This is a genomic window from Bradyrhizobium sp. USDA 241 (genome assembly GCF_049739505.1).
GTDB classification, from domain to species: Bacteria; Pseudomonadota; Alphaproteobacteria; order Rhizobiales; family Xanthobacteraceae; genus Bradyrhizobium; species Bradyrhizobium liaoningense.
Genome location: NZ_JBMGPZ010000002.1, coordinates 744,020 through 797,914, shown reverse-complemented (window position 1 = coordinate 797,914; position 53,895 = coordinate 744,020). Strand labels below are relative to the sequence as shown.

Genomic DNA, 53,895 nt, shown 5'->3' with positions numbered 1-53,895 from the left:
GACCTTATCACACGTGGGAACTCTTTGGGGCACAAGGTTCCATACTTCGCTTGAATGATCAATGAACGGCCCTTTGCCGGAGACGACCAACCGGCATGGGCCCCACTTTCATCAGGAGACGCTGATGGGGAACGCGATGGTCAATGCATTGATTGCTGCTGGGGTCGTCTTCGCGATCGGCTACGGCTGGATCGCTCACCTCCAGAACCGGGGCCGGCGGCGCACGCGTGCCGGGGCCGGCGGTGGTAGTGGTGCCGACACCTACATGGGGACAAGCGACGGCCTCTCGTTGGGAAGCTGGTTCTCCAGCGACCGTTCGGGGAGCTCGACCGACGGCGGCAGCTGTTCCAGCAGCGACGGCGGCAGCAATGGCGGGGACTGCGGAGGTGGCGATGGTGGTGGAGGCGGTGGCGGCGACTAGCTCCGCCACAAGCTTGATCAACCGCAACACCTGATTTTAGAGCCGTTCTAGGCTGATTGCCGGGCCAGTTTGGAATAACTTCAAATACCGCTTTTTCCTTTTGCATCCGGCCGGCCCGTTAAATATCGATGATGGCGCATCACCGAAGGGCCTGCCGCTTCCATGATCGTTTGTTCCTGTAACGTGCTGAGTGATGAGGACATCCGCGCCGCCGTCGCCGAGTCTGACGACGCCGTGCGCCATGCCAAGCAGGTCTATGGGTGTCTCGGCTGTAGCGCCGAATGCGGCCGCTGTGCCCGGACCATCAAGACCATCATCGACGAAGCGCTTGGCCCCTGCGCCCAGTCTTGCTGCGCGGGCTGTCCCCATGGCCATACCGTTGCCGCCAATGACGAGACGGCCGAACCCGCCCAGTTCGCCCTCGCGGCCTGCTGAAAACTTCCGCATCCTCAGCTGAGCTTTTCCCCGGCTGCGTCCGCATAGCCGGTTGCCGGCCTGCGCAAACTCATTTAGAAGAATTCTAAATTCGGTTAGGGCCGATTTGGACTGCAAAGCTGGAGTGAACCATGCAGGGCGACGCGAAGGTCATCGACTATCTCAACAAGGCACTGCGTCACGAGCTGACTGCGATCAATCAGTACTGGCTGCACTACCGCTTCCTCGACAATTGGGGCCTGCTGGACATGGCCAAGGTCTGGCGCAAGGAGTCCATCGAGGAGATGGAGCATGCCGACAAGCTCACCGCGCGCATCCTGTTCCTCGACGGCTTTCCGAACATGCAGGTGCTGGATCCCCTGCGCATCGGCCAGAACGTCAAGGAGATCATCGAATGCGATCTCGCCGCCGAGATGAGCGCGCGTGCGCTCTACCAGGAAGCGGCGACCTACTGCCACGGCGCCAAGGACTACGTCACGCGTGACCTGTTCGAGAAGCTGATGAGCGACGAGGAGCACCACATCGACTTCCTGGAAACCCAGCTCGACCTGATTGGTCGCATCGGCCTCGAGCTCTACACCCAGAAGCACGTCGGCGGGCTCGAGGGCGAGGGGCATTAAGCTCCCTCCGCCTCTCTCCATTCGTCATGGCCGGGCCTGACCCGGCCATCCACGTGTTGCTGCCACGAGAAAGACGTGGATGTCCGGGACAAGCCCGGACATGGCAGCGTGTGGCGAACGCATCACCTACAGCTGCGTCTTGTAGCGCTCTTCCACGATCTCCTGGCTCTCCGGTTCTCCCAAGCCCGTCTGGTCGTGAATGACCTCGATGATGCTCGGCATCACCGATCGCTGTACCTTCTCGGATGACCACAGCTTCGAGCGCATCAGCGCCTTGCCGCAGTGGAAATAGACCTCGCTGACCGCAACGTTCAGCGCCGCGCGGGGCGGCTTGCCGAACTCCACCATTGCGGCGAGCAGATCCGGATCGGCCGAGAGCGTGCCGCGTCCGCCGACGCGCAGCGTCTCGTCGATCCCCGGCACGAAGAACAGCAGCTGCACGAAGCCCGAGCCCTCGACGACGTTGCGAAAACTGTCGATGCGGTTGTTGCCGGAGCGGTCGGGCATCAACAGCTGGTTGGGACCGGCGACGTGGACGAAGCCGATGCCGCCGCCGCGCGGCGAGGCGTCGACACTGCCGTCCGCGCCCGAAGTCGCGAGCACGCAGAACGGCGACATCTCAATGAACTTCCTCGCATGCGCATCAATCGCCGGCCGCGCCTTCGCGATCACGCGCGGGGTCGGCTTGGCGTAGATGGCGACGAGGTCTTCGGCGCTAAGATCGGTCAACGGCGTGCCTCCGTATCAGCTTGTCCTGAAGCTAGCCGATCAGGCGCCCCCAGCCAACGAAATCCGGCGCGCTAGTACCCGGAATCAGAGCTGAGTGATACGGCGGCCTTTGAAACGGCGTTGACGGACCTTTTTCTTGGTCCAGACGAAGGGCTCGGCTCTGTCGTTGTATGCGTTGACGTAGGCATCGATGTGTTCCTGAAGCTGCTTGAGGCTCGTGAAGGAGGTGCCGCTGAGCGACTGCCCCTGCAAGATGGAAAACCATACTTCGACCTGATTGAGCCATGACGCACTTGTCGGCGTGAAATGAAATTGCACGTTGGGGTGGGCCTTGAGCCAGTCCTCGTTCTTTTTATGGGTGTTGAGGTTGTCGAGGATGACGTGAAGCTTGCGGTTCGGAAAAGTCGCGGTGACGCTGTTCATGAAATCGAGAAACTCGACGCGGCGCCGGCGTTTTGAATGGGTCGCGATGATCTTTCCGGTGGCGACTTCGAGCGCCGCAAACAATGTTGTGGTGCCATGCCGCTTGTAATCGTGGCTTTGGCCGGTTAAGGCGCGGCCATTGGGCAACTTCAGATAACCCTGCGCTCGCTCCAAAGCCTGGATCGAGGGCTTCTCGTCCACGCACAGCACAATGGCCTTCGCCGGCGGCGCGACATAGAGGCCGACAACATCGGCGGCGGGAGTGTCAGAAGTTTTGTGTAAGAGCGTCTCTGTGAGGGGTTTGCGGGGTCAGCGGACTGACCCCATGGGGTCAGTCCGCTGAGCCTGCAAAGCGCTCGCCGAACTGGATGGCAAACTGGCCCATTGCGGCCGTCCATGCAACCGGTCGTCGCCAATGGATGCCGGCATTTCTGATGGCGAGGTAAAGCAGCTTCATCGCCGCCTCGTCGTTGGGGAAGCTGCCGCGTGTTTTGATGATCTTGCGCAGCGAACGGTTCAGCGCCTCGACCGCGTTGGTGGTATAGATCATTTTGCGTATCTCCGGCGCGAAGGCGAAGAACGGAATGACGTGCTCCCACGCCCGGCGCCAGGCCGCCCCGATCGCGGGATAGCGCTTGCCCCACTCGGCTTCGAAGTCCTCGAGCCTGAGCAGAGCGGCGTCGGCATTCTCGGCATGATAGATCGCCTTGATCGAGGGAAGGATCGCCTTGCGATCCTTCCAGGACACGAAGGATAGGCTGTTGCGGATCAAATGCACGATGCAGGTCTGGACCATCGCCTTGGGAAAGACGCTGTTGATCGCCTCGGGAAAGCCCTTCAGACCGTCGACGACGGCGATCAGGATGTCGGCGACGCCGCGGTTCCTCAGATCGTTCATGACCTTGAGCCAGAATTTGGCGCCTTCGGTTTGCTCGATCCAAAGCCCGAGCACGTCTTTCTCGCCCGATGCAGTGATGCCCAGCACGACGTAGACTGCCTTGTTCTTGACCATCCCCTCATCGCGAATCTTGACCCTGAGCGCGTCGAAGAAGACCACCGGATAGATCGCTTCCAGCGGCCGGCTCTGCCATTCGCGGACCTCGTCGAGAATCGCGTCGGTGACCTTGCTGATCAGATCGGGGGACACCTCGGTGCCGTAGAGCTCGGCCAGATGGCCCTGGATCTCCCGTACCGTCATGCCCCGCCCGTAGAGACTGATGATCTTCTCGTCGAAGCCGTCGAAGCGGGTCTGGCCCTTCGCGACGATCACCGGTTCGAACGTGCCGGCGCGGTCGCGCGGCACCTCGATCTCGATCTCGCCGTCGTCCGTCAACAGCGCTTTGCTGCTTGTGCCGTTGCGGCTGTTGCCCGACCCGCGGCCCGCCGGGTCGCCCTTCTCATAGCCAAGGTGGTGGGTCAGCTCCGCACCCAGTGCGCGCTCCAGAAGCGCCTTCTTCAGTCGTCTGAAAAGCCCGTCTTCGCCGGCTAAGTCTTCTGGCTTGAGGCTGCCCCCGGCAAGAAGCTGGTCCAAAATCTCAGGTGAAAAATCCGTAGCCATGTGAGTCTCCTGTCAAAGGTAAACTCACAGAAACCATCTTACACCGAGTTACTGACACCCTCTCGGCGGCTTTGGCCGTAAAGTTCGGGTCGTTGCTCTCGCACCAGGACTTGCGAGCCACCAGGTCAATCTTGTGGCTGCGCAGGAACCGCCAGACATATTGGACATCGACATCGCCCAGCGCCTCGGCCAGCAGGGGGCCGGTCCAGCGCGCAAACCCTTGCGGTGGCGGCTTATCCAGCAGCTTCAGAATCCGCTTGTCGGTCGTCTTCGTATAGATCGGCTGCTTGCCAGGCCGCGGCTTGTCTTGCAGCCCTTCAAGGCCATGGTCGGCATAGCGATGCCGCCAAAGGCTGACAATCCGCGGCTGGACCCCAACTTCCTTGGCGATCGACCGGGTGCTGCGCCCATCCGCCGCCAACAGAACTATCCGCGCCCGCTTCAAATCGCGCTGCAACGTCACCGGTGAGCGACAGCACGCCTCAAGCACCTTGCGATCTTTCCTCGAAAGGTGGACTTCTCTTGCTTCGGGTATCATCCCGACCTTGAATCACGACTCACGTTCCAAGAAAAGTGGGTACTAGACTGCATCCGCCGGCACGAAGCAACTGATGATGATGGTGCCGCGATGGTGGACGTACCACACCACGGCCTGGCCGACCGGATTGCCGCGGTCGCGGATGATGGCGCGCGCGGGCACCTCCATCCATTGTCCGTCGATCGGCACCCAATAGGCGCCGCCGCGCACGTCATATTCGGTGCGATGGCCATCGGAGATGTCGCAACAGGGCACGCCGTTCGGCGCGATCACGCTCTTGAACCAGGCGCGGATATCGGGCGGGACGTGGTCGTATTGGCCGTTGTCGAACGCGAACGCCGCGCTCGTCAGCGCTGTCGTTGCAGCCAGCCAGACGCACAGTACCAGCCTGTGCATGCGATCCTCCTCATCGCGTATCGTGCCATTGGCGCGCGATTGTCCCGCGCGCCGATTCGTATCGTCGGCGCAATTAAGCCCGAGCTGTCGGCGCAATGCATGCTCAAATAATACGCTGCGCGGGGCGCCGCACATGATGCGTTGCGAGATGAGACAGCTTGTGGCGGTGCGCAGCCACGGAGTTGATCGGCATGGCGCGATGGAACTTCGCAGAAGCGCGAAGGCGGATGTAGGATTTCGGCCCGGACCTTCGTCTTCGAGAAAACGTCGGGAGAGAGTGCATGTGCCGCAACATCAAGACGCTGTTCAACTTCGAGCCGCCGGCGACGGAGGACGAGATCCACGCCAGTGCGCTGCAGTTCGTGCGAAAACTGTCCGGTTTCAACAGGCCGTCGCAGGCGAACGAGGCGGCGTTCGAGCGTGCGGTGGCGGAGGTCGCGGAGGCCGCACGAAAACTCCTGACGTCGCTGCATACCCATGCGCCGGCGCGCGACCGCGAGGTCGAGGCGGAAAAGGCGAAAGAGCGCTCGCGATTGCGCTTCGGTTCGTGAGCCTGAACAGCGCACTCCGTGACCTGGCTCACGGTATCTGCTGCGTCAGCTTGCGATGGTGTCGGCCGGGGTTTTGACCGCCCGGAGCACGACCATGAGCCGCCCCCTTCTTCCCCTGAAAGCAGGTGCCATCGCCTTCACGCTGCTGTGGACTGCGTGGATGATGTGGTGGAGCGGCTCGTTCTCGAGCGCGAACATGGTCATCCTCGCCCTGTGTGGCGCGGCGGTCGGCTACCTCTGGTATCGTGCGATGCGCTGGCAGTTCGAGCGCATGGGCATGTTGCCGCGAGACGAGGATCGGCCGAAATAGATGCGTCTGCTAGGCCTTGTCGCCGTGCTTCTTCTTTTTCTTTTTCTTCTTGTGGTCGTCGCCGTCATCGCTCTCGTCATCGACGATTGTCTCGTCTGGCTCCTGGACAGCAGCCTCGAGCGCTTCGCGCTCAGCGGCTTCGCGCTCGCGCTGGCGGCGGCGTTCGTCCCAGGCGTCGAAGAGCTGGTCGAGCCACGGCAGCACTTGCTCGATCGACGGCAATTGGCCGGGCGGACCCGGTTCGCCGCGCGGGCCTTGCGGCCCCGTCGGTCCCTGCGGCCCGGCAGGTCCCGGCGCGCCGGCTGCGCCGCGCGGGCCGGCTTCGCCCTGCTTGCCTTGCGGACCGGGTTTGCCGGGCGGGCCAGCCTTTCCGAGCGGCCCCGGCTTGCCCTGCGGTCCGGGCTTGCCGCGCGCCCCGTCCGGGCCGCGCCGGCCCGGATGGCCCTGCGGCCCCGGCCGCCCCGGCTCGCCTTGCCGCCCGCGCGGACCCTGAGGCCCCTGCCGTGAGCTATGGCGGAATCTGGGTGATGACGGTGTGAGGAAGGCGGCGTATCGAGGCGGGTGACGAGCCTGCCAGAACCTCTCGAGGAGAGCGATACGCCATGACCGAGACTACCAATGTTCTTGCTTTCCGTCAGCCGTCCGCGGTTGATGATCCACTGACCGATATCGTTCGTGCCGGCGCGCGGGACCTGCTTGCCAGGGCGATCGAGATCGAGGTTGGCGCGTTTCTGGCCAGCACGGCCAATCTGACGCTGCCCGACGGTCGAGCGCGCCTGGTCCGACATGGGCACGGTCCGGTGCGCGAGATTGCGACCGGCATCGGTCCGGTGGAGGTCGCTCGTCCCAAGGTCCGCGACCGCGGAGCGAGCGGGCCAGGCGACCGCCTCCGCTTCAGTTCGGCAATCCTGCCGCTATGGGCGCGGCGGACGAAGAGCCTGGATGCCTTGATCCCGGTCCTCTATTTACGCGGCATCTCGACCGGCGACTTCCAGGAGGCGCTCTCGGCGCTGCTCGGCAAGGATGCGCCGAACCTGTCGCCTTCGGTGATCGCCGGCCTGAAGGCCGATTGGCAGGTCGAGTACGAACGCTGGCAGAGACGCGATCTGTCGGCGCGTCGCTATGTCTACATCTGGGCCGATGGCGTGTACCTGCAGGCCCGCATGGAAGATCACAGCGAATGCATGCTGGTGCTGATTGGCACCACGCCGGAAGGCAAGAAGGAGCTGATCGGCTTCCAGGTCGGTGTGCGCGAGAGCGCGCAGAGCTGGCGCGAACTCCTGATCGACCTGCGGCAACGCGGGTTACGGATTGCCCCGCAACTCGCCATCGGCGACGGCGCCCTCGGCTTCTGGAAGGCACTGGACGAGGCCTTTCCCGGCACGCGGCACCAACGATGCTGGTGCCATAAAGTGAGCAACGTACTCGACAAGGTCGCCAAATCCGTGCAGGGCCCCATGAAGAACGACCTGCGGAACATCTATCTGGCCCCACACCGGGCCGAAGCTGAAACCGCGATCGACGTCTTCGTCGAGAAATACCACGTCAAATACGGACGTGCGGTGGAGTGCCTGATCAAGGATCGCCATGCGCTGCTCGCCTTCTTCGACTTCCCTGCTGAGCACTGGATCCACCTACGCAGCTCGAACCCGATCGAGAGCGTCTTCGCCACGGTGCGCCACCGAACGGTGCGGACCAAGGGATCGCTGTCGCAACAAACTGCGAAGCTGATGGTGTTCAAGCTCATCGACGCCGCATCGAAGACCTGGCGGCGATTGAAGAGCACGAACCAGTTGCCGAAAGTCATCGCCGGTGTAAAGTTCATCGACGGAATCGAAGTCATTCCGAACACTGAAAGCCACGCCGCCTGATCAGGCCGCGTCACCCAAAATCAGCCATAGCTCCCCTGCCGTCGTCCCTGATCGTCTGCCACGCCACTGCTCCCTTGACCGGAAGCAAGCTACTTAGCGGCCTTTGACGACAGCAGCAATTCTGCCCGCGCACCGTGTCAGGCTTGATCAACATCAATCGTCGGGGCGAGCCGCCATGTCATCGATCGCGCACGGCCACACCGCTTGCGAGGAGCGACCGATGCGTGCAGCGTGGAAAGTCCTTTGCCTGTTCGCTGTCGTTCTCGTCGTCTCGCTCGGCCTCGCTCAGCTGCTGGTGCCCGATATCGTGCCGGTCGGATTCGCCGAGGAGCCGCAACCGTTATGGGCCGTCATGACGGCGTTCCTGCTCCGCGCGGTCGAGCTGATTGCCGCCTCGGTCGCGATGATCGCGCTTGCGGTCATCGCCGGCGTGTATCTGCGGCACGAGCTGCGCCGCTTGTGGCGCGGGCGGACTGATGTCACCCGCTAGTCCTGATAGGCAGGCACGTCGATGCCGGAGGCGGCGTAGATCCTGATCTTGTTGCGCAGCGTGCGCACCGACAGGCCGAGCACGCGCGCTGCGCGCGTGCGGTTGCCGTCGCAGCGTGCGAGCGTCTGGAGCACGAGCTCACGCTCGACCTCGTCGACCGTGGCGCCGATCAGCATCGGAACGATCTGGTTAGGGGCTAGGAATTGCGCGCCCGATTCGGACGCAGCGACATGAACAGTGGTCATCAACACACTCCCCGATCAACGCCCGCTTCCATCATTGGAAGCGGATCGAGAACAACGACCCCAAGCCGTAATTCCACGGTGGTCCTGTTTGGTTAATGAATGGTTAATCGGGAGCGAGCCCACCAATTGACCCCAGGAATGCCGCGAAGCCGCCGCGATTGGCGCAGGATGCATCGCGATGCGGACCTATCTCGCGCGACAAACTCACTGTCATCCCCCACTTCGCCGGCGATGACACATCGTGTGCCGAGAGGCCGTGCGTCCCTCACACCGTGCGGTACCCGCCGTCCACCATCACGATCGTTCCGGTGACATAGGCCGACAGGTCCGATGCCAGGAAGATCGCGGGGCCGACGATGTCCTCGGGCTTGCCGGTGCGCGCCAGCGGGGTGTGATCGAGGAAGGCCTGCACCAGCGCCGGATTGGTTGCGCGCACATTGGCGTTGATGTTGGTCTCGATGAAGCCGGGACCGATCGCGTTGACGCGCACGCCTTCCTTGCCGAGCTCGGCGGCGAGCGCCTTGGTGAAGCCGAGCACGCCGTGCTTCGAAGTCGTGTAGGCCGCCGAACTCGGCGTGCGCAGATGCACGAAGGACTGGATCGAGCCGATGTTGACGATGCGGCCCTTGCTCGCGCGCAAGGGTGCGAGGAATGCCTGCGTCATGTTGAAGACGCCGTTGAGGTTGAGCGAGATGATGTCGTTCCAGTCCTTCGCCACCGTCTCGGTCTCGGCGGTGAAGGCGTTGCGGCGGGTGATGCCGGCATTGTTGACGAGGATCGAGACCTGTCCGACCTTGCCCTCGACCTGCTTGGCCAGCGCGAAGCAGTCCTCGCGCCGGGTGACGTCGAGCGGAAAGCTCTCGGCCCTGCCGCCCGCCTGCCGGATCTCCCCAGCCGCTTCCGCGACCGTCTCGGCGTTGACGTCGAGCAGCACGACCTGCGCGCCCTCGCGCGCGTAGCCGGCGGCAATCGCCCGGCCGATGCCGGAGCCGGCACCCGTGACGACGGCGATGTGGTTTGCGAGCAATGCCATGACATATTCCTCCCGGTTTCTTTTCGAAGTTTCACGAAAAGCTAACCCGTCTTATTCGCGAGAGGGCGCCTGAGAGGCTGGCGAGCGTGGTGTAAAGCGCTGATGCGGCGTAGGATTCGGTTGCGAAGCCACCCCATCACCTTCAACCGCGAACGCCACGCCCGCCATGACCGATGATACGATTTCAGACCACTATCGAGAAGCAAGAATTCAACACAAATAAAACCTCTGCCTCGCGCTCGATCTCTTCATGCTTGATAGTCTCGTTTCGGAGGCTGAGCACCTACCGCGTCTAATAGGCCGCTCGCGCCGGTTTCTTTGGACGCGGCACGACCGCGACTCCACGTTTCGGCACAGAAATGATCGGGAGTCACTCAATCTTTCTTCAACTTAACCCGTCTTATTCGTAAGAGTGCGCCTGAGGGGTAAAGCGCTGATGCGGCGTAGGATTCGGTTGCGAAGCCAACCCCATCACCTCCAACCGCGAACGCCACGCCCGCCATGACCGACGATACGATTCCGCCCTTCTCGTTTCCAGCCGTTCACGCCAAGAAAGTCACAGCTGCCTTCGATGGTGGGCGCCTAACCTCGAACGGGGGCGTGATGCTTCTGGCGATGGCCGAGCGGCGTCTCGGTTTGGCCAACAATCTGGCCCGGGTGTTCCCGGATCGGCGCGATCCGACGCGGGTCGTGCACAGCCTGGTCGATATGTTCCGCGCTCGCATGTTCGCGATCTGCTGCGGCTACGAGGACGCCGACGACCTCGATCATCTGAGGTCCGATCCGGCATTCAAGCTGGCCTGCGGTCGCCTACCGGACACGGGCCGGGATTTGTGTTCCCAGCCGACGCTGTCGCGGCTGGAGAATGCTCCGCGCCTGCGCGACGTGATCCGGCTGACCTACACTTTGGTCGACGCATGGATGGATAGCTACCCGCGCGAGCCGGCATCCGTCACGCTCGACATCGATGATACCTGCGACGTCGTCCACGGCCATCAGCAGCTCTCGCTGTTCAACGCTCATTATGACGAACGCTGCTTCCTGCCGATCCACGTCTACGACACGGAGAAGAGCCGGCCCGTGGCCGTCGTGCTGCGGCCCGGCAAGACGCCGGGCGGCGTCGAGGTGCGTGCCCATCTGCGCCGCCTGGTACGGCATATCCGGACGCGATGGCACAACACGCAAATTACGTTCCGTGGCGACGGGCACTATGCCCGGCCGGAGGCAATGGCGTGGTGCGAGACCAACGGCATCGACTACATCTTCGGTCTGTCCGGCACCAAGCCTCTCGCCAGAAAAGTCGACGAGGTCGCCGACGACATCCGCACGCGACGCGCCATCGAGAACCTGCCGGTTCTGCGTGGCTATACCGAGACGCGCCACAAGGCAAAGTCCTGGGATCGCGAACGGCGCACTGTCGCCCGTATTGAGGCGACGATGCTCGGCCTCGACATCCGCTTCGTCGTCACCAGCCTCGATGTCGGCTCGGCCGAGTGGATCTACGACAGCCTGTATTGCGCGCGCGGCCAAGCCGAGAATCTGATCAAGCTGCATAAGACGCAGCTCGCCTCCGATCGCACCAGCTGCCGTTCGGCGCTCGCCAACCAGGTCCGTCTCGTGCTCCATACGGCCGCTTATTGGCTGATGCTGACCGTGCGCGACGCCATTCCCAAAGCCCGGGAATTGGCCGCTGCCGAGTTCGCGACGCTGCGTCTTCGGCTCTTGAAAATCGCCGCCCGTGTCGTCGAGACCACGAGCCGCATTCGCCTTGCGTTTGCCGCGGCATGTCCCGAAGCCGACCTGATCTGCGGCTTGCCCGGCGCGCTGCTGCCGCTCGGTCCTTGACCGGCGGGGCGTCCGCCCCCGTTCGCCCAACCCATCCCTCAAGCGCGTTGCAAAGTACCGGTCGTCAGGCGGCGAAAAGCCGAAGGCAATCCTGTGCGCCTCGTCAGACAAGATGTGCGGCCGCATCAATCGGACCCAAAAGCCGCACTCTCACGAATAGGACGGGCTAACTCGAAATTAAGAGGGCGGAAACGGCGGCCTTGGCATACTGATCCTGATTGCTAAACGTTGCGCGCATGATGGAGAGCTATGGCTGATTTTGGGTGACGCGGCCTGATCAGGCGGCGTGGCTTTCAGTGTTCGGAATGACTTCGATTCCGTCGATGAACTTTACACCGGCGATGACTTTCGGCAACTGGTTCGTGCTCTTCAATCGCCGCCAGATCTTCGATGCGGCGTCGATGAGCTTGAACACCATCAGCTTCGCAGTTTGTTGCGACAGCGATCCCTTGGTCCGCACTGTTCGGTGGCGCACCGTGGCGAAGACGCTCTCGATCGGGTTCGAGCTGCGTAGGTGGATCCAGTGCTCAGCAGGGAAGTCGAAGAAGGCGAGCAGCGCATGGCGATCCTTGATCAGGCACTCCACCGCACGTCCGTATTTGACGTGGTATTTCTCGACGAAGACGTCGATCGCGGTTTCAGCTTCGGCCCGGTGTGGGGCCAGATAGATGTTCCGCAGGTCGTTCTTCATGGGGCCCTGCACGGATTTGGCGACCTTGTCGAGTACGTTGCTCACTTTATGGCACCAGCATCGTTGGTGCCGCGTGCCGGGAAAGGCCTCGTCCAGTGCCTTCCAGAAGCCGAGGGCGCCGTCGCCGATGGCGAGTTGCGGGGCAATCCGTAACCCGCGTTGCCGCAGGTCGATCAGGAGTTCGCGCCAGCTCTGCGCGCTCTCGCGCACGCCGACCTGGAAGCCGATCAGCTCCTTCTTGCCTTCCGGCGTGGTGCCAATCAGCACCAGCATGCATTCGCTGTGATCTTCCATGCGGGCCTGCAGGTACACGCCATCGGCCCAGATGTAGACATAGCGACGCGCCGACAGATCGCGTCTCTGCCAGCGTTCGTACTCGACCTGCCAATCGGCCTTCAGGCCGGCGATCACCGAAGGCGACAGGTTCGGCGCATCCTTGCCGAGCAGCGCCGAGAGCGCCTCCTGGAAGTCGCCGGTCGAGATGCCGCGCAAATAGAGGACCGGGATCAAGGCATCCAGGCTCTTCGTCCGCCGCGCCCATAGCGGCAGGATTGCCGAACTGAAGCGGAGGCGGTCGCCTGGCCCGCTCGCTCCGCGGTCGCGGACCTTGGGACGAGCGACCTCCACCGGACCGATGCCGGTCGCAATCTCGCGCACCGGACCGTGCCCATGTCGGACCAGGCGCGCTCGACCGTCGGGCAGCGTCAGATTGGCCGTGCTGGCCAGAAACGCGCCAACCTCGATCTCGATCGCCCTGGCAAGCAGGTCCCGCGCGCCGGCACGAACGATATCGGTCAGTGGATCATCAACCGCGGACGGCTGACGGAAAGCAAGAACATTGGTAGTCTCGGTCATGGCGTATCGCTCTCCTCGAGAGGTTCTGGCAGGCTCGTCACCCGCCTCGATACGCCGCCTTCCTCACACCGTCATCACCCAGATTCCGCCATAGCTCCATGATGGAACGGCTGGACTCCTGCCCCGTGGGTCGGTCAAAATCCCCCGGGTATGGTCACTTGAAACTCCCCCACCTGATGATCGCCGTCAGCGCCGCTGAACAGCAGTAGCCGGTCAGGCAGGACGTTTATGTTCGACCCCTTTAGCCAGCAAGGGGCCGGGGAGTTGAACGTCTTGAAGCGACATCTGCAAAGCACCGTACTTACATTACTTGATCGCAACACCAGCCAGCGCGAGATTCACCGGCTGACGGGTGTCGATCGCAAGACGATCCGGCGTTATCAGGCGCTGCGGGCCGGTGCGGAGGCAAATTCCCCCGGGGAAGTGACCACCGGCTCGGTGAGCGCGGACGGCCAAATTCCTCCACCCCGACCACCGGCTTTTGGGACATCGGAAGCGACGGTCACCAGCAGCCTGGCCCGTTCGGCTTGCGAAGCGCATCGGACGTGGATCGAAGAACAGGTCCGGCTGAAGCGGAACGCGCAGGCGATTTACCAGGACCTGGTTGATCAATTTGGCTTTCCGTCCAGCTACCAGAGTGTCAAGCGGTTTGTGCGCCGGTTGCGGCACGCTGATCCTGAGCAGTTTGATCGTCTTGAGTTCCTCCCCGGCGAGGAAGCTCAGGTCGACTATGGCGAGGGCGCGCCGACGGTTGATCCGAAGAGCGGGCGGTACCGTCGTCCCCGCCTGTTCGTGATGACGCTACGCTACTCGCGGCGCAGCTTCCGGCGGGTAGTCTGGAAGTCCAGCCAACAAGTCTGGGCGCAGCTCCACGAAGAGGCGTTCCGGTATTTTGGCGGGGTCCCCAGCTATGTCGTGCTCGACAACCTGAAGGAAGGCGTCCTCAAGCCGGATTTGTACGAGCCCCAGCTCAACCCGATTTACAGCGCGATGCTGGCTCATTACGCCGTGGTCGCCGATCCCGCGCGCGTGGCCGATCCAAATCGGAAAGGATGCGTCGAGAATGCGATTCAACATACCCAGGGCACTGCGCTGGCCGGACGGCGCTTCGAGACGCTGGAGGCGCAAAACGAGTTCTTGAGGCACTGGGAGGAGAACTGGGCTTCCAAACGCATCCACGGCAGCACGCGCCGTCAGGTCGAGGCGATGTTCCAGGAAGAGAAGCCGCACCTGCGGCCGCTGCCTGTCGCTCCCTTCCGCATCTTCACCGAAGTCGTCCGGACTGTCTGCGACGACACCACCGTACGCGTCGACAACAGCTATTACGCCGCGCGGCCCGCGCCGATCGGCAGCCAGGTCGTCGTGCGCATCTACACCACCACGATCGAGATCCGTGATCGCCACACCCGTGCGCTGCTGCGTGTTCATTCCCGGATGGCGCACCCCGGTTCTGTCGTCCTGCCGACCAGCGAACGGCCGTTCAACCCGTCGCGGCAAACCGCCGTGCTGCTGGCGAGCGCCGAGCGCATCGGACCGCAGACCAGGGCCTTGTGCCAGCAGGTGTTCGACACCGAAGGGCGCCCCGGACAGCGCGCGATGTGGGGCATTGTCGGGCTGGGCCGGAAGTATCCGGCGCGGCTGGTCGAGCAGGCCTGCGCGCACGCCATCGACAACCGCATCTACCGCTACAAGCACGTGCGTGCGACCGTCGAGCGGTTGTTCGAACAGGCGATCGAGCAGGTTGGAGTGACGCCACAGCCGGCATCGCCGCTCACCCAGGATCATCCGCTGATCCGTACCCCCGCGGAATACGGCGACCTCTTCAGCCGCGCTGTGCGGCGCGACGCCGACGACAATGGTCGGCAGGCCGAGGCTCACGACGATCACGCCACGGCAATCCGCGCTCGTGTCGCCTGCGCAACCCCGGCCAACTCCGGCGCCACGAGCGCTCCCGCTGCACCTTCTCACCTTAAACTGGAGACCTAGCCACATGATGACCATGCCGGAAATTGAGCGTTGCCTACGACAGCTGCGCCTGTCGGGTGTCCGCGACACGCTGCAGACGCGCGTGCTCCAGGCGCAGGGCGCCAACCAGCCCTTCCTCGAGACCTTCTCCCTTATCCTGCAGGATGAACTGGACCGTCGTCAGTCCCGTCTTATCGAGCGGCGATACCAGCAATCCGGGCTCGACGAAAAGCTGACGCTCGCCGAGTTCGACTGGTCCTTCAATCCCAAACTGCCACGTCAGACCTGCTTCCAGCTCCACACCCTGGCGTTCATTGCCGCTGGCGAGAACGCTCTGCTTGTTGGCAAACCTGGCACCGGGAAGTCGCACATCGCCAAGGCGATTGCCTATCAGGCGATCCTGCAAAGCCACAAGGTCCAGTATCTTGAGACCGACGACTTCTTCCACCGCTACGCCCTGAACTCTCCGGCACAACGCGAGGTCCGGCTGCGAACCATCATCGACTGCGATCTCCTCGTGCTGGACGATCTATTCCTCGCACGCGCCATCCCCGACGACGCCGGCACTTTGCTGCAGACCCTGATCCATCAGCGTTACAAACTGCGCCGCAGCGTCATCGTCACCTCCAATCGCGTCGTGCAGGATTGGGGGGCATACCTTGGGGACAACACTATGAGCACGACGATCCTCGATCGCCTTATGCATCATTGCCATCTGCTTGAGTTCGACGGACGCAGCTATCGGCTCAAAGAAGCCGCTGAAGCTCTTGCCCGGGAAACAAACTCAAACTAACAGTCCCTTGTCCTGCCTCGCGGGTGGAGGAATTTGACTGACCACACCCGGAGGAATTTGAAGTGACCCGCGGGGGACTCCTGGAAACTCGCTCTCGAACGGCTGCGGTCGGCGCACGCGCCCGATTGGGCCGAGGCGGGCCGGCTCGTCGCCGAGATCGTGCGGATGAGCAGCGACGTCACGCTGCGCCAGGCCGCCGAGCAGGCGCTGCCGGTGCTGCGCCAGGCCGCGGACAATGACGATCATGGCGTGACGCTGGCGGCGCAGCGCCGTCTCGGCGTCGTGCTCGAGGTCGTCCACGATCTCTCCGCCCCGCGCTTCGGCCGCCGCAACGCCATGCCGAAGCAGATGTCCAGGGAGGACCGCGCGCGCAAGGTGCTCGGCCTGCCGCTCGCGGTGCAGCTCACCTGCGAGGACATCAACCAGGCCTATCGCCGCGCCGCCAAGGGCATGCATCCCGACCGGGGCGGCAGCGCGGAAGCCTTCATCGACCTCGCCGCCGCGCGCGATCTCCTGATCCATCCCGGCGCGCACAAGGACGCGTGAGGGCGCCTCGGCTCTCGTTCACGCCGCACAAAAAAACGGGCAGGGACGCTGGCGTCCTGCCCGGCTGTTCGTCCGCCGATCGAATTGTTACCAGGTGCACTGGCCGTTCTTGAGCGCGGCGTCCTTCATGGCGAGGGCGTCGATGAAGGTCGGCACGCTCGCGCTGGCGCGGTGGTAGCCCGCCGGCCACGGCGTGGTCGGGATGCTCTCGTCCCAGATCTGGCAGAAGCCGCTGTCCTGCCAGCGGATCAGATGATAGCTGGCTTCGGCAGGGCTCGCGGCGGCGAAGGCGGTGACGGCAAGACCGACGGCAGCGCACAGCACGGAAATACGACGCATGATCAGCTCCTCAAAATGAAAGACGTGATGCGCCTCCCGACAATGACGGGAGGGGGTGGCGCGGGACGCATTTGGGAATGCGCCCCGGACAAGATGTGAGTAGTTCCGCCGGCCGGTCAGGTTCAAAAGAGCCGCTGCGGGAAATGCGCAATTTGAACAGCTTCTGCAAAAGAGAAGGGCGGACCGTTCGCGCGGTCCGCCCCGTGAAAACTCATCCGTATACGCGACCCGTCGCGTCGGGGCTCAGAGCGTGCAGCGGCGCTCGGCGCGCAACTTGATCTGGAGGTCAGACGCCTGCTGGAAGGTCGGAAGCGGCTTGCTGACGACCTTGTAGGTCGACGCGCCGATTTGGAACGGCTTGTACTTGAGGTCCTCGTTCCAGACCTGGCAGATGCCGGTGTTGTCCCAGCGGATCACGTAATAGCCGACCGCCGCCGAGGCCGGCACGGCGAACGCGGACGAAGCGATGCCGGCAACGGCACAGAGCGCGAGAGCGCGACGCATGAAATATCTCCTTGTGGGGGAAGTGGATCGGAAAATTCGTGCGGTAAAAGCAGGTCCTTTGCAAGCCGAGGAGCGGCCGCTCACGGACATGTCAGACGCAACCGCGCATTTGGTTTGGCCGCGTGCCCGGCAAGTCACACGCTCACTTCGAAAGCGACGCCACCGCCTCGATCTCGATCAGCATCTTCGGATCGGGCAGGGCCTGCACCACGCAGGTCGTGCGCGCAGGATAGGGCGGCGGGCCGAAGGCGCCGGCATAGAGCGCGTTCATGGCGGCGACGTCGGCGGCGCGGGTCAGGAGCACGTTGACCTTGACGAGGTCGCGCATGCTGGCGCCGGCCTCGCCCAGCACGCGCTTGATGTTGACCACGACGTTGGCGAACTGGGCCTCGAAGCCGTCGGGCAGCGCGCCATTGGCATCGAAGCCGGGAATGCCCGAGACGAACAGGAGATCGCCGACGCGCGTCGCAAAGGACAGCGGCGGCGCCTTGACGTGCGGCGGGGGCGCGAAATGCTGGATCGGCATGGGGTCACCTCGGGAGGGTCGCTGAGGCATCAGCGTAGCGGCAGGCGCGGCGCGGTCAAAACAAAAAGTGCGAAAACAACCCCATGCACAGTAGACGCCGCACGGAAATCATTGATGTTTTCCAGAATTCGCGAAAGGCGAAACCCCCGCTTGCTCCGTCGGGCAAAACAGGGGCATTATGGCATCCTGGAAGTTGGTGTGCTGTAGCCCCAAACTCCGTCGTCATGCCCCGGCTCGACCGGGGCATCCAGTACGCCGCGGCCCCGCGGTTCAATCATGATCGCCTCTGGGATACTGGATCGCCCGGTCAAGCCGGGCGATGACAGTTGAATGCGCTGCTACGTCTCGCGTATCAGGCCCGCGCCCCATCATGTTGCCGCCGCGATCGATCGGATACATTCGCCGCGTCTGATTCGATTCCTCTCTTGAAGAATAGCCCCCGGAGACACCCATGAAGCTCGCATCCACCTTCCGCGCCGCGCTGGTCGCCATTGTCGCCCTGGCCGGCCTCTCGACCGCCGCGCGGGCCGACAGCGGCTTCGTGACGCTGACGATCTACAAGGCGGGCTGGATCATCGGCGGCTCCGGCGGCTCGGGCGTGCTGAACTTCCGCGGCCGCTCCTATGCGCTCTCCACCGGCGGCCTCGACTACGGCCTCGTGTTCGGCGGCTCCAAGACCGTGCTGCGCGGGCGCGTTTCCAACATCAACCGCCCCTCGGACGTCGCCGGCGTCTACGGCGCCGCCGGTGCCGGCCTTGCGGTCGGCCGCGGCGCCCGCGCCATCGTGCTGACCAACCAGAAGGGCGCAGTGCTGGAGCTGACGGGTCACCAGGTCGGGTTGATGGCGAACGCGGATCTCAGCGGGCTTGCGATCACGATGCGGTAGAAGACGGTGCCGTAGGGTGGGCAAAGGCGCGAGAAGCGCCGTGCCCACCATCTCTCGGCGGTCGCCGGCGGCCATCCTTCGAGACGGCTGCTTCGCAGCCTCCTCTGGATGAGGTCTTTGGTCGCGGTGACGGCGCTTGTGGGCACGCTTTCGCTTTGCCTGCCCTACGAGACTGCGGACTTCGCGCTCACCATCTCATGAATCCGCTCGCAATGCGCGACGAGATTTTCGTGCGTATCGACGAAGGCCTTCAGCGGCGTCGGGATCGGAAAATAGTAGATGTTGGCGATGAAGCCGTAGATGCCGGCATCGACGCTGGTCGGCGCCGCGCCGTGGACGAAGCCCGCGGCCGGCACGATCTGCGCCAGCACCTGCAGATCGGCAAGCCCCCGCGCGTAGGCCTGCTCGGGCGTGTAGCGGCCGATGCCCTGGTAGTGATAGCGCTGCGCGTTGTACGCCTTCGCCTTCTCGAAGCCATCAGCGTTGATCTGCGGATGCTGCGCGATGAAGGCATCGCGGAACGCGGGATAGAAGCGCTCGTCCTTCCAGCGCGAATACGACATCACCCAGTAGAGATCGTCCAGCATGCGCGTGACCAGGTGATCGGTGCGGCGCTGCGCCGGCGACAGCGCGGCATCGATGCCGAGCCGATATTTCGCGATCACGTGCGCGATGATCGTCTCGCTGTCGCCGATGGTCTCGCCGTCGTCGACGACGTAAGGCAGCTGGCCGCGCGGCGCGGCGGAGGCATCGAAGACATGCTCCTGCACGAACGGCACGCCCGCGAGCTTCAGGAAGGCGTAGACTTTGAGGCCGTAGCCGTTGTTGTCGGCGACGCCGAACAGTTCGGGATAGGAGTAGAGGGTCAGCATGGGACACTCCTGGCGGCCGAGCCAGCATGCAGGGGCACCGCGCAGGACGCAATACCAGGTGAATGCATCTGACGTCGTGGGATGGCCGTAGCGGACTGCCTGGTTGCGCAATAGAATAACCTCAATCCGCTCTCCGGGAGGTCAAGATGGCCATCAACAAGGACAAGATCGACGACGCGGCGCTGGCCTTGCTCTATCTGACCCTGCACGACGGCTATCGGGCCTGGAAGGGTTTTGATTGGGACGTGCTCGGTCGCCTCCACGACAAGGGAATGATTGACAATCCCGTCGACAAGGTGAAGTCGGTCGTGTTCACGGAAGCGGGACTCGCGCGCGCGAAGATGCTGTTCAAGGAATTGTTCGAGGAATGATGCCCTAGGGTCTGTACCTAAATAGCGCCACGTGATTCTCTTGCCTACGTGTTGATTCGGGGGCGAGAGAATGCGCGCTGGTTTGTTTTGGCTGAACGACAGGCAATGGGCGCGTATCGAACCGCATCTGCCGAGGGGACTGACGGGGCCGGATCGGGACGACGACCGACGCATCGTCAGCGGCATCATTCACATGCTGCAATCGGGTGCACGATGGCGTGATTGTCCACGTGAATACGGCCCTTACACGACGATCTACAATCGCTTCAATCGCTGGGCCAAGCGAGGACGATGGTGCGCAATCTTCGAAGCGCTGGCCAAGCCTGGCGAAGACGGCGTCGTACTGTCGCTCGACTCGACCTCGATTAAAGCTCACCGGTGTGCCTCCGGCGGAAAAGGGGGGAGCACAATCAAGCAATCGGCCGCTCGCGCGGAGGCCGCACGACAAAAATCCATGCGCTGAGCGATCCGCTCTGCCGGCCGGTCGTCCTGCATCTGACTCCAGGCCAGGATGCCGATATCGCTGCGGCTCCCGATGTCCTGGCGCTCGCGCCACCCATGAGCGTGCTCCTCGCCGACAAAGGGTATGATGGCGACAAGCTTCGCGGCGAAATCATTCGTCGTGGCGCCAAGCCCGTAATCCCCAATAAATCTAACCGTGTCGTCATCCATCGCTTCAACAAACGCGCCTACAAAGGACGAAATGTCATCGAACGCTGCTTTTGCAGGCTCAAGGACTTCCGGCGCATCGCCACGCGATATGACAAGCTCGCCCGTAATTTTTTGGCCGCTGTTCATCTCGCCGCTCTCGTCGCATATTGGCTCAATTGAGTCTGGACCCTAGCTGTAGGGTGGGTTAGCCGCTCACGAATGCGGTCGTGCATCACGCAACGACGCAAGGCGTAACCCACCACTCCCCGCCCGCGACGATAGAAGCGGTGGGTTACGCCGCGCGGATTGCGCTTCGCGCCGCCGCGCGGCTAACCCACCCTACGAACACGATCCGGCCTTGAGCACCGCCAGCTGCGCATCGAACGCGCGCCTGAACGCCGGCCGCGCCTCGCCGCGGGCGACATAGGCGGCGATGTCAGGGTATTCGTCGAGCAGGCCTGACGTGTTCAAGCGCCGCAGTACCGTCACCATCATGAGATCGCCGGCGCTGAAGGCGCCGTCGAGCCAATCGGCTTTGCCGAGGCGGCGGGACAATTCGCCGAGCCCGATGCGCACGCGCTCCTGCAAGCTGGGCAGGCGCTCGGCGTACCAGCTCCTGTCGCGTTCGAACAGCATCGCCATGCCGAGCTCGACGATCGGCGGCTCCACCGTGCTCAACGCAGCGAACATCCACGCGATGGCGCGGCTCCTGGCGTTCGCCTCGGGCGGCAGCAGCCCGCCATGGTGCTCGGCGATGTGAAGCACGATCGCGCCGGACTCGAACAGCGCGAGATCGCCATCCTCATAGGTCGGGATCTGCCCGAACGGATGCAGCGCAAGATGCGCGGGCTGTTTCATTGCGGAGAACGAGACGAGGCGAACGTCGTAGGGCTGGCCGACCTCCTCCAGCGCCCAGCGCACCCGCATGTCGCGCGCGTGGCCCTTGCCGCGGTCGGGCGAGGATTCGAAGGCGGTGATGGTGGGAGGCATCTGGGGGGCTCCATGTGGTCGCGCCTGGTCCAGAGGACGAATGGGCTGCGCGGATTCCGACAACGTTCCTTTTTTATACGCGTGCCGCCAAACCAACGGTGTCGTCCCGGCGAACGCCGGGACCCATACCGCGAGATCTATCTGTTGCGGTTGGTGGCAGTACCGAAACGCCGAGTCTCCGCCAAACTACTCCCTGGGGTTATGGGTCCCCGCGTTCGCGGGGACGACAGCGGAATGTGACGCGCTATTGTTCGCGAACCTACGCGGCGATCCACGCCGCAAGCTCGCGCCACGGCTCCAGCGTCCAATGCCCGGACGCCGCACCTGACGGCGAGGGCAGCACGAACGTCTCCGGCAGGCTTGCATCGCGCTCCTGTCGCCCCAGCGCAATCGCGCTCGACGGCCTGCCGTAAAACAGGCTCGCCGCCTTCTTGCTTGTGAACGCAATCGTCCGCGGCCGGTACTTGTCCATCTTCGCCCTGAACCCCGGCACGTCGATCGCCTCCGCCGCGATCTGGTGATCCATCCCGGCGCCCGTCTTGGAGAGATCGGTGAAGCCGATCCCGAGCGCGATCAGCTCTGCGAACTCGCCCGGCTGATAGCGCCGCGGCGTGATCCCGGCCTCATGGATCGCTCGCCAGAAGCGGTTGCCGGGATGGGCATAGTAGTGCCCGAGCTCGGCCGAGCGCGTCGAGGCGGCGGTGCCGACGAAGACGAGGCGAAGGTTGGGGCGGAGCTGGTCGGGGAGGCGGTGAGGGGTGCTATCAAACAAGTTGCGGGTCCGTGGCGTGGAACTGGCAGTAAAAGCTGTCGTGCGTCTCGTTTGCTCTGCAAGTGTTCTACCTATCCTTCACGCTATTGCTGTAGATTCAGCAAGATGCGTGAGGCATGCCCGCCAGCCTCATCGGGGTAAAGGATGCAAGATCAATTCGATTGGCCCGAGCCAGAGCACGAAGCAGATAAGGTCATTCTTCGCAACGTCCGCGATTTTGGTTGTCACATCGTTGGCATCCCCGACGCCAATCCACCATTTGCATTTTCAATTGGCCTGTATCTGAACTATGGCCACCCCGAGCTCATCATGTTCGGCCAGAGTTCCGAAAATGCGTCGGCCATCATCAATCTCATTCGCGATCGCGTGTCGTCTGGTCAGAAATTCACCGACGGCGACATTTCTGACGACATGCTGGAGAACGACTACAAGCTCGGCTTCTGGCAGGTGCCTTTCGCGGCCTATCCCGAGTACCTCGGCACGGCGATCTGGTTTTACTGGAAATCCCGGCTCGCATTCCCCTGTCTCCAGGTCATCTGGCAGGACGTCGATCGGCGTTTCCCCTGGGAAGCGGAGTGCTCGTCCGCTGTCAAAGGGCAGCAGCCATTGTTGAAGAACAAGGTTCTTTGAAGCGACGTCTCGCAAAAAAAGCCGGGCTGTCCGCCCGGCCTTTGGCTTTTAGATGGATGCCCGGGTCAAGCCCTGGCACGACGAACGGAGGGCCTCACAACACCCGATTGCTCTCCTTCACCTTCTCCGCGTCCAGATAAACGCTTGAGCCCATCTCCTTGAACTTCGCGCTCATCCTGGCCATGCCGTCCTCGGCGGTGCCGCTCATCGACATCCCCACGCTGTTCGGATCGTTCAGCGTCGCCGCATAGTCCCGCACGTCCTGCGTGATCTTCATCGAGCAGAATTTCGGGCCGCACATCGAGCAGAAATGCGCGACCTTGTGGGCTTCCTTCGGCAGGGTCTCGTCGTGGAAGCTCTTCGCGGTATCAGGATCGAGGCCGAGGTTGAACTGGTCGGTCCAGCGGAATTCGAACCGCGCGCGGGAGAGGGCGTCGTCGCGCAGTTGCGCGGCGGGGTGGCCCTTGGCGAGGTCGGCGGCGTGGGCGGCGATCTTGTAGGTGATGACGCCAGTCTTGACGTCGTTGCGGTCGGGCAGGCCGAGATGCTCCTTTGGCGTGACGTAGCAGAGCATGGCGCAGCCGAACCAGCCGATCATGGCAGCGCCGATGCCTGACGTGATGTGGTCATAGCCCGGCGCGATGTCGGTGGTCAGCGGTCCCAGCGTGTAGAACGGCGCCTCGCCGCACTCCTTCAGCTGCTTGTCCATGTTGATCTTGATCTTGTGCATCGGCACGTGGCCGGGGCCTTCGATCATGACCTGGCAGCCCTTGTCCCACGCGATCTTGGTCAGCTCACCGAGCGTCTCCAGCTCCGCGAACTGTGCGCGGTCGTTGGCATCCGCGATCGAGCCGGGACGCAGGCCGTCGCCGAGCGAGAACGAGACGTCATACTTGCGCATGAGGTCGCAGATCTCGTCGAAATGCGTGTAGAGGAAGCTCTCCTTATGATGCGCCAGGCACCACTTCGCCATGATCGAGCCGCCTCTGGAGACGATGCCGGTGACGCGGCTGGCGGTGAGGTGGATGTATTGCAGGCGCACGCCGGCGTGGATGGTGAAATAGTCGACGCCCTGCTCGCACTGCTCGATCAGGGTGTCCTTGTAGAGCTCCCAGGTCAGCTGCACCGGATCGCCGTTGCACTTCTCCAGCGCCTGGTAGATCGGCACGGTGCCGATCGGCACCGGGGAGTTGCGCAGGATCCATTCGCGCGTGGTGTGGATGTTGCGGCCGGTGGAGAGGTCCATCACGGTGTCGGCGCCCCAGCGGATCGCCCACACCATCTTCTCGACCTCTTCCTCGACCGAGGAGGTCACCGCCGAGTTGCCGATATTGGCGTTGATCTTGGTCAGGAAGTTGCGGCCGATGATCATCGGCTCGAGCTCGCTGTGGTTGATGTTGGAGGGGATGATGGCGCGGCCGCGCGCGATCTCGTCGCGGACGAACTCCGGAGTGATGAAGGCGGGCACGGAGGCGCCGAAGCTCTCGCCGTCGGCGAGAGCTGCTTCCGCACGTTCTAGCTGCTGCTTGCGGCCAAGGTTCTCGCGCGCGGCGACGTAGATCATCTCCTTGGTGATGATGCCGGCGCGAGCGAATTCGAGCTGGGTGATCTTGTGGCCGTCGAGGCCGCGCAGCGGCTTGTGATAGGCCGAGAAGGCGCGCGCGGCCTTGTCGGCGGAGACGCTGCCATTGTCCTCCGGCTTGATCTGCTGGCCCTCATATTCCTCGACGCCGCCGCGCTCCAGCACCCATTGCTTGCGGTTGCGGGGCAGGCCGGCGTTGACGTCGATGGTGACGGACGGGTCGGTGTAGGGGCCCGAGGTGTCGTAGACCGGCAGGTTGGGCTCGCCCGCGCCCTCGGAGAGGATGATCTCGCGCAGGGGCACGCGCAGGTCGGGCGCGGCGTCCGGCGTCGCGAAGATCTTGCGCGAGGAGGGAAGGGGGCCGGTGGTGACGGCGGGCACGGTCTTGTCGGGGTTGGAGCGGATGTTCATGGGGATCCTCCTTAACTCAGTTCGTTGCCCTAGCCGAACCGCCTCTGGAATACTGGATCCCCGCCTTCGCGGGGCCGAGAAGGCGCGGCGTACTGGATCGCCCGGTCAAGCCGGGCGATGACAGCGTGGGTGAGGTGAGAGCGAGGCGCATCACTCTGCCTCCTTCGACAGGCCGAGCCATTGCTGCACGCGGGCATCGGGATCGGGGTTCTGGGTGACGTCCGAGACAACGGCAATCGAATCCGCGCCGGCCGCAAAGATCTCCGCGGCGTGCTCGAACTTGATGCCGCCGATGGCGACCAGCGGGATGTTGCCGATGCGCTTCTTCCATTCCGTGATTTTGGGAATGCCCTGCGGTTCGAAGCGCATCGACTTCAGCGTGGTGAAGAAGATCGGGCCGAGCGCGACGTAGTCGGGCTGGGCTTCGAGCGCGGTGGCAAGCTCGGTATCGTCGTGAGTGGAGATGCCGAGCTTGAGGCCGGCCTCGCGGATCGCCTTGAGGTCGGCCTCAGTGAGATCCTCCTGGCCGAGATGCAGATATTCCGCGCCGGCGACGACCGCCGCGCGCCAATAGTCGTTCACGACCAGCTTGGCCTGCGTGCCCCTGGTGATCGCCAGCGCGTCGCTGACGATCTGCAGCGCCTGGGAGTCGTCGAGCTCCTTGGCACGCAGCTGGATGGTGCCGACGCCGAGTTTCGTCAGGCGCTCGACCCATTGAAGGCTGTCGACGACGGGATAGAAACGATCAGGATACGGCATGCCAGAACGGGGTCCCAACGACAGGGGTTGAAGGAGAGGCGAAGTCGCGGGCGTTCATCAGCCCGGCTTCATAAGCGGTGCGGCCGGCATCGCAGCCGAGGCGGAAGGCGTTGGCCATCGCGACGGGATCGGCGGCTTTGGCGATGGCGGTGTTGAGCAGCACGGCGTCATAGCCGAGCTCCAGCGCCTGCGCCGCGTGGCTGGGCGCGCCCAGGCCGGCGTCGACCACCAGCGTGATGTCGGGCAGGCGCTCGCGCAGCAGCTTCAGCGCATCGCGGTTGGTGATGCCCTTCGCGCTGCCGATCGGCGCGGCCCACGGCATCACGACCCTGCAGCCGGCATCGACCAGCCGGTTGGCGACCGAGAGATCCTCGGTGCAATAGGGGAACACCTCGAAACCGTCCTTGATCAGGATGCTTGCGGCTTCGACCAGGCCGACGACGTCGGGCTGCAGCGTGTCGTTGTCGGCGATGACCTCGAGCTTGATCCAGTTCGTGCCGAACAATTCGCGCGCGAGCTTGGCGGTCGTCACCGCCTCGCGCACGGTGCGGCATCCCGCGGTGTTCGGCAGCACCGACACGTCGAGCTCGCGGATCAGCTTCCAGAACGCGTCGCCGGTCTTGCCGCCGGCGGATTCGCGCCGCAGCGACACCGTGACGATGTTGGCGCCGGACGCGCGGATCGCGTCCTGCATGATCGCGGGCGAGGGGTAGAGCGCGCTGCCGATCAGGAGGCGCGAGGCGAAGGTCTTGCCGTAGAAGGTCACCATGGCTCAGGTGTCTCCTTGAAGGACGGTGTCAGCCCCGATGTCGCTGTCATCCCCGCGAAAGCGGGGATCCAGTACTCCGCGGCAGCGCGGCTGGAAACGTGAAGCCGCGGCGTACTGGATCGCCCGGTCAAGCCGGGCGATGACAGCGGAGTGTGCGACCGGCGTCGGGGCAACGAACGAAGAGTCATCCCATCACCCTCCCTGCCGCGGCGTGATGATCTCGATCTCGTCGCCGGCCTTCAGTGCGGTCTCGGCCCAGCGGCTTTTCGGCACGACGTCGTAGTTGAGCGCGATGGCGAAATGGGTGCCCTCGTAGTCGAGCTCGGTGAGCAGCGCATCGACGCTGGCGGAAGTCACCTCGCGCTGCTCGCCGTTGACGATCACAAGCACTGCATCACCTCGTTGTCGATCTGGCCGCGCTGGACATAGGCCAGCGTCAGCTCGGCGAGCGCTGGCGCGATCAGGAAGCCGTGGCGGTAGAGCCCGTTGACGCTGATCTTGCCGTCGCGAATGCCGATGCGCGGCAGGTTGTCGGGATAAGCGGGCCGCAGGCCCGAGCCGAATTCGAGGATGCGGGCCTCGCCGAAGGCCGGATGCACGGTATAGGCCGCACCCAAAAGCTCCAGCGCCGAGCGCACGCTGACGCCGGTGTCTTCCGCTTCGATCGAGGTCGCGCCCAGCATGAACAGGCCATCCTCGCGCGGGATCACGTAGAGCGGCCAGCGCGGATGGATCAGCCGCACCGGACGTGCCAGCTGCACCTCACTGGTCTCGATCAGGATCATCTCGCCCTTGACGCCGCGAAGCTCCGGCTGCTCGTCGCGGGCACTGATGCCGCGGCAGTCGATCACGATGCCTTTAGGGTTCAGGTTTGCGAGATCTTTCGCGGTGGCGCCGCTGCAAAACCTGATGGTGCCGCCGGCGGCGCGGATGCGCTCGTGTAGCTTCGGCAGCACGCGGCGCGGCTCGACATGGCCCTCGGCCGGGAAGAACAGCGCGTCGCGGAAGCGGCCCTCCAGCGAAGGCTCCAGCGCGGCGAGCCCTGCGGCGTCGAGCCGCTGATGGCCCTCGGTCATGCGCGCAAAGCGCTCGAAATCGTTGCGCTCGCGCGGATGGGCGACGACGAGCGAGCCGTTGAAAGGCGTATCGGGCAGCTCGCGCCGCCAGATGTCGAGCGAGCGCAGCCCCAGGCGGCTGATGATGGGCTCTGCGACCTCGGCCTCGCAATAGGGCGCGAGCATGCCCCCGGCCCAATGGCTGGTGGCGTCCGTCATCGCCTCGTCACCGCGCTCGTGCAAGGTGACGGCGTGACCGGCCTGTGCGAACAGCAAGGCCTGCCAGGCTCCCGCAATGCCTGCGCCGATGATGGATCCCGGGGAATCCGGTCGCTTGGTGGTCTGCAACATCCCTGTCCCTTCGCCGGCATGACCCGGATCAGGTTCAAAGGGTCACCGCGGTCCTGGGCGGTATTGCCCATTTAGCGGTATCTCAGCTCCTCCCTCGGAGCACCCCTCGGAACGGGTCTAATGTATGCCAGTGACGGGCAGTGTCAACGCGTGTTGGCCCGGAACCTCACCGTTCGTGCCCCGGACGCAGCGCATTACGAAGTGGCGCGCTGCTGAGCCGGGGCCCATGCTGATGCCGGGATGCAGGGTCCCGGCTCTGCGCAGCAGCGTTGCACGCTGCGGCGCGCCCGGGACACGAGAGCCTACTTCGAGGCCTGCGCCCGCGCGTTGCGGAAGCCTTGTGCGAGCTTGCGGCGCGGCTCGGTTCCGAACATCGGCTGCGGATTGCCGTTCGGCTCCAGCCAGCTCTCGTTGCTGGCCTGCTGCACGATCGTCTGTTGCTGCTCCTGGCGCTGGCGCTTTGCAGCGTAGTAATAGCCGCCCGCGAAATAACGCACGGCTCGGGCATGATCGCCATTGGCGGCCCGATAGGCGCCGGCGAGATATTTGACCGCATAAGTGAGATTGGTGTTGGGATCGCGCAGGCCGGCGGCATCGCCGGTGTAGCCGACCCCGCGGGCGGTCGCGAGCTTGATCTGCATCAGCCCGATGGTGCCGCCACGGCCGACGAGGTGCGGCTGGTAGCGGCTCTCGCGCATGATCACGCGGTGCACCAGCGCCTCCGGCACGCCGTTGGCGCGGGCATGGGCCGCGACCATCTCGGCATATTCGGCTTCGCCGGCGAATGCAGCTTGCGGCAAAATCAATCCGGCCGCGAGCAGCGCGGCAACGCGTAAAATTTTCATCATTTATCCCCGACTTGCCTGCGCCCGGCTGCTCTATTGTTTGAGCATGATCTGCTCGGAAAACCGCGGTGCACTTTTCCGGATCATGCTGTTAGGCAACCCGAACGCGGCGATGATGTGACCAAACGACGCCGTTAACGTTTTTGCGGTGCCGTGCCGCCGTTACGACTCAAAGCTGGCGTAATCGGGAAAGCTGGCGTAATCGGGCTTCCGGGGCGGATGACCCCCGCGCGACAGCACGCCTGTCTATTCGTGCCGGCTCGCGAAAGCGAGCCCGCAAGCGCTGCAAATCGGGAGAGGTGCCATGACAAAAGCCAGCCTGGTCAGTGCACACACCGGTGACATCCCCAGACACAACCCTTGTGCCCAGTGCGGCACGCCGATCGCGCAGCCCGACTGGATCGAGCCGGGCGAGGGACGCGTCTCCTACCTCTGGACCTGCCGCGCCTGCAATTATCGGTTCGAGGCGGTGGCCATCTTCCCGCATGAGGCTGTCGAGCACCCGCCGCTCGCGGCGTGAGGTGTCGTCTCAAGAGGGCATGATCTCCACGCAAACGCGTTCCGCGTTTGTCGCGAGGGAAAACCGCTGCACACTTTGCGCTAACGCGGCCCTCCGGATCCAGATCATGCCCTAAGCCGCGAGCCGCGGCTCCTGCCAGATCGGCAATCGCATCCGCACGATCAGGCCATGTGGCTCGCGGTCGTGCAGCGACAGCTCGCCGCCATGGGTGATCGCGATCGCGCGCGCGATCGAGAGGCCGAGCCCGAAGCCGGTGGACTCGTCCATGGTGCGCGCGTCGTCGCCGCGCACGAACGGCTCCAGCATCTCCTGCTTGCGCGCATCCGAAATGCCGGGGCCGTCGTCCTCGACGTCGATGACGAGTGTCGTGCCCGAGACCACGAGGCGGACCGTCACCTCGGCGCCGAAGCGCACCGCGTTCTCGACGAGGTTGGTGACGCCGCGATGCAGATCGTCGGGTCGCGCGGCGGCGGTCGCGGACGCCGGCCCGTCGTATCGCACGACATGACCCATGTCGCCGAACTGGTCGGCGATGAGCTGGAGCGTGCTGGCGATGTCGACCAGCGTCAAGGCCTCGATCTTGCGATCGTTGCGCAGCAGCGACAGCACCGATTCCAGCATCGAGCGCATCTGGTCGAGATCGATCAGCATGCGCCTGCGGGTGCCCTCGTCCTCGATGAACTCGGCACGCAGGCGCAGCCGCGTGATCGGCGTGCGCAGATCGTGGCTGATCGCCGCCAGCATCCGCGTGCGATCCGCCATCAGCCGCGCGATCCGCTCCTGCATGCGGTTGAGCGCGCGCGCGACCTGGCGGATCTCTTCCGGGCCGCGCTCGGGCAGCGGCTCGGCGGTGCGGTCGAGACTGAAATTCTCGGCGGCCTTGGCGAAGGACGACAGCGGCCTCGTCAGCGTACGCGCCGCCCACAGGCCAAGCACGGTGACACAGATGAAGGCGGTCATCAGCGCCGTAAGCCAGGGCGCGCCCCAGAACATCGGCCCCGGGCCGCCATCGGCACGAGCTGCGATCACCGTGCCGTCGGGCAATTCGATGCCGACGCGGCGCGCGTTCCCGTCCGGGGTGAGCTGCACTGCCTTGAAGCCCGGGGGGAGGTGGCGGCGCATCCCGCGCAGATGCGGATTGTCGCTCGTCTCGACAGTCGCGGTGCCGGGCGCCAGCATTTCGATGCCGAGCCTGGGAAAGGCGCGCGCCAGATCGGTGACGAGGCGCGGCCGCTCGCCGGGCTCGGCCGCGCCGAGCAGCAGTGCAGCATCGGTCAGTTGATGGGCGCCGTCCGGCGGCATCTCCTGGCGGTCGGGCCGGCCGATCAGGAAAGCGGTGGTGACGACGAGATGGAGCGCGACAGTCGACGCCAGCACCAGCGCGGCGATCTGCCCGCCGATGCCGTTGAGGTGGAAGAACCCGGGCGGCTTCATCTTCGGCGCGCTCAGCCGCTCAGAGGCGCTGCGACCGCTTCCGTCCTCGGCGTGAACAGGTAGCCGCCGGAGCGCACCGTCTTGATGAGGGTGGGGTCGGCCGGATTGGGCTCGATCTTGCGGCGGATGCGGCTGACCAGCACGTCGATGGAGCGCTCGAACGAGCCGGCGTTGCGCCCCTGCGTGAGATCGAGCAGGCTGTCGCGCGACAGCACGCGGCCCGGCCGCTCGCAGAACGTCCTGAGCAGATCGAACTCGGCGCTGGTCACCGCAACGCGCGCGCCGTCGGGATTGCGCAATTCGCGCAGGCGCAGATCGATGCGCCAGCCTTCGAAGGCGAGCGTGCTCGCGCCGTCGACCGCGCTCGCCGCCTGCGCCACGGCCTGGCGGCGCAGCACCGCGTTGATGCGGGCGAGCAGCTCGCGCGGGTTGAACGGCTTCGGCAGATAGTCGTCCGCGCCCATCTCGAGGCCGACGATGCGATCGACGTCCTCGCCGCGCGCGGTCAGCATGATGATCGGCGTCTGCGATTCGGCGCGCACCTTGCGGCACAGGCTGAGGCCGTCTTCGCCGGGCAGCATGACGTCGAGAATGATGAGGTCGACGCGATGATCGGCCATCGCGCGCGACATCTCGCGGCCATCGCTCACGGCGGTGACGTTGCAGGCGTTGCTGCGCAGATATTTCGCAATCAACGCCCGGGTTTCGCGGTCGTCCTCGACGACCAGGATGTTGGGATTGGGGATGGCCATGCGATTTGTTTGACCAAGATTCGGGCCAAATGGCGGATATTTTTGTTTCAATTTGTTTCCGTTCGGCTGCCTGCAACGAACGGCAATAGATGGGTGGGGAGCGGCAAGACTGCGTTAAGGCCGTTAACCATACCGTGGCGTGGTCCGCGACGAAACCCCGCAACAACCACGGAGCCATCATGACCTCGATCTCGGCGGCCTCCGCCGGCAGCTATCAATCGCCGCTCCAGCGGCTTCAGCAGGAATTGCAATCGCAGGTCTCCGCCGGCGCGATCTCGTCGTCGGACCAGTCCGCACTCTCGACGGCGCTGACCGATATCGACACGGCGCTCCAGCAGAGCCGATCGAGCGACCAGTCGAGCGGCGCGCCTCCCTCCAGGGATGAGATGCAGTCGAAGATCGACGACCTCATCTCGAACGAAGTGTCGAACGGGACGCTGACCTCCGACCAGGCCGAGGAGCTGAAAAGCGTGTTTCAATCCGCCTTCGCGGGCGGCCCGGGTGGCGCAGGCGGCCCGCCGCCCGGTCCGCCGCCGGACGACGACTCTTCGGATTCGACGACGACGGACTCGACGAGCAGCAGTTCGACGGACCAGACCACGGCCGAGATCCTCCAGCAGTTCCTGCAGGCGCTGCAACAGTCGCAATCGTCGGCATCGTCCTACGGCGCCAACGGCAGCTCATCGAGCAGCTCGGATTTCTCCGCGCTCCTGATCGACTTCAAGAGCTGACCTGAGCGAAGTAAGGGTCGGCGCGGTCCTCGCCGCGGTCATGCGTCGCCCAGGGCGCATGATTGTCGGCGGGGAACCGTGCATCGCAAAATGTTCCTGAGTGACGCAGGAACAAAAGTCGTGCTTCCTCCGCTCGCGCATTGCGCGACGAAATTGCGGCGCGCAAGGAACTGCAAGTGATCAGCGCTGTTCTTCCCGCACGAGTTTTCTGTGAAGGAGAGGACAAACATGCTGACGAAATCGATCGCCGCCGGCCTTGCCGGCACCGCACTTCTTGCAACCGTCGCGTTCGCGCAATCGCCGACCGCCACCTCCGACAAGGCGCCGACCGCGGCCGCCACCACGATATCCACGACCGCGACGGGCCAGTGGCGTACGTCCAAGATGGACGGCCTGAAGGTCTACAACGAAGCCAACGAGAACATCGGCACGATCAATGATCTCCTGATGGACAAGAGCGGCGCCATCAAGATCGCCGTGATCGGCGTCGGCGGCTTCCTCGGCGTGGGCGAGCATCTGGTCGCCGTGCCCTATGAGAAGCTGAAGTTCGTCAACGAGGCCGTCGCCTATACCGGCACGAGCGCCAAGCCGGGCGCGACCACCACCACCACCACTGGCGCTGCGACCGGCACCGACAGGCCCGCTGCGACCACGACGTCGTCCACGTCGAAATGGTATCCGGACCACGCCGTGTTCAACGCCAGCAAGGACGAGCTGAAGAACATGCCCGAGTTCAAGTACGCGGATTGATGCGGCTCGCGTAACTGCCTGATCGAAGCGCGCCCGGTTCTCACTGGGCGCGCTGTCGTGTCCTTTCGCCATCGCGGGGAACTCGCGACGAAATCGCGACGCCGCCGGTCAGGCGCCGCTGCCCCTGAGCCGTTCGTTGCGCCGGCGCAGGCCTTCCAGGGTGGCGAGGAGGATGACCGAGACCGTCGTCAGAATCACCGCCGCCGCCGTGATGGTCGGGCTGATGTTCTCGCGGATGCCGCTGAACATCTCGCGCGGCAGGGTGCGCTGCTCGGGGCCTGCCATGAACAGCACGATCACGACCTCGTCGAAGCTGGTCGCGAATGCGAACAGCGCACCCGACGCCAGGCCCGGCAGGATCAGCGGCAGGATCACGCGGCGGAACGCCTGAAGCGGCGAGGCGCCGAGCGAGGCGGCGGCGCGTGCCAGATTGGTGTCGAAGCTCTGCAGCGTCGCACCGACCGTGATCACCACGAAGGGCGTCGCCAGCGCGGTATGGGCCAGGATCAGGCCGAGATAGCTGCCGGTCAGCCCGATCGGCGCGAAGAAGAAGTAGAGGCCGACCGCGGTGATGACCCCCGGCACGACCACCGGCGACAGCACGAAAGCCAGCACGAGCGGCTTGAACCGGCTCTTCCACTGCGACAGCCCCAGCGCGGCCGTCGTGCCAAGGACCATGGACAGCGCCGTCGAGGCGACGCTGTTCTTCAGCGAGTTCATCCAGCGCGGCGAACTGATGAAATCGTCGTACCAGCGCAAGGAGAGGCCCGGCAGCGGATAGGTGAGGTACGAGCCCGAGCTGAAGGACAGCGGCATGATCGCCAGGATCGGCGCGATCAGGAAGACGAACACCAGCGTGGAGACGATGATCGTCGCGGTCCACGCGATGCGCTGGCTGGGCGTGCGGAGGGAGGGGCTATCGCTCAATTCTTCATGCCTCCCGTGACCTGCTGTCCCTGTACCAGCTTGCCGTAAAGGAGGGCGAGCAGAACGGTGGCCAGCAGCAGCACCGCACCCAGAGCCGAAGCAAGGCCCCAATTGGCCGTCTCGGTCGTGTAGAGCGCAATGAAGTAGCTGATCATCTGGTCGGCGGCACCGCCGACGAGCGCCGGCGTGATGTAGTAGCCGAGCGCCAGGATGAAGACGAGCAGGCTTCCCGCGCCGATACCGGGCAGGGTCTGAGGCAGGTAGATGCGCAGGAAGGCCGTGGCCGGCGGCGCACCGAGCGAGGCCGCGGCACGCATGTAGGCAGGCGAGATCGCCTTCATGCTGCTGTACAGCGGCAGGATCATGAACGGCAACAGAACGTGGGTCATAGCCACGCAGACGCCGAAGCGGTTGTAGATCAGGCGCAGCGGCTCGTCGACGATGCCGAGCCACAGCAGGCTGTCGTTCACGACTCCCTTGCTCTGCAACAGGACGATCCAGGCGCAGGTGCGGACCAGAAGGGACGTCCAGAACGGCAGCAGGACGAAGATCATCAGCAGATTCGACCGGGCCGGCGGTAGCGTCGCCAGGAGGTAAGCGACCGGGAAACCGAGGACCAGGCAGAGTACCGTGACGCTGAGGCTGATGATGAAGGTGCGGGCAAACAGGCTGCGATAGATGGCCTGGTCCGGCGGGGCCGCGACGATTGCGCCGTCCACGCTCCGCGTCAGGTCGAGCGCCGCCAGCAGGTGGAAGCTGGTCAGTGGACCGCCGGCGCCCTTGATCGTCGTCCAGGTGGTGCGTTCGCGCCAGGCGGGGTTGATCCTGCCCAGCGTCTCCTTGGCCGTCCCCCGCTCCGGCTCCGCCTTCAGATTGCGGGCCGTGCCGGTCAGGATCGTGCGGAAGCCGTTCAGCGCGTAGTTCAGCCGCTTGGCTGCGATGGCGATGGTGCCGGAGGCGCGCGCCGCCAGGATGTCGCTTGCCAGCGCAGCGTAGGCGTTTTCGTCCGGCAGGTCCTTGCCGTCCCAGTCGGCGAGAGCGGCGATCGTTTGCGGCAGAACCTGACGGACCTCGCGGTCGTCGACCGCACGCCACAGCATGCCGGCGATCGGGCCTGCGAAGGTGAAGAGCAGGAAGACGAGAAGCGGTGCTACCAGCGCCAACGCCTTGACCTGGTGTGTCCGCTCGGCGCGCTTCAATCGGCGCCTGAGCGGCACCCCGGTCGACGCATCGGCGCCGGTCAGAAGCGCATCCGTCATTGATCGAGCCTCTTTCGCCGGCATTTCCTCGGCCTTTCAGGCAGGCCAACCGCATATCGCCCTTTGCAGCGGACTGAGCACGCGCCTCGTCCTTCGAGACGACCGCTGAGCCTGTCATCGGGCCGCGCTTCGCGCGGACCCGGTGGCGGTCTCCTCAGGATGAGGCTCCTCGACATCGGTGCCTGTAGAGTCGCTGCCACAGACTCAGACCTCATCCTGAGGGCCCGCCGTAGGCGGGCGTCTCGAAGGATGCGCCGCGGGCGAGCTATCCACCACGCTTTTCCCTCTGCGTGCCCTCACGCCAGTTAGGTCGCGCTACTTCGCCGCCCATTTGTTGAAGCGCTCGGTCAGGCGGTCGATGTTCTCGAGCCAGAAGGCAACGTTGATCTCGACCGCGTTCTTGATGTTGTCAGGCGCAGTCGGCAGATCCTTCAGGACGGCGGCTGGGAGCCGTCCGGCTGCATCCTTGTTCGACGTGCCATAGGCAATGTTCTCCGACAGTTTTGACTGGTTCTCCGCCTTGCCGACGAAGTCCAGGAACTTGTAGGCCGCGTCCTTGTTCGGGCTCCCCTTCAGGATGACCCAGCTGTCGAGGGTGAACAGCGCTCCGTCCCACACCATGCCGAAATTCTTCTTCTCGTTCTTGTTCGCGGTGTCGATGCGGCCGTTGTAGACCGAGGTCATCGCGACCTCGCCGGAGGCGAGCAATTGCGGCGGCTGGGCGCCGGCCTTCCACCACACGATGTCGCCCTTGATGGTGTCCAGCTTCTTGAAGGCGCGATCGATGCCTTCGTCGGTCGCCAGCACCTTGTAGACGTCCTTCGGCGCGACGCCGTCGGCCATGAGGGCGATTTCGAGCGTGGTCTTCGGGCCCTGACGCAAGGCGCGCTTGCCCGGAATCTTCTTGGTATCGAAGAAGTCGGCCCAGCCGCCGGGGGCCTGCTTCAGCTTGTCCTTGTCGTAGCCGAGGACGAAATCGTAGAGGATGGCGCCGACGCCGCAGGGGTTGACCGATGGCGGGATATAGGCGGCCTCGCCGCCGATCTTGGAATAATCCAGCTTCTCGAACAGGCCTTCCTCGCAGTCGACCGCCAGCTCGTCGCTCTCGACCTGGACGACGTCCCAGGTCGCGGCACCCCCCTGCACCTTGGCGCGCAACACGCCGACGCCGCCGTCCCAGGACTCGTCGTTCATGGGAATCCCGGAAGCCTTCTTGAACGGCTCGAAATAGACCTTCTTCTGCGCATCCTGATACGCGCCGCCCCACGACACGACGGTGAGGTCGCGTGCTTGCGCAACCGTCGCCAGCGCAGCGCTGGCGCTCAGTGCCGCGGCCAGGCCCAGAGCCATCTTGCCAATCTTGCGCTTCAGCATGGTCTTTGTTCCTTCTTCATGTGAGTTGCATTGAGGTTGATCGCTGCAGATCCGTTCACGTGGATCAGGCGGGATCGAGGGCCAGGCAGTCCTCCGGGCGGAACGTGATGAAGACGTCTTCGCCAGGTCTCAGGCTGCCAGGTCTTAGGCTGCCAGGACTTGGGCTGTCATGTCTCAGGCTGTCATGCGCGCCCGGCTGGAGCTTGACCATGAACTCGCCGTTGCCGGCGACGTCGAGCACGGCCAGCGCGTGGTCGCCGAGATAGATGGTGTTCTGCACCCTTGCCGGCAGCCGGTTCGGTCCTTCGCCGGAGGTGCCATCCAGGACGATGGCGACGCGTTCCGGCCGCACCGACAGGGAAGTCGATGCGCCCGCGCCTGCGACATTGATCGCCCGCGCGGTCACGGTGCCGCCAGCAGTCAGCGCGACGCGGCAATAGCCCTTGTCGACCGCTTCGACGGTGCCGGGGAGCACGTTGTTCTCGCCGATGAAGTGAGCGACGAAACTGTTCACCGGATGCTCATACAGCGCATCGGGCCTGTCGATCTGTTGCACGATGCCGTCGTTGAACACGGCGATGCGGTCCGACATCGTGAGCGCTTCACTCTGATCGTGGGTGACGTAGACGATCGTGATGCCCGTGGTCTCGTGCAGTTGCTTGATCTCCAGCTGCATCTGCTCCCGCAGGCGCTTGTCGAGGGCGCCAAGGGGCTCGTCCATCAGCACGAGTTGCGGATTGAAGACCAGCGCGCGGGCCAGCGCCACGCGCTGCTGCTGGCCGCCGGAGAGCTGACCCGGCCGCCGGTGCGCCAGGCTTTCCATCTTGATCATGCGCAACGCCGCCCTCACGCGCTCCTGCACTTCCGCCTTGTTCGTCTTGCGAACGGACAGCGGGAAGGCGATGTTCTCCGCGATCGTCAGGTGCGGAAACAGGGCGTAGTTCTGGAACACCATGCCGATGTCGCGCTTGTGCGGCGGCACGTTCTTGATCGGGCGGTCCGCGAGATAGATCTCGCCATGGGTCGGCACCTCGAAGCCGGCCAGCATCATCAGCGTCGTCGTCTTGCCCGAGCCCGACGGGCCGAGCAGGGTGATGAACTCGCCCTTCCTGATGTCGAGATCGAGGTTCTTCACCACGAGATGCTCGCCATCATAGGTCTTCTGAATGCCGGAAAAGCGTACCAGTGCCGGCGCAGGTGTGACCATGCCGGCTTCCATGTCGTCCTCTCGCTATCAGCTACGGTGCTGCCACGACCTCGTCCGAGGTTGCGAGGAACAGCTTAGCATTCTCGGGCGAGAATGCCAGCGGCGGGTGCGTCGCAGGCGCGTGCGGGTCCGGAGCGAAGGCGCGCTACATTCCCGACAGCTTCGTCACGAACACGTTCAGCGAGCCGCCGGCTTCCGCGACGACGCGGAGGGTCTTGGAATCGAAGGCGATGTCGGCGAGAGTCAGGCTGTCGATCTTGGCCTCGACCTTGAGGCCGTCCTCGCTCTTCTGGTAGTCGGCGATTGCGGCCCGCGATCTTCTTGCGAGCGTTCGCAGCGATCGGCTTCAGATCGAGCGTTGCCCTCTGCAACAGCGCCTGCTGCAGCTGCGGCACGACCGCGCGCGCGGCGGCGCCCAAGAGGCCGAAGGCGGCCTCGGATTCCACCGCGAGCTCGATGTCGGCGAGCCGTAGCGTCTGCCGCGCCTGGTCGAGCATCGGCCGGCCCCAGATGTGCACCGTCGCCTCGGCGCCGAGCCCGAACCAGCTCTTCTTCTCCTTGGCGCGCACCAGAAGCGAGATCAGCAGCCGGTCGCCCGAAGGGGTCACGTTGGCGCTCTTGACGGTGACGTCGACCGGGCCGGAGCCGTCCTCGGGATAGGTGCGGCCGACCATCTGCGCTGCGATCAGCTTGTTGATCTCGGTGAAAGGTACGTCGATCGGCACGCCGATGCTCACCCCAGTGCCGGTCGGCGGCACGATCGAAATCTTGTCGGGAAATGGACACTCCGGCTTGGTCGCCGTCGAGGTGACACGTGTCTCGGCCTCGAGGCCGAGCAGCAGCGTCACGGCCTGCGCATCGACGCGCGGCTGCGCCGCGATCGCGCGCACCGGCTTCATCTCGAGCCAGAGCGGCGGCAGCGCGGCCGAGGAGCCCGAGCCCTGCAGCGGAATCGAGCGGCACGCCTTGGCCCATTGCACCCTGGCGTTCTCTCGCAGCGAAGGATCGTTGCGGATGCGTTCGGCGACCGCGTTGATCTGCTCGCCGACCGTCTTGTCGATCAGCGGCTTCACCTGCGCCGGCACGTTGACCTTGGCGCCGGCGACCGCGAGATTGGTGTCGCCGAGATTGACCTGGGCGCCGAGATTGGGCTCCAGATGCCAGGCGGCCGCGAGCTTCGGGCGCGAGGTGACGACCACGTTGCCCTTGATCTCGGCGCTGGCGTTCAGGTTCTTGATGTTGACGGCGCCGATCCGTTTCGCCGCGTCACCGCCGAGCACGCTGCCGAGCGCGTCGCCGAGCGCGCCCGTGGGCTTTCGACGACAGCGACCCCGTCACGTTCAGCTTGCCGCTGAGCGGCGTCGAGATCGTCAGCACGTCCTTGTCGCCGGCAGCCGCCATCGGGCCGCGCGCCGCGGACCAGCCGATATCGGCGTTCTCCAGGATTTGCGAGATCGGGTTGTCGGCCTTGCCGGCGAAATTGCGCGGCGCGGCCTTCTCGGCCTGCTCGCGGATCGCAGATAGCGCGATGGCGACCGGCGCGATGACGATGGAGCTCTTCGACGCCGGCGGCAGCGGCGGCAGTTGTGCGACCGGCGGCGCCGAGTTCGTCGCGTGCGGCGACAGCAAGTCCATCGCCTTCAGGCTGATGAAGAACGAAGCCGCGAGCACTGCGAGGCCGATCAGGCTGGTCTTCAGATTCAACGTCGGTCGCATCAATCCCCCAAGCAGCCCCGGCGGGATTCTACAGGGCGGGCGAAGAGGGCGCTAGAGCGCACCGGTGGGGTGGAATTGGGGCGAACAGGTTAACGGCCTCGAACGCGCCGTTACCAGGCGTTCAGGCATTGCGGGCGAGGCTAGCCGCGCCGAGGACGGCGGATCGCCCTCACATTGCCGCGATTGCCGCCGCCGCAGAAGAAGCGGTCGGCGCCGTCGGATTCCAACCCCGACACCACCGTCCCGGCGGGCAGGTCGAGCTGCTCCAGTACCTTGCCCGTTTCAGGGTCGATCCGCCGCACATCGCTCTCCTCGCCCTCCCAGGTGCCGTGCCAGAGCTCGCCGTCGACCCAGGTCACCCCGGTCACGAAACGCTTGCTCTCGATGGTGCGGAGGACTTTTCCCGTTTCGGGATCGACCTGATGGATCTTGCGCTCGCGATATTGTCCGACCCAGAGGGAGCCCTCGGCCCAGGCAAGACCGGAATCGCCGCCGCCGCCGGGCGCCGGAATGGTGCCGAGCACCTTGCCCGAAGCGGCATCAATTTTCTGGATGCGATCCTCGGCGATCTGGAACAGGTGCCGGCCGTCGAACGCCGTTCCCGCATGCGCGGCGACGTCGATCGAGCGCGCGATCTGGCCGCTGGCCGGATCGACGGCGTTCAACCTGTCGCCGGATGCGAACCAGACGTGCCTGCCGTCATAGGTGACGCCATGCACGGCCTCGACGCCTGGAAAGGGCCCATACTCGGTGACGATCTCGGCGGCTGAACGTTTCATGTGCTCGATCCCTGTGCTGCGCGCATCCTACGTCTTCAGGAGCGGGGTGGGGAGTAACAAGCCTGTCGGGAAACCCGGAACGGGCGGCGTCATCCAGCGGCGCGCCCGTCCGTGTCCGAAGCACTGCACCTTCTGCGACCGCGCCAGCTCGTCGAGCGCCCGCTGCACGGTGCGCGGACTGATCCCAAGCGCAACTGCGAGCGCCGAGCTCGACCATGGCTCGCCGTCGGCGAGAAAGGCCAGCACGGCCGCGTGCTTCTCCTCGAGGGGCCGAGCCAGCACGAGGACGTCGCGCGTCTTCCGCGGCGTCAGCACGAAGCCCGGCTTCGTCGCGCTGATCTCGGCCAGTGGCTTCAGCTTGGTGCGGAGCCGTCCGATCTCGACGCGCAATCGCGCGCGGTGCGACTCATCGGCGTGCCTTGCGTGAAAGGCGCCCGATATCAATGCCTCTCGCGAGACATCCGCAGGCCATGCCTGCGCCAGCAGGCGAGCGAGCGCGAACAGCACCGGCCGCGTTCCGAGCGGCACGACGACGCCTTGCCTGCGCACGACATGATGGAAGGTGTCCACGACGAGCGCCGTCGAGGTCGCCAGTCTTTCGACCTCTCCGAGCAACAACGGGTGTTCGCTGCCGCGCGCGATCAGGCGCGCTGCCGGCGTGTCGAGCATGAGGCTCACGCTGTCGACCTCGGCCAGGAGCGCCGGGATTTTGGCCAGCCGCGCTGCGTGAGCCGCGCGGCTGAGTGCCGTGCGCGCCACTTTCGTTCTGAGCCGCCTGATCGCGATGCCGGCGACCACGAGCTCGCGGACGACCTGGGAGGCGGGCGGGAGCGGCGCAGGACGGACCTCGGCCAGCGTGCGCTCGGCCTCGTCGAGGCGCCCGACCAGTAGGAAGCGGCGCGCCTCGATATGGCCCGCATGGGCGGCATTGGCGAGATCGCCATGGATTTCGAGCGTCGCGCGTGCCGCCGCGAGGGTCTTCACCGGCCAGCTCAGATCGCGCGAGACCAGCGCGATCTCGGCTTCGGCCACCACGCATCTTGCGCGTGCCACCGCCTCGCGCGGACCGAAGGTGCGCGCGGCGCTTCGCAGCAGCGACTTGGCCTTGGCGAGATCGCCGAGCTGCGCCATCGCGATGCCGCGCAGCGCGAGCGACGGCGCATCGTTGCGCAACGCAACGCGGTTCAGCGCGCCGAGCGGATCGCCGGCTTCGAGCGCGCGCGCCGCGGCGGTGATCAGCGACTCCATGTCAATCCCGCCACACTTGTTACTCCCACCGCGCAGCCGTCCGGTGCCAGAAATCGCTGACGGCCGACAATGTGCGGCGAGGGACGATCGGTTCCGCGACCGTCAAGGTGCGGCGGAGCTTCGCCCAGGCAAGGGAATTGGAGGACCATGATGAGTTCAGCAGACAACGCAGCGACCAACGGAAAGACCGCCATGCAGACACCGCCGGTGGTGTCGCCGCAGGATTGGGAGGCGGCCCGTCAGCAACTGCTCGTGAAGGAAAAGGCGCATACCCGTGCCCGCGATGCCCTGGCCGCCGAGCGGCGTCGCATGCCGTGGATGGCGGTGGACAAAACCTATGCGTTCGAGGGGCCCGGCGGCAAGCTCAGCCTGAGCGACCTGTTCCAGCGCCGGCGGCAGCTGATCGTCTACCGCGCGTTCTTCGAGCCCGGCGTGCTCGGCTGGCCCGATCATGCCTGCCGCGGCTGCTCCATGGTGGCGGACCAGGTCGCCCATGTCTCGCACCTCAACGCCCGCGACACCACGCTGGTCTTCGCCTCGCGCGCGCCGCAGGCCGACATCGTCAGGCTGAAGAAGCGGATGGGCTGGACCATGCCGTGGGTCACCATCACCGACAGCTTCGATGCCGATTTCGGCGTCGGCGAATGGCACGGAACGAACGTGTTCTACCGCGACGGGATGCGGATCTTCCGCACCTATTTCGTCAAGAGCCGGGGCGACGAGCAGATGGGCGGCACCTGGAACTATCTCGACATCACGGCGCTCGGCCGCCAGGAGGTGTGGGAGGACTCGCCGGAGGGCTATCCGCAGACGCCGACCTACAAATGGTGGAACTGGCACGACAGCTACACCGAAGGCGCCGAGCCCGACAAGAAATGGGTCGAGATCTCGGACGCCGGCGAGAAGGCCTTTCGCGAGGAGGCCGCGGGGAAACGGAAATGACCGGTCCGGTCAGCGCGGTCCCCGGCGCCGGCCACGACGGCGCCGCGACCGCGCGCCACCTCGCCCGATGGCTCGCTCTGGCGGCCACGCCGACCTTCGCGATCATGGCGCTGCTGACCGCCGTGCTCGCCGGCGGTCCGGGAGACGTGCTCTGCTCCGCCGGATCCGGTTCCGCGCTGGGCGGAATGGTGCCGATGTATCTGTTGATGAGCGCGTTTCACGCATCGGCGTGGCTGCGGCTGATTGCGGAGCGAAGGCGCGCCGCGCGTCGGTAGGTGCGGATGACTCCGGCATAAACAAAAAGCCCCGCCGCGCCGGGGCCGCATCGTCACGAGCCTTGTTCGCCGAAGTGCAAGGCCATCAGGATCTCATCGTAGTATCGGCCGTCCTGCTTCAGCGCCTTCACCTCGCGACCGTAATCGACAAAGCCGGCGGTGGCGTAGAGGCGCAAGGGGGCCTCGCTCTCGCTGACGACTGCGAGTTGCAGCTGATCTCGTGGTAGAGCGTGGCGTCGGCAGGCGTCAGCAGTTTGATCATGGCCAGGACAGATGTGCCAGCGGCAGGGGCGCGTCGGCCTTGAGAGTCTGGATCGCGATGCTGCTGCGGACCTCTCGCACAATCGGCAGGTTCAGCAGCTTGTCAACCAGGAAGCGCTGATAGTCCTCGAGCTCGGGCACGACGATTTCGAGCAGGTAATCGGCCTCACCGGCGACGAGATGGCAGGCAACGACCTCGGGCATGGCGACGACGGTCCTCTCGAAGCTCAACGCCTGGTCGTTGGCGTGGCCGCTGATCTTGACGCCGAGAAAGGCCGAGAAGCCGAGCCCGAGACGGCCACGCCGCAAGGAGGCGCGATAGCCGTCGATATATCCCTCCTGCTCCAGTCGCCGCACGCGCCGCAGGCAGGGCGATGGCGACAAGCCGACCCGGTCCGCCAGCTCGATATTGCTCAGTCGTGCATTGGTCTGGAGTTCGGTGACGATGCGCCGGTCGATCGCATCCAGCTCGCATTTTGGCATGAACCGCATCCCATTTGATCAAGAAGGGCACGATGTTGCGCCCGAGCCGTCGAGATTAGCCCAGTTCGCAAGGACATGCCTCGGCTTTCCATGGGATGGAGTGCTCCGATCCTGCCACGAATGGAGTGAACCATGACCGAAGGCCCGACTCTCGCGCCCCTGCTGGAGGCTGTCGACCGTTACTTCACGCTGATGTACGACAATGACGTTTCGCAGTTCGACCGCGTTTTTGCGCCGACTGCGCAGCTCCATGGAATTCGCGACGCGGAATTGCGGATACTGCCGGTTCGCGACTACAGAACCCTGCTGGTGTCGACCCCTTCGCCAGAATCCAAGGATGCACCGCGGCTTCAGGAAGTATTGCTGATCGACGTGGTGTCGCCGGCGCAAGCGCTCGTGAAGGTCCGGGTTCGGATCGATGTGCTCCAGTACGTCGACTATCTGGCGTACCACCGCATCAATGATACTTGGTTGATCACGGCGAAATCGTTCCACATCGAGCGACGGTATGAGCCGACGGGCACCTAGACTGGCGCTGCAGCGGTTCCTATTGGCTGCCGGTCGATTGCAGATACGCAAACACCTTGCCCGCTTCCTCCGCCGAGACGCCGCCATAGGGCTGCATCTTGTGGCCGGACACGACCTCGTCCGGCTTGACCATGAAGCGGGTGAGCTTGTCCTGGTCCCAGGCGAAGCCCGCTTCCTTCATCGACGAGGAGTAGTTGTAGTCCGGCAGCGAGCCGGCCTTGCGTCCGACGATCTTGTTGAGGTTGGGACCGAGCCGATTGTCGCCCTCCTTCATGGAGTGGCAGGTGCGGCAGGCGTTGTTGAAGGCCTGCTGGCCGGTATCGTCACTCGCGGGTTGCTGCGCGAGCGAGAAGGGCGCGGACAAGAGCAGCGTCAGTGCCCCGGCGCCGATCGCGTGCACCCACGCTTTTGACGAAGGTTGCAGGCGTGGTTGCATTTGCGCCTCCATCGGGGATCGCGCCGCAACAGGCGCGTCGGGATGTCGAGGGCAAACAAAGACAGCCCCGGCCGGTTCCGGGGCCGCTTGCGTCACAATGTCCGGTGCTCAGCGCGTCGCAGTGCCGAGCTCGGCCCTGCGTTCGGTCATCGGCAGCACGATCACCTTGGTGCCGATATTGACGCGGGAATAGAGGTCGGTGACGTCCTCGTTGGTCATGCGGATGCAGCCGGAGGAAACGTGCTTGCCGATGGTCTCGGGCGCGTTGGTGCCGTGGATGCGGTAGATTGTGCTGCCGAGATACATGGCGCGGGCCCCTAACGGGTTGCCGGGGCCGCCGGCCATGTGGCGCGGCAGATAGGGCTGGCGGGCGATCATCTGGGGCGGCGGGGTCCAGTCCGGCCATTCCGCCTTCCGGCTCACCGACTGGATGCCGGACCAGGTGAAGCCGTCGCGGCCGACGCCAATGCCGTAGCGCAGCGCCTGGCCGTTGCCGAGCACGTAATAGAGATAGGTGTTGGGCGTATCGATGATGATGGTGCCCGGCGCCTCGCGCGTCGCATAGGAAACGGTCTGGCGGCGGAAACGGGCCGGCGTCTCGACCGTGTCCTGATCTTCCGACGGCGCAGCCTGGTAAGGCGTTGCCTGATAGGGTTGATAGGGCTGGATCGGCTGCGGCGCGGCCATCGGCGGCAGCGGCTGGAAGAGAGGGAAAAGCTGCGCGGGCGCGGCGTTGGCTGCGCCTGTGAATGCCATTGCGGAGATTGCGGCTGCACCGAAGGCAACGGCGCGCGAAAACGTCTTGAACGTATCCAGATTGATCATTGGTCGCCCCTGTTTGCTCGGTGTTTCTGCTCACCGCGGCACCGTTTCGGTGCTCCGTTGCCTCAAGTCCTAACGGCGAAACGTTTCGGGACATTTGCGCGGAAAACCGAAAACGGTTTCGTCGCGGAAAGGATTGTTTCATGACGGTTTCGTGGCTCCGTGAGCCCGTTAACGAACAAAACAGCACGCCGACACTTCTGTGACGTCACACGCCTGAAATATCCTTCGTTGATGGTCGTTGCCTGAGAATCATCAAACTCTCGGAATTTCCCCATGCGGGTATTAATCGCGACTGACGCCTGGCATCCGCAGGTCAACGGTGTGGTGCGGACGCTGACCTCGCTGGCGAACGCGGCCAAGGCCCTCGAGGTCGAGATCGACTTCCTCACGCCGGACGGCTTTCCGTCCTGGCCGCTGCCGACCTATCCGGGCCTGCGCATCGCGCTGCCGAGCGCCAAGGAGATCGCAAGGCGGATCGAGCGGGCGCCGCCGGACGCGCTGCACATCGCGACCGAGGGGCCGATCGGCTGGGCGGCGCGGGCCTATTGCCGCCGCAACCGGCTCGCCTTCACCACCTCCTACACGACGCGCTTTCCGGAATATGTCGCGGTGCGGACCGGCATACCGGCCGCCGTCGGCTATGCCGTGCTGCGCCACTTCCACGATGCCGCCGCCATGACGATGGTGGCGACGCCCTCGCTGCGGCAGGAGCTCTCCGAGCGCGGCTTCAAGCGGCTCGGCTTCTGGACGCGCGGCGTCGACACCGAACTGTTCCATCCCGATTCTCCGGCGAGGCTCGACCTGCCGCGGCCGATCTTCATGACCATGGGCCGCGTGGCGGTGGAGAAGAATCTCGAAGCGTTCCTCTCGCTCGATCTGCCCGGCACCAAGGTCGTGGTCGGCGACGGCCCGCAGAAGGCGGCGCTCGAAAAGAAGTACCCGGACGCGGTCTTCCTCGGCGAGAAGAAGGGCGCGGATCTGACCGCGCATCTCGCCGCTGCCGACGTCTTCGTGTTTCCGAGCCTGACCGACACCTTCGGCGTGGTGCAGCTCGAGGCGCTCGCCTGCGGCACGCCGGTTGCGGCGTTTCCGGTGACGGGACCGAAGGACGTCATCGCCGATCACCCGATCGGCGCGATCGACCACGATCTGCGCACCGCGTGCCTGCGCGCGCTCACCATGTCGCGCGAGACCTGCCGCAATTTCGCGCTGGAGCGCTCCTGGGAGAACAGCGCGCGCCAGTTCGTCGGCAATCTCACCTCTCTTCAGCCCAGCCGCGTCTTGCGTGCCTCGCCTCGCATGGCGCGGCGGCCGGTGCGCAGCTGATCGTCACTTCGAACCACAGCGAGAACCTCATCGATGGCTAAGATCATGAACCTTGACGGCACGCAGCAGCTCGACCTCACCCGTGGCACGGTCGAGCAGGCCTATGACCGCTGGGCGCCCGTCTACGACCTCGTGTTCGGCGGCGTGTTCGCCAAGGGGCGGCAGGCCGCGATCGCGGCCACCAACAAGATCGGCGGCCGCGTGCTCGAAGTCGGCGTCGGCACCGGCATCTCGCTGCCGCTCTATGCCCCCAACGTTCGCATCTTCGGCACCGACATTTCGGAAGCGATGCTGGACAAGGCGCGCCGCCGGGTGAAGGAGCAGAAGCTGAAGAACGTCGAGGGCCTCGCGGTGATGGACGCCGAGAAGCTCGAATTCCCGGACAATTCCTTCGACGTCGTGATGGCGCAATATGTCGTCACCGCCGTGCCGAACCCGGAGAAGGCGCTCGACGAATTCGCCCGCGTGCTGCGACCGGGCGGCGAGCTGATCATCCTGACCCGCGTCAGCGCCGACGCGGGCATGCGCCGCTTCATCGAGCAGAAGCTCCAGCCGGTGGTGCGTCCGCTCGGCTTCCGTACCGCCGAGTTTGCCTGGTCGCGCTATGCCAAGTGGCTCTCCGGTGCGAACGGCATCGAGCTCGCCGAGCGACGCCTGATCCCGCCGCTCGGTCATTTCTCGCTGGTGCGCTTCCGCAAGGTCGACGTCGCCAAGGCGGCGTAACTGCCACTCCTCATGGTGAGGAGGCGCATAGCGCCGTCTCGAACCAATGAAGGCCTCGGTGCTGCAGCCGGGCCTTCATCCTTCGAGACGCACGTTCCGCGCTCCCAGCGATAACGGCAGCGCCGTTACGCAGGGGATGAGGAGAGAGTGTGAACCGTGCGTCATCGCGCCGCTGCACATCGTCACATGACAAAATGATGATGTCACACGGCCTACATCGAATCCCTGTAATCCCGTACCCGAAAGCATTTTGGGGGAGAGCATGATCAAGAATTATCTCGAGCAGCTGCGGATCCAGCGCTGGGACGACCATCGCTACTATCACCACAGCCGCATCAATCAGAGCCTGCACTTCGTCAGCGCGCTGAGCTTCCTGTTCGCCTATGTCTGGCTGTTCATCGACCCCGTGGTCTCGGCGCTGGTCGGCTGGCTGATCTCGATGACCTCGCGTCAGGCCGGCCACTTCTTCTTCGAGCCGCACGATTACGATCACATCAACCAGGCGACGCACGAATACAAGGAAGAGATCAAGGTCGGCTACAACCTTCAGCGCAAGGTGGTGCTGATGGCGATCTGGGCGCTGTCGCCGCTGGTCCTGTTCGTCGATCCGACGCTGTTCGGCCTGTTCACGCCCTGGGCGAGCGCGACCGACTTCATGCGCCAGGTCGCCAAGATCTGGCTGGTGATCGGCGGCGGCGGCCTTCTGTTCCGAACCGTGCATCTGTTCTTCATTCGCGACGTCGAGACCGGTCTTGTCTGGATGACCAAGATCCTGACCGACCCCTTCCACGATCTGATGCTCTATCGCAGCGCTCCGCTCGCCCTCATGCGCGGCGAGCTGATGGACCCCGGCCTGCACCTCAACCCCGAGCACACGCTGGGCCTGATCGGCGAGCCCACGCTCGAAGAGCAGCACGCCTGAGCCGCTGGTCTTACCAAGCACTTCGATGTCTCATGGTTACGTCATGCCCGGGCTTGTCCCGGGCATCCACGTCTTGGAGCTACCTCGTGGAGACGCGTGGATGGCCGGGACAAGGCCGGCCATGACGGCGTTCGTGGAACCGGCCTCAGCGCCCGAAGCGCTTCGCCAGCATCTCTTTCAGGATCTGCCGCTTGATGTTCTTGTTGGTGAGCACGCCGTCGTGCCACCAGAAGCCGTCGGCCTTCATCTTTTCGGCGGCGCGGACGAACCGTTCGGCGACCTCGGTGAAGTCGGCGTCGGTGTAGTTGAGACTGAAGATCAGCCGGCCGGTGCCGACCCAGCTCAGCGCCAGGCCCTCGGCGCGCAGGTAATATTGCAGCATCCAGTTGTAGCGGGACGGCGTGGTGTATTTCACCGTCCAGATCGAGGAGAAGTTGGCGAACCGCACCGGCAGCTCGGCGCTCTCCATCATCCGGTTGAGCTCTTGGACGCGGCCGTTCCAGGTTTCCTCGAGGCCGTCATAGACCGCGCGGAAGTTCGGGCTGGCGAGGCGGCTCAGGAACTCGTCCATCGCCGTCATGACGTAGGGGTGGGAGTTGAAAGTGCCGCGGGCGAAGCAGATGTCGGCGGGCCGATCGTCGCGGAAGCGGCGCATCAATTCCTTCTTGCCGCAGACCACGCCGACCGGCAGGCCGCCGGCGAGGCTCTTGCCGTAGGTGACCATGTCGGCGCGCACGCCGAAATACTCCTGGGCGCCGCCGGCGGCGAGGCGGAAGCCGACGAAGACTTCGTCGAAGATCAAGACGATGCCGCGTTCGGTGCAGACCTCGCGCAGCTTCTTAAGCCACTCCGTGTAGGCGGCCCGATCGAAATTGCCGCCGCGCGAGGAATCGACCAGCGAGGAATCGCCGGGCGCGTTGGCGTTGGGATGCAGACCTTGGAGCGGATTGACCAGCACGCAGGCGATGTCCTTGCGCGTCTTCAGCACGTGCAGCGTCTTCTCCGACATCTCGGCGAGGGTGTAGGTCTCGTGCGCGGGGATGGGATTGCCGACGCCGGGCTGCACGTCGCCCCACCAGCCGTGATAGGCGCCGGCGAAGCGGACCAGATGGGTGCGCTTGGTGTGGTAGCGCGCCAGCCGCACCGCCTGCATCACGGCTTCGGTGCCGGACATGTGGAACGAAACTTCGTCGAGGCCCGAGATCCGGCAGAGCCGGGTCACGTTGTCGAGGATGACGGGGTGGTAGGGGCCGAGCACCGGTCCGAGCGCATGCGCCCGCTTCTCGGCGCCCTCAATGCATTCCTTGTAGAAGTCGTTGCCGAAGATGTTGACGCCGTACGAGCCGGTGGAGATCGTAAGAGGTGTTGCCGTCGACGTCGGTGACTGTGACGCCGCGCGAGGACTCCACGAAGGTCGAGGTGCCCAGGTGCTCGCGGACGAGACGCGAGAACTGGAACGGCACGCGGTAGCTCTCGGTGAAGTTCAGGTCGGAGATCTTCTCCGCCGCCTCCTTCGTCATCGCGCGGCCCTTCGGGTAGCGCTCGGCGTAGAGGCGGGCGAGACGGAAGAAGCCGTCCTTGCGTTGCGCGGCGATGTTCGCGGGCGCACCGTCGCAGGAGAAATAGTCGTTCTCTCCGTACTCGTAGAACGGCAGCAGCCGCGCTACCCGGCGCGACATCTTGGAATGCCCGGCGAGCGACCGGTGCTTGGCGCGGGAGAGTTCGATGCGCGCCTTGAGCTTCGGGAAGGCGGCGGCAGCGGACGCTGCGGCGGCCACGGACATCGAGAGAATCGGGAGTGTCGTTTCCATGACAACAAGCGCTAACCCTGCGAGCTGACAGATTCATGACAGTCAAAGCCCTCATTGCCTCTTTCACCCAGCAGGAAGACCTCAACTTCCTGTTGACCAACCGCATCCCCCGCGCGGCCCTGACCCGCTTCATGGGCTGGTTCTCCAAGATCGAGAATCCGCTCGTCCGCGACTTCTCGATCGCGCTGTGGAAGCTGTTCTCGGACCTCGATCTGTCGGAGGCGCGCAAGACGCATTTCAAGAGCCTGCACGACTGCTTCACCCGGGAGCTGAAGCCGGGCCTGCGGCCGTTTGATCCGGATCCGGCGGTGGTGGCGAGTCCCTCTGACGGAATCGTCGGCGCCCACGGCAAGATCGCCGACACCGAGCTGTTTCAGGTCAAGGGTGCGCCCTATTCGCTGCTCGACCTGCTCGGCGATTCCGCGCTGGTCGACCAGCACCGCAACGGCTCCTTCGTCACGCTGCGGCTGACGTCGAGCATGTATCACCGCTTCCACGCGCCTTATGACGCCCATATCGAACGCGTCACGCTGATCCATGGCGACGTCTGGAACGTCAACCCGATCGCGCTCAAGCGCGTCGAGCGTCTCTTCTGCAAGAACGAGCGCGCGGTGATCCGCACCCACCTCTCCACCGGCGAAGCGGTGACGCTGGTGCCCGTTGCGGCGATCCTGGTGGCGAGCATCCGGTTGCACTTCCTCGACATCGTGCTGAACGCGCAGACGAAGGGGCCAGTCAATTTCCCCTGTGACGTCAACGTGGCCAAGGGCGAGGAACTCGGCTGGTTCGAGCACGGCTCGACCATCATCATCCTGGCTCCCGGCGATTTCAACTTCTGCGACGGCATCGCCGAGGGCTCGCGCATTCGTGCGGGTCAAGCGCTCTTGAGGAGAAAGTAGCCTTCAATCTGCCGTCCCCGCTGGCTATATCGTCCGTCGGGGACGACGATTTTTGGATGTGTGAGCGATGGCGCGGGCGCCGGTCTTGGCCGCGGGGGGTATTGTGCTGCGGCGTGGTTCGGCGCCGCTGATCGCGGTCGTGCGCCAGCGCAAGCGCAACGAATGGGTCCTCCCCAAGGGCAAGCTCGACGACGGCGAGACGCCGAAGGAAGCCGCGCGCCGCGAGGTGCTGGAGGAGACCGGCCACGACGTCGCCGTGCACGAATTTCTGGGCACCCTCGTTTATCAGTCCGGCGGGCGCTTCAAGGTCGTGCATTTCTGGCGGATGGAAGCTGACGGCGGACCGGTCCGCAAGCTGATGAACGACATCAAGGCGGTCGACTGGCTGACGCTGGACGATGCGATTGCCCGCCTGTCGCGCGAATATGAGCGCGCGTTCCTCAATCAGGTCGGCCCGATCGCGCTTGCGGCGGCGGGGCTTCCATCGTCGCCGCCACCCGAGCCGGCGCAAGCGGCCGATGACATCGATACCGCCTTGCAGACGCTGACTCCGGCCGAGGCGGCGTCCGTCGACGAGCTGCGCCACGGTTTGCTGCAGAAGGTGAAAGCGCGGCTGCGCGGCGAGGCGTGAGACCTGTTCACGCCGCTCTGCCGCGCTCGCAATGACGCAGGGGCGGCGCCGTCACCGCCGCTCTTTCCTTTCCTTCGGAGAAGGCGCCGGTCCTCGTGGCGGTGTGAGGCGCCGCATGGCGGGGAGGCGCTGCTGGAATCCACCGGGGCGCTGCATGCCTGGCTGTTGAGCCGCGGCCGGCTGGCCCGGCTGCGGCGGCACGATTCCGCCGGGCTGGGGTTGCATCTGTCCACCGCGCTGCGGCCGGGTTTGCGGCGCGGCGCCCGGCTGCGTTGCTTCTCCGCGGCGCGGTGCGCCTGTCGGGCGACCTGCGCCTTGCTGCTGGCCCTGCTGTCCCTGGCCTGCGCGCCGGCCACCCGGCTGCACGGCGCCGCCCTGTCCCTGCCGCTGCGGCGGCTGCGCGCCATGCCGGTCAGGCGTACCCGGCTGCTGCCGACCCGGACGGACGTTCTGGCCGGGCTGGCCGTTCGGTCGCTGTTGTCCCGGGGACGTATTCGGCCGCAATTGCTGCTGCTGCGGCTGGACCGGTCGCGGAATGCGGCTGAGCGCGCCCGGATTGGCGCGGCGGAAGTCGCGCTGCTCGGTGACGATCTGCCGGCCCGTGGTTTGTGCCAGATGCACCTGGCCGACGAAGCCGCGGTCGCGCGCGATCTGCTGCGCGGGAATCGTGATCGGTATCGCGGCAAAGCGCATGACACCGCCGGCGCCGCGTGCGTCGGGCCGGATCGCAAAGCCGCTGGACGCCTGCGTCAGCGCGCCGAGCCGCGTGCCGCTGCTGCGGTCGTCGACGTCGATGTGGCCGACCCGGCCGTCGGCGTCGGGATAGAGCTTGATGTTGACGTTGCTGGCCCTGCTCGCCGCCGCGCCTTCCGGCACCTCGACGACGCCGGTGGTGCCGCGGATGCCGAGCGTTGCCGTCGGCGTGGTGATCTTCATGTCGCCGGTCTTCGCCACCGCTGCCGCCACGAAGGCAACCGTGCCCTTGCCGACGTCGAAGATCGCCGAATTCTGCCTGCCGCCGTCCTCGTAGACGTAATTGTCGATCGTGATTTTGGCGCCGGCCGAGAGATTGAACGTGGTGGCGTCGTTGAAGGTGATGCCGAGCGAAGAGTTTGACGAGGTCTGCACCACGTCGTTGAGATAGATGTCGTCGCGCACGCGCAGCGGATAGGAGTTCTTGTCGCGGATCACGGTCGCGATCCCCGTCACCGTCGCGACGTTGCCGATCGGCTCGACGGCGGCGGGCTGTGCGTCTGCAGCGGGTGTCGGTGAGGCCGACGGCGTCGGGGAGGGGCCGGGTATCGGCTGTGCTTGTGCAAGCTCCACGGTGTCGGACGCACGAGCGACGCTGCCGCCTGCCAGCGGCAAGGCCAGCAGGGCAAGCGCGAACGCGAAGCGGCGCCAAGCCACCAATGAAGTCACGCGGAGGTCCCAGTGAAGAGAGCGAGGCGAGAGCTGTGGATTTCAGCCGGGCGCAGCTGAATGGCGGATGAACACGGGGCGGGCGGGAGCTGCGAACGTTCGGACGCCACGCCATGCTGGCGGTTGGGACTGAGGCATCTCCACAACGTCGTGGCCGGGCTTCCCGGCCATCCACGTCCTTGAAGCGCGGGTCCAAGAACGTGCATGCCCGGGACAGGCCCGGGCATGACAAACTGTATGCTGAGCGACGTGGCGCGCGCCGCGCGTCAGCTCACGCGCTTCCAGGTCTGGCCGCCGCAGAACATGCCACCGAAGGCGCAGCCCTGCACGCGCATCGCGTTCGGACCCTTCATGGCGATCGTGGAATCGTAGTTGCGGCCGGAGTCGGGATCGTGGATGCGGCCGCTCCACTTCGAGCCGTCGGGCCTCATGTTGATCAGGATGCGCGCATTGGTCTTCTCGGCGTAACCGCAGAGATTGGCGCCGCACTGCTCGACGCGGACATTGCCCTTGTTGCCTTCGGTCGCCCACAGGCCGATCGGCGTGACCGGAGCGGGGGCAGCGGCGACCGGCGCCGGTGCCGCCGCGGCGTTGAAACCAACCGACGGCGCTTCGGCAACATTGGTCGCCGGCGCGGCCGGCGCTGTGACCGTGGGCGCGGCGGGCGCGGTCGGCTGGACCTCTGTCGGCGGTGCCGGCTGCCGAGCGGTCGGCGCCGGCGCCCCCTGCGCCGTCGTCGTCGCGCCGGACGTCGTGTCGTCATCATCGTCCTCGGAGCCGAAATTATTGAAATCGAGGTTGTTCAGCGTGATCGGCTTCTTGGACAGGCCTGGCGCGACGATCGTGACGCAGTTCAGCGAGCTGCAATTCTTCGGCGCCTGGATCTGGATCTTCTGTCCTTCGATCTGGAAGGTGATCACGTTGCCGGCATGCGCCACGGCGGTGGATGCGAGCAACAGCGCGGTGGCGGCGAAATAGAGCTTCTTCATGAGACCTCCAAAGATGCAGCCTTGAGCGGGTATGGTCTATGTCGCTAAGCCAGCGAGCGTGGTTCGACCCTAGGCCGCAAGCCTCGCTCCCTCTGTG

58 protein-coding genes, 5 pseudogenes and 1 riboswitch are annotated in these 53,895 nt (G+C 64.9%); of the genes and pseudogenes, 26 read left to right on the top strand and 37 right to left on the bottom strand.

Features of this window, described 5'->3' with window-relative positions:
- Positions 1-124 precede the first annotated feature (124 nt).
- The 3 genes from ABIF91_RS04690 (at position 125) to bfr (ending at position 1,476) form a co-directional block, all read left to right on the top strand.
- Positions 125-421, top strand: coding sequence for a hypothetical protein (locus ABIF91_RS04690; protein WP_028179904.1), 297 nt, complete (start codon positions 125-127; stop codon positions 419-421).
- 162 nt (positions 422-583) lie between these two features.
- Complete coding sequence (locus ABIF91_RS04685; protein WP_028182392.1) at positions 584-856, top strand: (2Fe-2S)-binding protein; 273 nt, start codon at positions 584-586, stop codon at positions 854-856.
- Positions 857-987: 131 nt separating this feature from the next.
- Positions 988-1,476, top strand: a complete 489-nt coding sequence (gene bfr / locus ABIF91_RS04680) for a bacterioferritin (protein WP_024339472.1) — start codon at positions 988-990, stop codon at positions 1,474-1,476.
- 126 nt (positions 1,477-1,602) lie between these two features.
- Here bfr and ABIF91_RS04675 read toward each other — a convergent pair whose 3' ends face one another.
- From ABIF91_RS04675 to ABIF91_RS04655, 5 genes and pseudogenes are all read right to left on the bottom strand, one after another.
- Positions 1,603-2,205: a pyridoxamine 5'-phosphate oxidase family protein gene (locus tag ABIF91_RS04675; RefSeq protein WP_028182393.1), complete on the bottom strand. Its 603-nt coding sequence runs from the start codon at positions 2,203-2,205 to the stop codon at positions 1,603-1,605.
- An 84-nt stretch (positions 2,206-2,289) separates the two neighbouring features.
- Positions 2,290-2,886, bottom strand: a pseudogene (locus tag ABIF91_RS04670) (IS630 family transposase); the annotation flags it as partial.
- 73 nt (positions 2,887-2,959) lie between these two features.
- A complete protein-coding gene (locus ABIF91_RS04665) occupies positions 2,960-4,186 on the bottom strand; it encodes an IS256 family transposase (protein WP_038960272.1) in 1,227 nt (408 codons plus the stop codon).
- A 49-nt stretch (positions 4,187-4,235) separates the two neighbouring features.
- A pseudogene (locus ABIF91_RS04660) lies at positions 4,236-4,724 on the bottom strand (IS630 family transposase); the annotation flags it as partial.
- A gap of 42 nt (positions 4,725-4,766) precedes the next feature.
- Entirely contained in the window at positions 4,767-5,120 is a 354-nt protein-coding gene (locus ABIF91_RS04655; protein ID WP_028182410.1) for a hypothetical protein, read from the bottom strand.
- 281 nt (positions 5,121-5,401) lie between these two features.
- Between ABIF91_RS04655 and ABIF91_RS04650 the strand changes: the two genes are divergently transcribed.
- Positions 5,402-5,671, top strand: coding sequence for a DUF2277 domain-containing protein (locus ABIF91_RS04650; protein WP_028182409.1), 270 nt, complete (start codon positions 5,402-5,404; stop codon positions 5,669-5,671).
- Positions 5,672-5,765: 94 nt separating this feature from the next.
- Entirely contained in the window at positions 5,766-5,981 is a 216-nt protein-coding gene (locus tag ABIF91_RS04645) for a hypothetical protein (protein WP_028182408.1), read from the top strand.
- Positions 5,982-5,990: 9 nt separating this feature from the next.
- On the opposite strand, the pseudogene ABIF91_RS04640 reads toward ABIF91_RS04645, so the two are convergent.
- A pseudogene (locus ABIF91_RS04640) lies at positions 5,991-6,485 on the bottom strand (collagen-like triple helix repeat-containing protein); the annotation flags it as partial.
- Positions 6,486-6,583: 98 nt separating this feature from the next.
- Between ABIF91_RS04640 and ABIF91_RS04635 the strand changes: the two are divergent.
- Positions 6,584-7,852 (top strand): IS256 family transposase, encoded by a 1,269-nt coding sequence (locus ABIF91_RS04635; protein WP_038952271.1) that lies wholly within the window; start codon positions 6,584-6,586, stop codon positions 7,850-7,852.
- A 220-nt stretch (positions 7,853-8,072) separates the two neighbouring features.
- Positions 8,073-8,342, top strand: coding sequence for a hypothetical protein (locus ABIF91_RS04630; protein WP_035719811.1), 270 nt, complete (start codon positions 8,073-8,075; stop codon positions 8,340-8,342).
- Here the strand turns inward: ABIF91_RS04630 and ABIF91_RS04625 are convergent.
- Both ABIF91_RS04625 and ABIF91_RS04620 read right to left on the bottom strand, forming a co-directional pair.
- Positions 8,339-8,587 carry a helix-turn-helix domain-containing protein gene (locus ABIF91_RS04625; RefSeq protein ID WP_028182395.1) on the bottom strand — a complete coding sequence of 83 codons (249 nt, stop codon included), beginning with the start codon at positions 8,585-8,587 and terminating at the stop codon, positions 8,339-8,341. The genes ABIF91_RS04630 and ABIF91_RS04625 overlap by 4 nt on opposite strands.
- Before the next feature lie 265 nt (positions 8,588-8,852).
- Positions 8,853-9,620, bottom strand: a complete 768-nt coding sequence (locus ABIF91_RS04620) for an SDR family NAD(P)-dependent oxidoreductase (RefSeq protein WP_028182394.1) — start codon at positions 9,618-9,620, stop codon at positions 8,853-8,855.
- A 501-nt stretch (positions 9,621-10,121) separates the two neighbouring features.
- Here ABIF91_RS04620 and ABIF91_RS04615 point away from each other — a divergent pair.
- A complete protein-coding gene (locus ABIF91_RS04615) occupies positions 10,122-11,465 on the top strand; it encodes an IS1380-like element ISBdi2 family transposase (RefSeq protein ID WP_208086440.1) in 1,344 nt (447 codons plus the stop codon).
- Between the two features lie 277 nt (positions 11,466-11,742).
- On the opposite strand, the gene ABIF91_RS04610 is transcribed toward ABIF91_RS04615, so the two are convergent.
- A complete protein-coding gene (locus ABIF91_RS04610; RefSeq protein WP_424578775.1) occupies positions 11,743-13,011 on the bottom strand; it encodes an IS256 family transposase in 1,269 nt (422 codons plus the stop codon).
- Positions 13,012-13,239: 228 nt separating this feature from the next.
- On the opposite strand from ABIF91_RS04610, the gene istA reads away from it, so the two are divergent.
- From istA to ABIF91_RS04595, 3 genes are all read left to right on the top strand, one after another.
- Positions 13,240-14,997: an IS21-like element IS1631 family transposase gene (gene istA / locus ABIF91_RS04605; protein ID WP_100214066.1), complete on the top strand. Its 1,758-nt coding sequence runs from the start codon at positions 13,240-13,242 to the stop codon at positions 14,995-14,997.
- 4 nt (positions 14,998-15,001) lie between these two features.
- On the top strand, positions 15,002-15,769 hold the full coding sequence (gene istB, locus ABIF91_RS04600) for an IS21-like element IS1631 family helper ATPase IstB (protein ID WP_038952109.1): 768 nt from the start codon (positions 15,002-15,004) through the stop codon (positions 15,767-15,769).
- Positions 15,770-15,871: 102 nt separating this feature from the next.
- A complete protein-coding gene (locus ABIF91_RS04595; protein ID WP_284281905.1) occupies positions 15,872-16,315 on the top strand; it encodes a J domain-containing protein in 444 nt (147 codons plus the stop codon).
- An 87-nt stretch (positions 16,316-16,402) separates the two neighbouring features.
- Here the strand turns inward: ABIF91_RS04595 and ABIF91_RS04590 are convergent, their stop codons facing one another.
- The 3 genes from ABIF91_RS04590 to ABIF91_RS04580 form a co-directional block, all read right to left on the bottom strand.
- The gene (locus ABIF91_RS04590) at positions 16,403-16,654 is read right to left on the bottom strand and encodes a hypothetical protein (RefSeq protein ID WP_028182194.1); all 252 of its coding nucleotides are present in this window, start codon (positions 16,652-16,654) and stop codon (positions 16,403-16,405) included.
- A 243-nt stretch (positions 16,655-16,897) separates the two neighbouring features.
- Positions 16,898-17,158 (bottom strand): hypothetical protein, encoded by a 261-nt coding sequence (locus ABIF91_RS04585; protein WP_028182195.1) that lies wholly within the window; start codon positions 17,156-17,158, stop codon positions 16,898-16,900.
- Between the two features lie 142 nt (positions 17,159-17,300).
- Positions 17,301-17,684, bottom strand: coding sequence for a RidA family protein (locus ABIF91_RS04580; protein WP_028182196.1), 384 nt, complete (start codon positions 17,682-17,684; stop codon positions 17,301-17,303).
- Positions 17,685-18,135: 451 nt separating this feature from the next.
- Between ABIF91_RS04580 and ABIF91_RS04575 the strand changes: the two genes are divergently transcribed.
- Positions 18,136-18,570: a hypothetical protein gene (locus ABIF91_RS04575; RefSeq protein ID WP_028182197.1), complete on the top strand. Its 435-nt coding sequence runs from the start codon at positions 18,136-18,138 to the stop codon at positions 18,568-18,570.
- A 164-nt stretch (positions 18,571-18,734) separates the two neighbouring features.
- On the opposite strand, the gene ABIF91_RS04570 is transcribed toward ABIF91_RS04575, so the two are convergent.
- Positions 18,735-19,442 (bottom strand): glutathione S-transferase family protein, encoded by a 708-nt coding sequence (locus ABIF91_RS04570; RefSeq protein WP_028182198.1) that lies wholly within the window; start codon positions 19,440-19,442, stop codon positions 18,735-18,737.
- A gap of 146 nt (positions 19,443-19,588) precedes the next feature.
- On the opposite strand from ABIF91_RS04570, the gene ABIF91_RS04565 reads away from it, so the two are divergent.
- Together ABIF91_RS04565 and ABIF91_RS04560 are read left to right on the top strand one after the other, a co-directional pair.
- Complete coding sequence (locus tag ABIF91_RS04565; RefSeq protein WP_028182199.1) at positions 19,589-19,813, top strand: DUF6429 family protein; 225 nt, start codon at positions 19,589-19,591, stop codon at positions 19,811-19,813.
- Between the two features lie 70 nt (positions 19,814-19,883).
- A protein-coding gene (locus tag ABIF91_RS04560; protein ID WP_110115998.1) for an IS5 family transposase occupies positions 19,884-20,644 on the top strand; the annotation gives its coding sequence in 2 pieces (ribosomal slippage) (positions 19,884-20,223 and positions 20,223-20,644; 762 coding nt in all).
- Positions 20,645-20,803: 159 nt separating this feature from the next.
- Here ABIF91_RS04560 and ABIF91_RS04555 read toward each other — a convergent pair.
- On the bottom strand, positions 20,804-21,454 hold the full coding sequence (locus ABIF91_RS04555) for a glutathione S-transferase family protein (protein ID WP_035677416.1): 651 nt from the start codon (positions 21,452-21,454) through the stop codon (positions 20,804-20,806).
- A 259-nt stretch (positions 21,455-21,713) separates the two neighbouring features.
- Positions 21,714-22,226 carry a mismatch-specific DNA-glycosylase gene (locus ABIF91_RS04550; RefSeq protein WP_028178056.1) on the bottom strand — a complete coding sequence of 171 codons (513 nt, stop codon included), beginning with the start codon at positions 22,224-22,226 and terminating at the stop codon, positions 21,714-21,716.
- Between the two features lie 144 nt (positions 22,227-22,370).
- Between ABIF91_RS04550 and ABIF91_RS04545 the strand changes: the two genes are divergently transcribed.
- Positions 22,371-22,856, top strand: a complete 486-nt coding sequence (locus tag ABIF91_RS04545; protein WP_028178057.1) for a DUF4262 domain-containing protein — start codon at positions 22,371-22,373, stop codon at positions 22,854-22,856.
- Positions 22,857-22,950: 94 nt separating this feature from the next.
- Here ABIF91_RS04545 and thiC read toward each other — a convergent pair whose 3' ends face one another.
- The 6 genes from thiC to ABIF91_RS04515 form a co-directional block, all read right to left on the bottom strand.
- Entirely contained in the window at positions 22,951-24,849 is a 1,899-nt protein-coding gene (gene thiC, locus ABIF91_RS04540) for a phosphomethylpyrimidine synthase ThiC (RefSeq protein ID WP_424578774.1), read from the bottom strand.
- Between the two features lie 150 nt (positions 24,850-24,999).
- Positions 25,000-25,608 (bottom strand): thiamine phosphate synthase, encoded by a 609-nt coding sequence (locus ABIF91_RS04535; RefSeq protein WP_028178059.1) that lies wholly within the window; start codon positions 25,606-25,608, stop codon positions 25,000-25,002.
- Positions 25,595-26,377 (bottom strand): thiazole synthase, encoded by a 783-nt coding sequence (locus ABIF91_RS04530; protein WP_028178060.1) that lies wholly within the window; start codon positions 26,375-26,377, stop codon positions 25,595-25,597. The genes ABIF91_RS04535 and ABIF91_RS04530 overlap by 14 nt, the downstream gene beginning before the upstream one ends.
- Before the next feature lie 192 nt (positions 26,378-26,569).
- On the bottom strand, positions 26,570-26,767 hold the full coding sequence (thiS, locus tag ABIF91_RS04525; RefSeq protein ID WP_028178061.1) for a sulfur carrier protein ThiS: 198 nt from the start codon (positions 26,765-26,767) through the stop codon (positions 26,570-26,572).
- On the bottom strand, positions 26,758-27,783 hold the full coding sequence (locus ABIF91_RS04520) for an FAD-dependent oxidoreductase (protein ID WP_028178062.1): 1,026 nt from the start codon (positions 27,781-27,783) through the stop codon (positions 26,758-26,760). The genes thiS and ABIF91_RS04520 overlap by 10 nt, the downstream gene beginning before the upstream one ends.
- A riboswitch (TPP riboswitch) is annotated at positions 27,771-27,900 on the bottom strand. Its footprint overlaps the gene before it by 13 nt.
- Before the next feature lie 185 nt (positions 27,901-28,085).
- On the bottom strand, positions 28,086-28,628 hold the full coding sequence (locus tag ABIF91_RS04515) for a lytic transglycosylase domain-containing protein (protein ID WP_028178063.1): 543 nt from the start codon (positions 28,626-28,628) through the stop codon (positions 28,086-28,088).
- A 304-nt stretch (positions 28,629-28,932) separates the two neighbouring features.
- Between ABIF91_RS04515 and ABIF91_RS04510 the strand changes: the two genes are divergently transcribed.
- Entirely contained in the window at positions 28,933-29,148 is a 216-nt protein-coding gene (locus tag ABIF91_RS04510) for a hypothetical protein (RefSeq protein ID WP_028178064.1), read from the top strand.
- Positions 29,149-29,259: 111 nt separating this feature from the next.
- Here the strand turns inward: ABIF91_RS04510 and ABIF91_RS04505 are convergent, their stop codons facing one another.
- Entirely contained in the window at positions 29,260-30,582 is a 1,323-nt protein-coding gene (locus tag ABIF91_RS04505) for an ATP-binding protein (protein WP_035677421.1), read from the bottom strand.
- Positions 30,583-30,593: 11 nt separating this feature from the next.
- Complete coding sequence (locus tag ABIF91_RS04500) at positions 30,594-31,334, bottom strand: response regulator (protein ID WP_028178066.1); 741 nt, start codon at positions 31,332-31,334, stop codon at positions 30,594-30,596.
- Positions 31,335-31,513: 179 nt separating this feature from the next.
- On the opposite strand from ABIF91_RS04500, the gene ABIF91_RS04495 reads away from it, so the two are divergent.
- Together ABIF91_RS04495 and ABIF91_RS04490 are read left to right on the top strand one after the other, a co-directional pair.
- Positions 31,514-32,065 (top strand): hypothetical protein, encoded by a 552-nt coding sequence (locus ABIF91_RS04495; protein ID WP_284281881.1) that lies wholly within the window; start codon positions 31,514-31,516, stop codon positions 32,063-32,065.
- A gap of 228 nt (positions 32,066-32,293) precedes the next feature.
- Positions 32,294-32,815 (top strand): PRC-barrel domain-containing protein, encoded by a 522-nt coding sequence (locus tag ABIF91_RS04490; protein ID WP_028178068.1) that lies wholly within the window; start codon positions 32,294-32,296, stop codon positions 32,813-32,815.
- A gap of 108 nt (positions 32,816-32,923) precedes the next feature.
- Here the strand turns inward: ABIF91_RS04490 and ABIF91_RS04485 are convergent, their stop codons facing one another.
- The 7 genes and pseudogenes from ABIF91_RS04485 to ABIF91_RS04455 form a co-directional block, all read right to left on the bottom strand.
- Positions 32,924-33,742 carry an ABC transporter permease gene (locus tag ABIF91_RS04485; protein WP_028178069.1) on the bottom strand — a complete coding sequence of 273 codons (819 nt, stop codon included), beginning with the start codon at positions 33,740-33,742 and terminating at the stop codon, positions 32,924-32,926.
- A complete protein-coding gene (locus ABIF91_RS04480) occupies positions 33,739-35,001 on the bottom strand; it encodes an ABC transporter permease (RefSeq protein ID WP_028178070.1) in 1,263 nt (420 codons plus the stop codon). Before ABIF91_RS04480 ends, ABIF91_RS04485 begins: the two co-directional genes overlap by 4 nt.
- A gap of 315 nt (positions 35,002-35,316) precedes the next feature.
- On the bottom strand, positions 35,317-36,375 hold the full coding sequence (locus ABIF91_RS04475) for an ABC transporter substrate-binding protein (protein ID WP_028178071.1): 1,059 nt from the start codon (positions 36,373-36,375) through the stop codon (positions 35,317-35,319).
- A gap of 64 nt (positions 36,376-36,439) precedes the next feature.
- Positions 36,440-37,594, bottom strand: coding sequence for an ABC transporter ATP-binding protein (locus ABIF91_RS04470; protein WP_028178072.1), 1,155 nt, complete (start codon positions 37,592-37,594; stop codon positions 36,440-36,442).
- A 133-nt stretch (positions 37,595-37,727) separates the two neighbouring features.
- Positions 37,728-39,298, bottom strand: a pseudogene (locus ABIF91_RS04465) (DUF4403 family protein).
- A 140-nt stretch (positions 39,299-39,438) separates the two neighbouring features.
- Positions 39,439-40,077 (bottom strand): PQQ-binding-like beta-propeller repeat protein, encoded by a 639-nt coding sequence (locus tag ABIF91_RS04460; RefSeq protein ID WP_028178074.1) that lies wholly within the window; start codon positions 40,075-40,077, stop codon positions 39,439-39,441.
- A 27-nt stretch (positions 40,078-40,104) separates the two neighbouring features.
- The gene (locus ABIF91_RS04455) at positions 40,105-41,325 is read right to left on the bottom strand and encodes a hypothetical protein (protein ID WP_028178075.1); all 1,221 of its coding nucleotides are present in this window, start codon (positions 41,323-41,325) and stop codon (positions 40,105-40,107) included.
- Positions 41,326-41,472: 147 nt separating this feature from the next.
- Between ABIF91_RS04455 and ABIF91_RS04450 the strand changes: the two genes are divergently transcribed.
- On the top strand, positions 41,473-42,267 hold the full coding sequence (locus ABIF91_RS04450) for a DUF899 domain-containing protein (protein WP_028178076.1): 795 nt from the start codon (positions 41,473-41,475) through the stop codon (positions 42,265-42,267).
- Positions 42,264-42,542: a hypothetical protein gene (locus ABIF91_RS04445; RefSeq protein WP_028178077.1), complete on the top strand. Its 279-nt coding sequence runs from the start codon at positions 42,264-42,266 to the stop codon at positions 42,540-42,542. Before ABIF91_RS04450 ends, ABIF91_RS04445 begins: the two co-directional genes overlap by 4 nt.
- A gap of 53 nt (positions 42,543-42,595) precedes the next feature.
- Here the strand turns inward: ABIF91_RS04445 and ABIF91_RS04440 are convergent, their stop codons facing one another.
- Together ABIF91_RS04440 and ABIF91_RS04435 are read right to left on the bottom strand one after the other, a co-directional pair.
- Positions 42,596-42,718 (bottom strand): hypothetical protein, encoded by a 123-nt coding sequence (locus tag ABIF91_RS04440; RefSeq protein ID WP_283805392.1) that lies wholly within the window; start codon positions 42,716-42,718, stop codon positions 42,596-42,598.
- A gap of 82 nt (positions 42,719-42,800) precedes the next feature.
- Positions 42,801-43,286 (bottom strand): Lrp/AsnC family transcriptional regulator, encoded by a 486-nt coding sequence (locus ABIF91_RS04435; RefSeq protein WP_028178078.1) that lies wholly within the window; start codon positions 43,284-43,286, stop codon positions 42,801-42,803.
- A gap of 132 nt (positions 43,287-43,418) precedes the next feature.
- Between ABIF91_RS04435 and ABIF91_RS04430 the strand changes: the two genes are divergently transcribed.
- Positions 43,419-43,814: a nuclear transport factor 2 family protein gene (locus ABIF91_RS04430; RefSeq protein WP_028178079.1), complete on the top strand. Its 396-nt coding sequence runs from the start codon at positions 43,419-43,421 to the stop codon at positions 43,812-43,814.
- 19 nt (positions 43,815-43,833) lie between these two features.
- Here ABIF91_RS04430 and ABIF91_RS04425 read toward each other — a convergent pair whose 3' ends face one another.
- Positions 43,834-44,262 carry a c-type cytochrome gene (locus ABIF91_RS04425; protein WP_028178080.1) on the bottom strand — a complete coding sequence of 143 codons (429 nt, stop codon included), beginning with the start codon at positions 44,260-44,262 and terminating at the stop codon, positions 43,834-43,836.
- Between the two features lie 96 nt (positions 44,263-44,358).
- On the bottom strand, positions 44,359-45,075 hold the full coding sequence (locus ABIF91_RS04420) for a L,D-transpeptidase (protein WP_028178081.1): 717 nt from the start codon (positions 45,073-45,075) through the stop codon (positions 44,359-44,361).
- Positions 45,076-45,348: 273 nt separating this feature from the next.
- On the opposite strand from ABIF91_RS04420, the gene ABIF91_RS04415 reads away from it, so the two are divergent.
- The 3 genes from ABIF91_RS04415 to ABIF91_RS04405 all read left to right on the top strand — a co-directional run bounded on the left by ABIF91_RS04415 (position 45,349) and on the right by ABIF91_RS04405 (position 48,046).
- The gene (locus ABIF91_RS04415; RefSeq protein WP_424578773.1) at positions 45,349-46,401 is read left to right on the top strand and encodes a glycosyltransferase family 4 protein; all 1,053 of its coding nucleotides are present in this window, start codon (positions 45,349-45,351) and stop codon (positions 46,399-46,401) included.
- A gap of 33 nt (positions 46,402-46,434) precedes the next feature.
- The gene (locus tag ABIF91_RS04410; protein ID WP_028178083.1) at positions 46,435-47,124 is read left to right on the top strand and encodes a class I SAM-dependent methyltransferase; all 690 of its coding nucleotides are present in this window, start codon (positions 46,435-46,437) and stop codon (positions 47,122-47,124) included.
- 262 nt (positions 47,125-47,386) lie between these two features.
- Positions 47,387-48,046, top strand: coding sequence for a hypothetical protein (locus ABIF91_RS04405; protein WP_028178084.1), 660 nt, complete (start codon positions 47,387-47,389; stop codon positions 48,044-48,046).
- A gap of 145 nt (positions 48,047-48,191) precedes the next feature.
- Here the strand turns inward: ABIF91_RS04405 and ABIF91_RS04400 are convergent.
- Positions 48,192-49,857: pseudogene (locus ABIF91_RS04400) on the bottom strand (aminotransferase class III-fold pyridoxal phosphate-dependent enzyme).
- A gap of 35 nt (positions 49,858-49,892) precedes the next feature.
- Between ABIF91_RS04400 and asd the strand changes: the two are divergent.
- Positions 49,893-50,756, top strand: coding sequence for an archaetidylserine decarboxylase (asd, locus tag ABIF91_RS04395; protein WP_028178086.1), 864 nt, complete (start codon positions 49,893-49,895; stop codon positions 50,754-50,756).
- Positions 50,757-50,823: 67 nt separating this feature from the next.
- Entirely contained in the window at positions 50,824-51,387 is a 564-nt protein-coding gene (locus ABIF91_RS04390) for an NUDIX hydrolase (protein WP_028178087.1), read from the top strand.
- 51 nt (positions 51,388-51,438) lie between these two features.
- Here ABIF91_RS04390 and ABIF91_RS04385 read toward each other — a convergent pair whose 3' ends face one another.
- Together ABIF91_RS04385 and ABIF91_RS04380 are read right to left on the bottom strand one after the other, a co-directional pair.
- On the bottom strand, positions 51,439-52,800 hold the full coding sequence (locus ABIF91_RS04385; protein WP_035717620.1) for a FecR family protein: 1,362 nt from the start codon (positions 52,798-52,800) through the stop codon (positions 51,439-51,441).
- Between the two features lie 275 nt (positions 52,801-53,075).
- Complete coding sequence (locus ABIF91_RS04380; protein ID WP_028178089.1) at positions 53,076-53,798, bottom strand: DUF2147 domain-containing protein; 723 nt, start codon at positions 53,796-53,798, stop codon at positions 53,076-53,078.
- Between the last annotated feature and the right edge of the window lie 97 nt (positions 53,799-53,895).

Bases quoted from the DNA above. Each gene is read 5' to 3' on its own strand.
- ABIF91_RS04520 (WP_028178062.1), bottom strand. From the start codon at position 27,783: ATGTTGCAGACCACCAAGCGACCGGATTCCCCGGGATCCATCATCGGC.
- ABIF91_RS04460 (WP_028178074.1), bottom strand. From the start codon at position 40,077: ATGAAACGTTCAGCCGCCGAGATCGTCACCGAGTATGGGCCCTTTCCA.
- ABIF91_RS04545 (WP_028178057.1), top strand. From the start codon at position 22,371: ATGCAAGATCAATTCGATTGGCCCGAGCCAGAGCACGAAGCAGATAAG.
- ABIF91_RS04415 (WP_424578773.1), top strand. From the start codon at position 45,349: ATGCGGGTATTAATCGCGACTGACGCCTGGCATCCGCAGGTCAACGGT.
- ABIF91_RS04470 (WP_028178072.1), bottom strand. From the start codon at position 37,594: ATGGAAGCCGGCATGGTCACACCTGCGCCGGCACTGGTACGCTTTTCC.
- ABIF91_RS04515 (WP_028178063.1), bottom strand. From the start codon at position 28,628: ATGAAAATTTTACGCGTTGCCGCGCTGCTCGCGGCCGGATTGATTTTG.
- ABIF91_RS04480 (WP_028178070.1), bottom strand. From the start codon at position 35,001: ATGACGGATGCGCTTCTGACCGGCGCCGATGCGTCGACCGGGGTGCCG.
- ABIF91_RS04655 (WP_028182410.1), bottom strand. From the start codon at position 5,120: ATGCACAGGCTGGTACTGTGCGTCTGGCTGGCTGCAACGACAGCGCTG.
- ABIF91_RS04505 (WP_035677421.1), bottom strand. From the start codon at position 30,582: ATGAAGCCGCCCGGGTTCTTCCACCTCAACGGCATCGGCGGGCAGATC.
- ABIF91_RS04625 (WP_028182395.1), bottom strand. From the start codon at position 8,587: ATGACCACTGTTCATGTCGCTGCGTCCGAATCGGGCGCGCAATTCCTA.
- ABIF91_RS04610 (WP_424578775.1), bottom strand. From the start codon at position 13,011: ATGACCGAGACTACCAATGTTCTTGCTTTCCGTCAGCCGTCCGCGGTT.
- ABIF91_RS04510 (WP_028178064.1), top strand. From the start codon at position 28,933: ATGACAAAAGCCAGCCTGGTCAGTGCACACACCGGTGACATCCCCAGA.
- ABIF91_RS04575 (WP_028182197.1), top strand. From the start codon at position 18,136: ATGAAGCTCGCATCCACCTTCCGCGCCGCGCTGGTCGCCATTGTCGCC.
- ABIF91_RS04435 (WP_028178078.1), bottom strand. From the start codon at position 43,286: ATGCCAAAATGCGAGCTGGATGCGATCGACCGGCGCATCGTCACCGAA.
- ABIF91_RS04405 (WP_028178084.1), top strand. From the start codon at position 47,387: ATGATCAAGAATTATCTCGAGCAGCTGCGGATCCAGCGCTGGGACGAC.
- ABIF91_RS04475 (WP_028178071.1), bottom strand. From the start codon at position 36,375: ATGCTGAAGCGCAAGATTGGCAAGATGGCTCTGGGCCTGGCCGCGGCA.
- ABIF91_RS04450 (WP_028178076.1), top strand. From the start codon at position 41,473: ATGATGAGTTCAGCAGACAACGCAGCGACCAACGGAAAGACCGCCATG.
- ABIF91_RS04665 (WP_038960272.1), bottom strand. From the start codon at position 4,186: ATGGCTACGGATTTTTCACCTGAGATTTTGGACCAGCTTCTTGCCGGG.
- ABIF91_RS04490 (WP_028178068.1), top strand. From the start codon at position 32,294: ATGCTGACGAAATCGATCGCCGCCGGCCTTGCCGGCACCGCACTTCTT.
- istB (WP_038952109.1), top strand. From the start codon at position 15,002: ATGATGACCATGCCGGAAATTGAGCGTTGCCTACGACAGCTGCGCCTG.
- ABIF91_RS04410 (WP_028178083.1), top strand. From the start codon at position 46,435: ATGGCTAAGATCATGAACCTTGACGGCACGCAGCAGCTCGACCTCACC.
- ABIF91_RS04585 (WP_028182195.1), bottom strand. From the start codon at position 17,158: ATGCGTCGCGCTCTCGCGCTCTGTGCCGTTGCCGGCATCGCTTCGTCC.
- ABIF91_RS04495 (WP_284281881.1), top strand. From the start codon at position 31,514: ATGACCTCGATCTCGGCGGCCTCCGCCGGCAGCTATCAATCGCCGCTC.
- ABIF91_RS04445 (WP_028178077.1), top strand. From the start codon at position 42,264: ATGACCGGTCCGGTCAGCGCGGTCCCCGGCGCCGGCCACGACGGCGCC.
- ABIF91_RS04555 (WP_035677416.1), bottom strand. From the start codon at position 21,454: ATGCCTCCCACCATCACCGCCTTCGAATCCTCGCCCGACCGCGGCAAG.
- ABIF91_RS04620 (WP_028182394.1), bottom strand. From the start codon at position 9,620: ATGGCATTGCTCGCAAACCACATCGCCGTCGTCACGGGTGCCGGCTCC.
- ABIF91_RS04635 (WP_038952271.1), top strand. From the start codon at position 6,584: ATGACCGAGACTACCAATGTTCTTGCTTTCCGTCAGCCGTCCGCGGTT.
- ABIF91_RS04580 (WP_028182196.1), bottom strand. From the start codon at position 17,684: ATGCCGATCCAGCATTTCGCGCCCCCGCCGCACGTCAAGGCGCCGCCG.
- ABIF91_RS04535 (WP_028178059.1), bottom strand. From the start codon at position 25,608: ATGCCGTATCCTGATCGTTTCTATCCCGTCGTCGACAGCCTTCAATGG.
- thiC (WP_424578774.1), bottom strand. From the start codon at position 24,849: ATGAACATCCGCTCCAACCCCGACAAGACCGTGCCCGCCGTCACCACC.
- asd (WP_028178086.1), top strand. From the start codon at position 49,893: ATGACAGTCAAAGCCCTCATTGCCTCTTTCACCCAGCAGGAAGACCTC.
- ABIF91_RS04390 (WP_028178087.1), top strand. From the start codon at position 50,824: ATGGCGCGGGCGCCGGTCTTGGCCGCGGGGGGTATTGTGCTGCGGCGT.
- ABIF91_RS04430 (WP_028178079.1), top strand. From the start codon at position 43,419: ATGACCGAAGGCCCGACTCTCGCGCCCCTGCTGGAGGCTGTCGACCGT.
- ABIF91_RS04565 (WP_028182199.1), top strand. From the start codon at position 19,589: ATGGCCATCAACAAGGACAAGATCGACGACGCGGCGCTGGCCTTGCTC.
- ABIF91_RS04530 (WP_028178060.1), bottom strand. From the start codon at position 26,377: ATGGTGACCTTCTACGGCAAGACCTTCGCCTCGCGCCTCCTGATCGGC.
- istA (WP_100214066.1), top strand. From the start codon at position 13,240: ATGTTCGACCCCTTTAGCCAGCAAGGGGCCGGGGAGTTGAACGTCTTG.
- ABIF91_RS04570 (WP_028182198.1), bottom strand. From the start codon at position 19,442: ATGCTGACCCTCTACTCCTATCCCGAACTGTTCGGCGTCGCCGACAAC.
- ABIF91_RS04380 (WP_028178089.1), bottom strand. From the start codon at position 53,798: ATGAAGAAGCTCTATTTCGCCGCCACCGCGCTGTTGCTCGCATCCACC.
- ABIF91_RS04650 (WP_028182409.1), top strand. From the start codon at position 5,402: ATGTGCCGCAACATCAAGACGCTGTTCAACTTCGAGCCGCCGGCGACG.
- bfr (WP_024339472.1), top strand. From the start codon at position 988: ATGCAGGGCGACGCGAAGGTCATCGACTATCTCAACAAGGCACTGCGT.
- ABIF91_RS04455 (WP_028178075.1), bottom strand. From the start codon at position 41,325: ATGGAGTCGCTGATCACCGCCGCGGCGCGCGCGCTCGAAGCCGGCGAT.
- ABIF91_RS04685 (WP_028182392.1), top strand. From the start codon at position 584: ATGATCGTTTGTTCCTGTAACGTGCTGAGTGATGAGGACATCCGCGCC.
- ABIF91_RS04500 (WP_028178066.1), bottom strand. From the start codon at position 31,334: ATGGCCATCCCCAATCCCAACATCCTGGTCGTCGAGGACGACCGCGAA.
- ABIF91_RS04630 (WP_035719811.1), top strand. From the start codon at position 8,073: ATGCGTGCAGCGTGGAAAGTCCTTTGCCTGTTCGCTGTCGTTCTCGTC.
- ABIF91_RS04420 (WP_028178081.1), bottom strand. From the start codon at position 45,075: ATGATCAATCTGGATACGTTCAAGACGTTTTCGCGCGCCGTTGCCTTC.
- ABIF91_RS04645 (WP_028182408.1), top strand. From the start codon at position 5,766: ATGAGCCGCCCCCTTCTTCCCCTGAAAGCAGGTGCCATCGCCTTCACG.
- ABIF91_RS04690 (WP_028179904.1), top strand. From the start codon at position 125: ATGGGGAACGCGATGGTCAATGCATTGATTGCTGCTGGGGTCGTCTTC.
- ABIF91_RS04425 (WP_028178080.1), bottom strand. From the start codon at position 44,262: ATGGAGGCGCAAATGCAACCACGCCTGCAACCTTCGTCAAAAGCGTGG.
- ABIF91_RS04615 (WP_208086440.1), top strand. From the start codon at position 10,122: ATGACCGACGATACGATTCCGCCCTTCTCGTTTCCAGCCGTTCACGCC.
- ABIF91_RS04590 (WP_028182194.1), bottom strand. From the start codon at position 16,654: ATGCGTCGTATTTCCGTGCTGTGCGCTGCCGTCGGTCTTGCCGTCACC.